General features: G+C 71.9%; 53 protein-coding genes and 2 tRNA genes (1 of these 55 cut by a window edge). 40 read left to right on the top strand and 15 right to left on the bottom strand.

From position 1 onward, the window contains the following. A protein-coding gene (locus F0L46_RS21825) for a hypothetical protein (protein ID WP_149821554.1) crosses the window boundary here: on the top strand, positions 1-267 show its 3' end. 690 nt of this gene lie to the left of the window's left edge; the window shows 267 of its 957 coding nt (coding positions 691-957); its start codon lies beyond the left edge, outside the window; the stop codon is at positions 265-267. Between the two features lie 83 nt (positions 268-350). After that, positions 351-1,604 (top strand): aminopeptidase, encoded by a 1,254-nt coding sequence (locus F0L46_RS21820; protein ID WP_149821552.1) that lies wholly within the window; start codon positions 351-353, stop codon positions 1,602-1,604. A 164-nt stretch (positions 1,605-1,768) separates the two neighbouring features. Here the strand turns inward: F0L46_RS21820 and argE are convergent, their stop codons facing one another. Continuing rightward, positions 1,769-2,935, bottom strand: coding sequence for an acetylornithine deacetylase (argE, locus tag F0L46_RS21815; RefSeq protein ID WP_438646702.1), 1,167 nt, complete (start codon positions 2,933-2,935; stop codon positions 1,769-1,771). A 2-nt stretch (positions 2,936-2,937) separates the two neighbouring features. Beyond that, positions 2,938-3,330 carry a Co2+/Mg2+ efflux facilitator ApaG/CorD gene (apaG, locus tag F0L46_RS21810; protein WP_149821550.1) on the bottom strand — a complete coding sequence of 131 codons (393 nt, stop codon included), beginning with the start codon at positions 3,328-3,330 and terminating at the stop codon, positions 2,938-2,940. Positions 3,331-3,416: 86 nt separating this feature from the next. Here apaG and F0L46_RS21805 point away from each other — a divergent pair, with 86 nt between their 5' ends. The 4 genes from F0L46_RS21805 (at position 3,417) to F0L46_RS21790 (ending at position 6,057) form a co-directional block, all read left to right on the top strand. Then, entirely contained in the window at positions 3,417-4,049 is a 633-nt protein-coding gene (locus F0L46_RS21805) for a CDP-alcohol phosphatidyltransferase family protein (protein WP_149821548.1), read from the top strand. Between the two features lie 146 nt (positions 4,050-4,195). Further along, positions 4,196-4,675: a hypothetical protein gene (locus F0L46_RS21800; protein ID WP_149821546.1), complete on the top strand. Its 480-nt coding sequence runs from the start codon at positions 4,196-4,198 to the stop codon at positions 4,673-4,675. 104 nt (positions 4,676-4,779) lie between these two features. Further along, positions 4,780-5,871, top strand: a complete 1,092-nt coding sequence (locus F0L46_RS21795) for a 2'-deoxycytidine 5'-triphosphate deaminase (protein WP_149821544.1) — start codon at positions 4,780-4,782, stop codon at positions 5,869-5,871. 111 nt (positions 5,872-5,982) lie between these two features. Then, positions 5,983-6,057 (top strand) — tRNA-Gly (locus F0L46_RS21790). A 42-nt stretch (positions 6,058-6,099) separates the two neighbouring features. On the opposite strand, the gene F0L46_RS21785 is transcribed toward F0L46_RS21790, so the two are convergent. Beyond that, entirely contained in the window at positions 6,100-7,098 is a 999-nt protein-coding gene (locus tag F0L46_RS21785) for a beta-1,6-N-acetylglucosaminyltransferase (protein ID WP_188312084.1), read from the bottom strand. A 189-nt stretch (positions 7,099-7,287) separates the two neighbouring features. On the opposite strand from F0L46_RS21785, the gene F0L46_RS21780 reads away from it, so the two are divergent. Continuing rightward, positions 7,288-7,590 (top strand): SemiSWEET family sugar transporter, encoded by a 303-nt coding sequence (locus tag F0L46_RS21780; protein ID WP_240540112.1) that lies wholly within the window; start codon positions 7,288-7,290, stop codon positions 7,588-7,590. A gap of 70 nt (positions 7,591-7,660) precedes the next feature. Then, a complete protein-coding gene (locus F0L46_RS21775; protein ID WP_149821538.1) occupies positions 7,661-9,229 on the top strand; it encodes a hypothetical protein in 1,569 nt (522 codons plus the stop codon). 84 nt (positions 9,230-9,313) lie between these two features. Here the strand turns inward: F0L46_RS21775 and F0L46_RS21770 are convergent, their stop codons facing one another. After that, entirely contained in the window at positions 9,314-9,559 is a 246-nt protein-coding gene (locus F0L46_RS21770) for a YMGG-like glycine zipper-containing protein (RefSeq protein WP_149821536.1), read from the bottom strand. Positions 9,560-9,641: 82 nt separating this feature from the next. Continuing rightward, entirely contained in the window at positions 9,642-10,808 is a 1,167-nt protein-coding gene (locus F0L46_RS21765) for a glycosyltransferase family 87 protein (RefSeq protein WP_149821534.1), read from the bottom strand. 411 nt (positions 10,809-11,219) lie between these two features. Here F0L46_RS21765 and F0L46_RS21760 point away from each other — a divergent pair, with 411 nt between their 5' ends. The 8 genes from F0L46_RS21760 (at position 11,220) to F0L46_RS21725 (ending at position 18,833) form a co-directional block, all read left to right on the top strand. Then, complete coding sequence (locus F0L46_RS21760; protein WP_368732172.1) at positions 11,220-12,725, top strand: UbiA family prenyltransferase; 1,506 nt, start codon at positions 11,220-11,222, stop codon at positions 12,723-12,725. A gap of 81 nt (positions 12,726-12,806) precedes the next feature. After that, a complete protein-coding gene (locus tag F0L46_RS21755; RefSeq protein WP_149821530.1) occupies positions 12,807-13,235 on the top strand; it encodes a GtrA family protein in 429 nt (142 codons plus the stop codon). 5 nt (positions 13,236-13,240) lie between these two features. Beyond that, positions 13,241-14,566 (top strand): FAD-binding oxidoreductase, encoded by a 1,326-nt coding sequence (locus F0L46_RS21750; RefSeq protein WP_149821752.1) that lies wholly within the window; start codon positions 13,241-13,243, stop codon positions 14,564-14,566. Continuing rightward, positions 14,566-15,303 (top strand): SDR family oxidoreductase, encoded by a 738-nt coding sequence (locus tag F0L46_RS21745; RefSeq protein WP_149821529.1) that lies wholly within the window; start codon positions 14,566-14,568, stop codon positions 15,301-15,303. Before F0L46_RS21750 ends, F0L46_RS21745 begins: the two co-directional genes overlap by 1 nt. 8 nt (positions 15,304-15,311) lie before the next feature. Further along, positions 15,312-16,919: a hypothetical protein gene (locus F0L46_RS21740; protein ID WP_149821527.1), complete on the top strand. Its 1,608-nt coding sequence runs from the start codon at positions 15,312-15,314 to the stop codon at positions 16,917-16,919. A gap of 139 nt (positions 16,920-17,058) precedes the next feature. Then, the gene (locus tag F0L46_RS21735; RefSeq protein ID WP_149821525.1) at positions 17,059-17,955 is read left to right on the top strand and encodes an MYG1 family protein; all 897 of its coding nucleotides are present in this window, start codon (positions 17,059-17,061) and stop codon (positions 17,953-17,955) included. Between the two features lie 57 nt (positions 17,956-18,012). Further along, positions 18,013-18,207 (top strand): hypothetical protein, encoded by a 195-nt coding sequence (locus F0L46_RS21730; protein ID WP_149821523.1) that lies wholly within the window; start codon positions 18,013-18,015, stop codon positions 18,205-18,207. A gap of 32 nt (positions 18,208-18,239) precedes the next feature. Continuing rightward, the gene (locus F0L46_RS21725; protein WP_149821521.1) at positions 18,240-18,833 is read left to right on the top strand and encodes an SCO family protein; all 594 of its coding nucleotides are present in this window, start codon (positions 18,240-18,242) and stop codon (positions 18,831-18,833) included. An 834-nt stretch (positions 18,834-19,667) separates the two neighbouring features. Here F0L46_RS21725 and F0L46_RS21720 read toward each other — a convergent pair. Together F0L46_RS21720 and F0L46_RS21715 are read right to left on the bottom strand one after the other, a co-directional pair. Then, entirely contained in the window at positions 19,668-20,072 is a 405-nt protein-coding gene (locus F0L46_RS21720; RefSeq protein WP_149821519.1) for a helix-turn-helix domain-containing protein, read from the bottom strand. A gap of 273 nt (positions 20,073-20,345) precedes the next feature. Beyond that, positions 20,346-22,109, bottom strand: coding sequence for a glycosyltransferase (locus F0L46_RS21715; protein ID WP_240540098.1), 1,764 nt, complete (start codon positions 22,107-22,109; stop codon positions 20,346-20,348). A gap of 75 nt (positions 22,110-22,184) precedes the next feature. On the opposite strand from F0L46_RS21715, the gene F0L46_RS21710 reads away from it, so the two are divergent. After that, positions 22,185-23,048, top strand: coding sequence for a transporter substrate-binding domain-containing protein (locus F0L46_RS21710; protein ID WP_438646701.1), 864 nt, complete (start codon positions 22,185-22,187; stop codon positions 23,046-23,048). 114 nt (positions 23,049-23,162) lie between these two features. Next, on the top strand, positions 23,163-24,842 hold the full coding sequence (locus F0L46_RS21705; RefSeq protein ID WP_438646700.1) for a lysine--tRNA ligase: 1,680 nt from the start codon (positions 23,163-23,165) through the stop codon (positions 24,840-24,842). 243 nt (positions 24,843-25,085) lie between these two features. Here the strand turns inward: F0L46_RS21705 and F0L46_RS21700 are convergent, their stop codons facing one another. Then, positions 25,086-25,715 carry a S24 family peptidase gene (locus F0L46_RS21700; RefSeq protein ID WP_149821513.1) on the bottom strand — a complete coding sequence of 210 codons (630 nt, stop codon included), beginning with the start codon at positions 25,713-25,715 and terminating at the stop codon, positions 25,086-25,088. A 167-nt stretch (positions 25,716-25,882) separates the two neighbouring features. Here F0L46_RS21700 and F0L46_RS21695 point away from each other — a divergent pair, with 167 nt between their 5' ends. The 7 genes from F0L46_RS21695 to F0L46_RS21665 are packed head-to-tail and all read left to right on the top strand — an operon-like array spanning position 25,883 to position 32,983. Beyond that, positions 25,883-26,227, top strand: coding sequence for a DUF952 domain-containing protein (locus F0L46_RS21695; protein ID WP_240540097.1), 345 nt, complete (start codon positions 25,883-25,885; stop codon positions 26,225-26,227). Beyond that, positions 26,224-27,294, top strand: a complete 1,071-nt coding sequence (locus F0L46_RS21690; protein ID WP_149821509.1) for a quinone-dependent dihydroorotate dehydrogenase — start codon at positions 26,224-26,226, stop codon at positions 27,292-27,294. The genes F0L46_RS21695 and F0L46_RS21690 overlap by 4 nt, the downstream gene beginning before the upstream one ends. A gap of 56 nt (positions 27,295-27,350) precedes the next feature. Further along, on the top strand, positions 27,351-28,715 hold the full coding sequence (locus F0L46_RS21685; protein WP_149821507.1) for a protein kinase domain-containing protein: 1,365 nt from the start codon (positions 27,351-27,353) through the stop codon (positions 28,713-28,715). After that, on the top strand, positions 28,712-29,710 hold the full coding sequence (locus F0L46_RS21680; protein WP_188312082.1) for a PP2C family serine/threonine-protein phosphatase: 999 nt from the start codon (positions 28,712-28,714) through the stop codon (positions 29,708-29,710). Before F0L46_RS21685 ends, F0L46_RS21680 begins: the two co-directional genes overlap by 4 nt. After that, positions 29,707-31,161, top strand: coding sequence for a PrsW family intramembrane metalloprotease (locus F0L46_RS21675; protein ID WP_149821503.1), 1,455 nt, complete (start codon positions 29,707-29,709; stop codon positions 31,159-31,161). The genes F0L46_RS21680 and F0L46_RS21675 overlap by 4 nt, the downstream gene beginning before the upstream one ends. Before the next feature lie 7 nt (positions 31,162-31,168). Beyond that, positions 31,169-31,855, top strand: coding sequence for a vWA domain-containing protein (locus F0L46_RS21670; protein ID WP_149821501.1), 687 nt, complete (start codon positions 31,169-31,171; stop codon positions 31,853-31,855). Positions 31,856-31,867: 12 nt separating this feature from the next. Further along, on the top strand, positions 31,868-32,983 hold the full coding sequence (locus F0L46_RS21665; protein WP_149821499.1) for a hypothetical protein: 1,116 nt from the start codon (positions 31,868-31,870) through the stop codon (positions 32,981-32,983). 8 nt (positions 32,984-32,991) lie between these two features. Here the strand turns inward: F0L46_RS21665 and F0L46_RS21660 are convergent, their stop codons facing one another. The 3 genes from F0L46_RS21660 to F0L46_RS21650 all read right to left on the bottom strand — a co-directional run bounded on the left by F0L46_RS21660 (position 32,992) and on the right by F0L46_RS21650 (position 35,768). Then, positions 32,992-33,609 carry a DedA family protein gene (locus F0L46_RS21660; protein ID WP_149821497.1) on the bottom strand — a complete coding sequence of 206 codons (618 nt, stop codon included), beginning with the start codon at positions 33,607-33,609 and terminating at the stop codon, positions 32,992-32,994. 101 nt (positions 33,610-33,710) lie between these two features. Continuing rightward, on the bottom strand, positions 33,711-34,994 hold the full coding sequence (locus tag F0L46_RS21655) for an ArgE/DapE family deacylase (protein WP_149821496.1): 1,284 nt from the start codon (positions 34,992-34,994) through the stop codon (positions 33,711-33,713). Positions 34,995-35,048: 54 nt separating this feature from the next. Next, positions 35,049-35,768, bottom strand: coding sequence for a hypothetical protein (locus tag F0L46_RS21650; protein ID WP_149821494.1), 720 nt, complete (start codon positions 35,766-35,768; stop codon positions 35,049-35,051). Between the two features lie 247 nt (positions 35,769-36,015). On the opposite strand from F0L46_RS21650, the gene cpaB reads away from it, so the two are divergent. The 11 genes from cpaB to F0L46_RS21595 all read left to right on the top strand — a co-directional run bounded on the left by cpaB (position 36,016) and on the right by F0L46_RS21595 (position 46,689). Then, positions 36,016-36,891 carry a Flp pilus assembly protein CpaB gene (gene cpaB, locus F0L46_RS21645; protein ID WP_149821492.1) on the top strand — a complete coding sequence of 292 codons (876 nt, stop codon included), beginning with the start codon at positions 36,016-36,018 and terminating at the stop codon, positions 36,889-36,891. Further along, positions 36,888-38,396: a type II and III secretion system protein family protein gene (locus tag F0L46_RS21640; protein ID WP_149821490.1), complete on the top strand. Its 1,509-nt coding sequence runs from the start codon at positions 36,888-36,890 to the stop codon at positions 38,394-38,396. Before cpaB ends, F0L46_RS21640 begins: the two co-directional genes overlap by 4 nt. Next, complete coding sequence (locus tag F0L46_RS21635; RefSeq protein WP_149821488.1) at positions 38,386-38,682, top strand: hypothetical protein; 297 nt, start codon at positions 38,386-38,388, stop codon at positions 38,680-38,682. The genes F0L46_RS21640 and F0L46_RS21635 overlap by 11 nt, the downstream gene beginning before the upstream one ends. 8 nt (positions 38,683-38,690) lie before the next feature. After that, complete coding sequence (locus tag F0L46_RS21630; RefSeq protein ID WP_149821486.1) at positions 38,691-40,226, top strand: pilus assembly protein TadG-related protein; 1,536 nt, start codon at positions 38,691-38,693, stop codon at positions 40,224-40,226. 10 nt (positions 40,227-40,236) lie between these two features. Then, complete coding sequence (locus F0L46_RS21625; protein WP_149821484.1) at positions 40,237-40,725, top strand: TadE/TadG family type IV pilus assembly protein; 489 nt, start codon at positions 40,237-40,239, stop codon at positions 40,723-40,725. A gap of 1 nt (position 40,726) precedes the next feature. Further along, a complete protein-coding gene (locus F0L46_RS21620; protein ID WP_188312081.1) occupies positions 40,727-41,362 on the top strand; it encodes a TadE/TadG family type IV pilus assembly protein in 636 nt (211 codons plus the stop codon). 76 nt (positions 41,363-41,438) lie between these two features. Further along, entirely contained in the window at positions 41,439-42,635 is a 1,197-nt protein-coding gene (locus F0L46_RS21615) for a CpaE/TadZ family protein (RefSeq protein WP_149821480.1), read from the top strand. 114 nt (positions 42,636-42,749) lie between these two features. Continuing rightward, on the top strand, positions 42,750-44,177 hold the full coding sequence (locus F0L46_RS21610) for a TadA family conjugal transfer-associated ATPase (RefSeq protein WP_210247672.1): 1,428 nt from the start codon (positions 42,750-42,752) through the stop codon (positions 44,175-44,177). 7 nt (positions 44,178-44,184) lie between these two features. Continuing rightward, positions 44,185-45,153 carry a type II secretion system F family protein gene (locus F0L46_RS21605; RefSeq protein ID WP_149821475.1) on the top strand — a complete coding sequence of 323 codons (969 nt, stop codon included), beginning with the start codon at positions 44,185-44,187 and terminating at the stop codon, positions 45,151-45,153. Positions 45,154-45,161: 8 nt separating this feature from the next. Next, entirely contained in the window at positions 45,162-46,121 is a 960-nt protein-coding gene (locus F0L46_RS21600; RefSeq protein ID WP_149821473.1) for a type II secretion system F family protein, read from the top strand. A gap of 37 nt (positions 46,122-46,158) precedes the next feature. Then, the gene (locus F0L46_RS21595; RefSeq protein ID WP_149821471.1) at positions 46,159-46,689 is read left to right on the top strand and encodes a hypothetical protein; all 531 of its coding nucleotides are present in this window, start codon (positions 46,159-46,161) and stop codon (positions 46,687-46,689) included. Between the two features lie 270 nt (positions 46,690-46,959). On the opposite strand, the gene F0L46_RS21590 is transcribed toward F0L46_RS21595, so the two are convergent. Next, on the bottom strand, positions 46,960-47,763 hold the full coding sequence (locus F0L46_RS21590; RefSeq protein ID WP_149821469.1) for an EAL domain-containing protein: 804 nt from the start codon (positions 47,761-47,763) through the stop codon (positions 46,960-46,962). Positions 47,764-47,999: 236 nt separating this feature from the next. Between F0L46_RS21590 and F0L46_RS21585 the strand changes: the two genes are divergently transcribed. Continuing rightward, positions 48,000-48,215: a hypothetical protein gene (locus tag F0L46_RS21585; protein WP_149821467.1), complete on the top strand. Its 216-nt coding sequence runs from the start codon at positions 48,000-48,002 to the stop codon at positions 48,213-48,215. 38 nt (positions 48,216-48,253) lie between these two features. Here the strand turns inward: F0L46_RS21585 and F0L46_RS21580 are convergent, their stop codons facing one another. After that, positions 48,254-49,933 (bottom strand): acyl-CoA dehydrogenase family protein, encoded by a 1,680-nt coding sequence (locus F0L46_RS21580; protein WP_149821465.1) that lies wholly within the window; start codon positions 49,931-49,933, stop codon positions 48,254-48,256. 219 nt (positions 49,934-50,152) lie between these two features. Between F0L46_RS21580 and F0L46_RS21575 the strand changes: the two genes are divergently transcribed. Both F0L46_RS21575 and F0L46_RS21570 read left to right on the top strand, forming a co-directional pair. Further along, positions 50,153-50,244: transfer RNA gene (locus F0L46_RS21575), tRNA-Trp, on the top strand. 77 nt (positions 50,245-50,321) lie between these two features. Beyond that, positions 50,322-50,810: a hypothetical protein gene (locus tag F0L46_RS21570; RefSeq protein ID WP_149821463.1), complete on the top strand. Its 489-nt coding sequence runs from the start codon at positions 50,322-50,324 to the stop codon at positions 50,808-50,810. Positions 50,811-50,844: 34 nt separating this feature from the next. On the opposite strand, the gene F0L46_RS21565 is transcribed toward F0L46_RS21570, so the two are convergent. Together F0L46_RS21565 and F0L46_RS21560 are read right to left on the bottom strand one after the other, a co-directional pair. Then, a complete protein-coding gene (locus F0L46_RS21565) occupies positions 50,845-51,714 on the bottom strand; it encodes a DMT family transporter (protein WP_149821461.1) in 870 nt (289 codons plus the stop codon). A 310-nt stretch (positions 51,715-52,024) separates the two neighbouring features. Continuing rightward, entirely contained in the window at positions 52,025-54,124 is a 2,100-nt protein-coding gene (locus F0L46_RS21560; RefSeq protein ID WP_149821459.1) for a transglycosylase domain-containing protein, read from the bottom strand. A gap of 247 nt (positions 54,125-54,371) precedes the next feature. Between F0L46_RS21560 and F0L46_RS21555 the strand changes: the two genes are divergently transcribed. Beyond that, the gene (locus F0L46_RS21555) at positions 54,372-55,451 is read left to right on the top strand and encodes an acyltransferase family protein (protein ID WP_240540096.1); all 1,080 of its coding nucleotides are present in this window, start codon (positions 54,372-54,374) and stop codon (positions 55,449-55,451) included. The last annotated feature ends 40 nt before the right edge of the window (positions 55,452-55,491 follow it).

Genomic DNA, 55,491 nt, shown 5'->3' with positions numbered 1-55,491 from the left:
GACGGCATCCGAACGGAGACGCGCTGCGAGACGACGCTGCTCTGGGCCGGAGCCACCCTGATCCCGGGGAACTGCGTCATGCCGGCCCGCTCCGGCGCCGTAATCCCGGTCGAGGTGGCGATCCCCGCCGATCGCCCCCCCACCACCATGGGCCCCTCGGGCGGCGACGGGATCGAGTGGACCTTGCACCTGCGCGCCACCGACCCCCGCGACCCACCCTACGCCGCGAGCTTTCCCATCCCGGTCTATCACCGTGGGGGCTTTTGAGGCGGCGGGTGCGCCCTCAAAAGGGGTTCCGGCGCAGGACGGTCTGCGTTAGCTCTCTTGCCCCCGAGACCGGAGGAACGCGCATGACCGTCCAATCCCTGCCCGACGCCCGATCCCACGAGGCGCGCCTCGACCGGCTGGCCGAGATCGCGGTGCGGGTGGGCCTGGGCCTCGCGCCGGGGCAGGAGCTCGTGATCACGGCGCCGATCGAGGGCGTGGGACTGGCGCGCCTCGTGACCGAGCACGCCTACCGGGCCGGCGCGTCCCTCGTCACCACCCTGTTCGAGGACGAGGAGAGCACGCTGCTGCGCTACCGCCATGCCCCCGACGAGAGCTTCGACAAGGTGAATGCCTGGCTCTACGAGGGGATGGCGGCGGCCTACCGCTCGGGCGCGGCGCGGCTTGCCATCCGCGGCAGCAACCCGGCCCTGCTCGCCGAGCAGGATCCCGCGAAGGTCGCCCGCGCCAACCGCGCCATGGCCCGCGCCTACCGCCCGGCCCTCGACCTCATCACGCAATACACGATCAACTGGTCCATCGTGCCCTTCGCGAGCCCCGCCTGGGCGCGGGCGATGTTCCCCGACGAGCCCGAGGGCGTCGCCGTGGCGCGCCTGTGGGACGCGATCTTCGCCTCCGCCCGGGTCGACGCCAGCGATCCCGTGGCGGCCTGGGAGGCGCATAACCGCGAGCTCCAGACCCGCGCGGGCCTCCTCAACGCCAAGGCCTATGCCGCCCTGCGCTTTCGCGGGCCGGGCACGGACCTCACCGTGGGGCTCTCAGACGGGCACGAATGGCTCGGCGGCTCGACGCGGGCGCAGAACGGCCTCGTGTGCAACCCCAACATCCCCACCGAGGAGGTCTTCACCACCCCCCACAAGGACCGGGTGGACGGCCATGTCAGCAGCACCAAGCCCCTGTCCTATCAGGGCACCCTGATCCAGGACATCCGGGTGCGCTTCGAGGGTGGGCGGATCGTGGAGGCGCAGGCCCGCACGGGCGAGGCGGTGCTGCGCAAGGTGCTGGAGACGGACGAGGGCGCGGCGCGGCTCGGCGAGGTGGCGCTGGTGCCCTTCTCCTCGCCGATCTCGAAGAGCGGGCTCCTGTTCTACAACACCCTCTTCGACGAGAACGCCGCGAGCCACATCGCGCTGGGCCAGGCCTATGCGAGCTGCATCCGCGGCGGCACCGACATGAGCGCCGACGAGCTCGCCGGCCGCGGCGCGAACACGAGCCTCATCCACATCGACTGGATGATCGGCTCGGACCAGGTGGACGTGGACGGCATCACCGGCGAGGGCTCGAGCGAGCCCGTGATGCGCGGAGGCGAGTGGGTCTGAGAGCCCGGGTGCCCTCTCTCCCCCCCTCATGCTGAGGAGGCCTGCCGAGCAGGCCGTCTCGAAGCACGCAGCACGTTCGTGAGCCGGAGGGACATCCCTGGAGCGCCCTTCGCGGCCCGCCTCCGGCGGGCACCTCAGGACAAGGGGGAGGGCAAGCCAGCCCCTCAGCCCCGGGTGCAATCCTCGATCAGCCGCCGCAGGAAGGCCTCGCCCGCGGCGAGCTCGTCGAGGGTGATGTACTCGTCGGGCTGGTGGGCCCGGTCGATGGAGCCGGGGCCGCACAGGATCGTCGGAATACCCGCCGCCTGGAAGTGCCCCGCCTCCGAGCCGTAGGGCACGGTCACGGTGCGGTTGCGGCCGGCGAGGCGCAGGGCGAGGCGCTCGGCGTCGGAGCCCGGCGCGGGCGCGAGCCCCGGCACGGACACCTCGAGCTGCGTCTCGATGCGCCCGCGCTCGCCGAAGCGGTTGAGCCGGGTGCGCGCCACCTCCTCCGACAGGGCGGCGAAGCGCCTGGGGATCTCGTCGGGGTCGAGGCTCGGAAGCCCGCGGAACTCCCAGTGGAACGAGCACAGCTTCGGGACGATGTTGCGCGCCGTCCCGCCCCGGATCGTGCCCACGTGAACCGAGGTGTAGGGCGGATCGAAGCGCCCGGACGGATCGCCCCGCTCCATCATCTCGTCGCCGATCGCGTCGAGGCCCGCCACGAGGGCCGCGGCGGCCGAGACCGCGTTGGCGCCGAGCTCGGGCTTGGAGGAATGCGCCTCGAAGCCGTGCACCACCGTGTCGAAGGTCACCACGCTCTTGTGGGCGTCCGCCACCTCGAGCCCCGTGGGCTCGCCCACGATCACGGCACGGGGCAAGGGCAGGTCGGCGCCGAACCGCCGGATCGTGTCGACGACGCCAAGGCACGTGGTCTCCTCGTCGTAGGAGAGCATGATGTGGATCGGGGTCTTGAGGTCGGCCGCGAGGAGATCCGGCACGAGGGCGAGCGCCAGCGCCCCGAAGCCCTTCATGTCGACGGATCCCCGCCCATAGGCGCGCCCGTCCTCGACCCGCAGCCGGTAGGGGTCGCTCGTCCAGTCCTGCCCCGCCACGGGCACCACGTCCGTGTGCCCCGAGAGCACGACCCCGCCCCGGTCCCCGGGGCCGATCGTCGCGAACAGGGCCGCCTTGGTGCCGTCCGGGTTCGGCACCCGCACGTGCGGCACGCCCCAGGCGGCGAGGTAATCCGCCACGAAATCGATGAGCGCCAGGTTCGAGCGCTGGCTCTCCGTGTCGAAGCCGACGAGCCGGTCCAGCATCGCCAGCGGGGTCAGGCGGGGCGCGCTCACGGTCAATGCACCACCCGCCGGCCGCCGGGAGCGTCGAGGGAGAAGGCGGGGATGTCCGCCTCGAAGCGCTCGCCCGCCGCGGTCTCGACCACGTAATGGCCCACCATGGTGCCGTCCGGGGTCTCCAGGGGGCAGCCGCTCGTGTAGCTGAAGCTCTCGCCGGGGCCGAGCACGGGCTGCTTGCCCACGACGCCCTCGCCCCGCACCTCCTGCACCCGGCCGCGCCCGTCCGTGATGCGCCAGTAGCGGGTCTTGATCTGCACGCGCTCCATGGAGCCGTTGATGATCTCCACCGTGTAGGCGAAGAAGTAGCGGCCCTGGTCGGGCAGCGACTCCTCTTCCATGAAGCGGGGCATCACGGTGACGCTGATGCCGCGAGTGAGAGCCTTGTACATGGGCGCGCTCGTCGGGATGGGGCCCGCCGCGACAGGGGGCTTCCCCTGTGGTATGCCCCGGCCCCCTCCCTCGTCAACGCCGGCCCATGCTCGACGGAATCGTTCGCCGCCTGATCGACCCGCCCCTCGACCGCCTCGGGCGGCGGGCGGCGGATCTGGGGTTGCGGGCCGATGCCGTCACGGTTGCGGGGTTGGGCCTGGGGCTCGCCTGCGCGGGGGCGATCGTGCTGGGCCTCGACGGCGCGGCCCTGCTCCTCCTCGCCCTCAACCGCTTCTGCGACGGGCTCGACGGGGCGCTCGCCCGGGCGACCCGGCGCACGGACCGGGGCGGCTTCCTCGACATCGTCCTCGACTTCGTCTTCTACGGCGCCGTGCCCGCCGCCTTCGCGCTGCGCGACCCGGCCGCGAACGCGGTGCCGGCCGTGATCCTGCTCTTCGCCTTCTACGTCAACGGCGCGAGCTTCCTCGCCTTCGCGGCGGTGGCGGCGAGACGTGGCCTGGAGAGCCGGGCGCGGGGCCTGAAGTCGATCTATTTCACGGCAGGCCTCGCCGAGGGCACGGAGACCATCCTCGCCTTCGCCCTGATGATCCTGTGGCCGGGCGGGTTCGCGGCGATCGCCTACCTGTTTGCGGCCCTCACCCTCATGAGCGCCGCCGCCCGGGTCTGGCTCGCCTGGCGCACGTTCCCCGACGGCAATCCCCCGACGGGCGCTCGTTAACCCCTCATTAACCACGTTGGCGTCAGGTCGACTCCGGCCCGCCGCGGCTTCGCCCGCGCGGTGCCGAGACTTCGACGGATCGCTTTCATCGTTCGATCGGAGGCCGGGCGCCAATTTGATGCGCCACGACGCCTCGGAGGTTTCCCATGACACGACGCTTCACGTTCACCGGCCGCACCCTGGCCACCGCCGGCCTCCTCGCGCTCGCCTGCGCCGCCCCGGCCCTCGCCGAGGACACGAGCGCGCGGGACCGGGCCGAGATGAACGCCGCGATGGGCATCGGCCGGCCCGCCAGCACCGGGCGGCGCGACACGGCGGCCCGGCGCGAGGACGCCGCCGCCAACACCGCGGCCGCGAAGGCGGCGCTCGGCGACGCTAAGCCCGGCTCCGGCTTCGGGCAGGCCGTCTCGGCGGCCGCGCGCTCGGGCCTGGCGGGGATGGGCTTCGGCGCCGCCGTCTCGGGCGCGGCGAGCGGGCGGGGCGGCGACGGAGCCGGCCCGGCGGGCGGGCACGGCGGTGGCCACGGCGGAGGAAATGCCGGCGGCAATGCTGGCGGCAACGGCGGTGGAAACGGCGGCGGCAACGGCGGTGGGGGCGGTGGCGGTGGCGGTGGCGGCCACCGCTGACGTCCTCGCGGGCGACGGGCAGGGGCAGCCGGGCTTGATGCGGCCGGGCTTGGCGCCGCCCGGAGGCTCCGCTACAGCTTGCCCGTCGCCAGATTGAGGTCGCCATGGTCGCGTTGAGGGACGGAATCCAATCGGACGCTACGATCGCGCGCCTTCACGAGGCCGGGATCCTGCGCGCCGCCGCCCCCTTCGCGCCGGACCAGATCCAGCCCGCGAGCCTCGACCTGCGCCTCGGCCGGCGGGCCTGGCGGGTGCGGGCGAGCTTCCTGCCCGGGCGCAACCGCCCGGTCATGGACCGCCTCCAGTCCATCGCGCTCCACGAGATCGACCTCACCCGGGGCGCCGTCCTGGAGACGGGCTGCGTCTACATCGCCGAGCTCCAGGAGGGTCTGGCCCTGCCGCTGGGCCTGATCGCCGCGGCGAACCCGAAGAGCTCCACCGGCCGCATCGACGTGTTCACCCGCGTCATCGCCGACCGGGCGCAGGAATTCGACACCGTGGAGGCAGGCTACGAGGGCCCCCTCTACGCCGAGATCTCGCCTCGCACCTTCCCCGTCCTGGTGCGCACGGGCTCGCGCCTGTCCCAGATGCGCTTTCGCCGCGGCCCCGTGCGCCTCGACGACGACGAGCTGCGCGCGCTCCATGCCCGCGAGCCCGTGGTCACCTCCGCCGAGCCCTCGTTCCAGGAGGGCGTCGCGGTCTCGGTGGATCTCTCGGGCTTCGCCCCCGACGGCCTCGTGGGTTACCGCGCCAAGCGCCATACGGGCCTCGTCGACGTCGACCGGGTGGGCGCCTGCCCCGTGTCGGATTTCTGGGAGCCCATCGCGGGCGGCGGCCGGGGCGAGCTCATCCTCGACCCGGGCCAGTTCTACATCCTGGCCTCCAAGGAATCGGTGCTCGTGCCCCCTGACCACGCGGCCGAGATGGTGCCCTTCGATCCGCTGGTGGGCGAGTTCCGCGTCCACTACGCGGGCTTCTTCGATCCGGGCTTCGGCCACGCCGAGGCCGGGGGCGCGGGGGCCCGGGCGGTGCTCGAGGTGCGATCCCGCGACGTGCCCTTCGTGCTCGAGGACGGGCAGATCGTGGGCCGCCTCGTCTACGAGCGCATGGCCGAGCGCCCGGCCCGCCTCTACGGCGCGGGGGTGGGCTCCAACTACCAGGCGCAGGGCCTCAAGCTGTCGAAGCACTTCGCCTGACCCGCCCCCGTCGGGGCCCCGCGGCCCCGGCATCGGCCCGACAGCGGCGGCCTGGGGCTTGCAGGTTGGGGCTTGCAGGGTGGAGCCGATCGCCGTTATGTATGGAGCCGCGCGGGCGTAGTTCAGAGGTAGAACGTCAGCTTCCCAAGCTGAATGTCGTGGGTTCGATTCCCATCGCCCGCTCCAATCCCCCTTTCGACACCGACGGCGTTCCCCGGGCCATGGCCCTCACTGCATCGCGCCCAGCACCGGCGTCGAGCGGCGCAGCTCGCTGTCGATGCGGTCGAGAAGGCCGGCCGAGCGCACGGGGTCGAACTTGCGCGCGAGGAAGCATTCGGAAGCCCGCAGCGCCTCGAAGTCGCGCTCGTCGAGGATCGCGGGCGCCTCGCGCCGATGGGTGAACTCCTCGCTCCAGTCGACATAGCGCAGGTTGAAGACCTCGTCCGGCAGCATGCGCGCCTTCTCGGTGGGCAGATCGACCCGCTCCCAGGGACGGGTCTCCGCGCGCCAGCGCTCGTACTCGGCCCGCCGGTGCACCCGCTCGGCGAAGGGCGAGTTCATCACCAGCGTGTGGAAGAAGCCCTCGTCGGGAGCGTGCGTGGTGCGGTAGAAGCGGACGACCTCGGGGCGCTCGCGCACGACGCCCAGGATGTGCGACACGCAGGAATGGGTCAGCGTCCACCACGAGGAGCCGCCCCAGGGCTCGAGGCTGGCCGGCATGCTGCGCTTGGGGAAGAAGCGCCGCAGGCGCACGAACGAGGCCCAGAACACCCGGCGTGCCTTGGCCTTTCCGTAGTTGCGGATCGGGATCTGCTCGATGGGGTAGTAGTACTGGACCTTGTGCTGCCACGAGGGCCGGTCCGAGAGCCGCCAGGCGGTCAGGTACTCGGTCTCGTCGCGCGAGAGGATGCGCGCGATCTCGTCGTTCGACTTGATCGGATAGTCGGCGCCGCTGAGCAGGGTGTAGCGGTCGAAGGCATCCGGATGCGCCGCGCCCAGCATGCGCAGGGTCGCCTCGACCTGCGACCAGCCCATCCACGTCACGCGCACGCGATCGATCACCCAATGGATGTCGGGCTTGTCGCCGAGCGCGTCCGTGAACGGCTTCAGGGCCACCGCGGCATCGATGTGGATGAAGAAGCGCGCTCCCTCGCAGCGTAGCGCCTCCACGAGCCGTACGAGCGCCGCCGGATTGTCATGCGCCGCGATCAGGTAAGCGTGCCTCACGAGGCCCCCCATGGCCAGCACGCGGCCGGTTACGACGGGGTAGCGGCCGGGCTCGCTCTAACGTGGCCGTGCGCCGAAAGTTCCAAGGGGCCGTCCGACGCCGCGACATCGCCCGCGCGCGCCGCGCCGAACCAAGGCGTGCGCCTCCGCGTTCCCTCCGGCAACCCGCGGAGACCCGCCTTGGACCTCGTGACGATCATCGGCTCCCTCGCCGCCCTGTGCTCGACCACGAGCTTCGCCCCCCAGGCCTGGCGCATCGTCAAGACCCGCGACACCAGCGCCATCTCGAGCCGGATGTACATGATCACGGTGGTGGGCTTCGCCCTGTGGCTCGTCTACGGGGTGATGAAGACGGAATGGCCCCTCATCGCCACCAACTCCATCTGCCTGGCGCTCTCCGCCTTCATCCTCGTCATGAAGCTGCTGCCCCAGCGCAAGAAGGAGGAGGTGGCGAGCACCCTCGACCCCACCTCGGAGGGGCAGGCGCATTGACGCGGCGCCCGCGGCGCAACCAATCCCCACGGCCACGGTTGTCGCCGATGGGGATCGGGGCACGCATGCGATGACGGCCGAAGCGAGGGAGGGAGCCGGGGTCGCGGCCTTCGTGGCCGTGGGCGCCCTCGTCTGCGCGGCCCTGCTCGTCGCGCCGGGGCAGACGGTGGTGAGCGTCTATGCCAACGACCTCTTCATCTTTCTCGACGGCGCCCATCGCGTCGCCGCGGGCCAGGCGCCCAACCGCGACTTCCACACCGCCCTCGGGCCCCTCGTCTTCTACCTGCCGGCGGCGGGCTACGCGCTGACGGGGAGCCTGGGGCTCGCGATGCCGGCCGCCATGGCCCTCGTCCTCGCGGGGCTCGCGCCGCCCATGGCCTGGATCCTCGGGAGCCGGGTGCGGCCCCTCCTGGCCCTCCCCTTCGCGGCCTTCCTGCTCCTCGTCGTCGCCGTGCCCATGAACCTCGGCGAGGCGGTCTCCGCCCTCTCCTTCGCGATGTTCTACAACCGGATCGGATGGGCGGCGCTGGCCCTCCTCGCCGCGATGGCGCTCACGCCCCGGCAAGCGGTCCAGGGCCGCCTTGCTCTCGACGCCGCGAGCGCGGTCCTCCTCGCGGGCCTTCTCGTCTACACGAAGGCGAGCTACGGGGCGGTGGCCCTGGCGCTGATCGGGCTCCTCCTCGTCTATCCGGCCCACCGGGCGTGGGCCGCCCTCGCGCTCGCCGCGCTCGCCGTCCTGGCCGTGCTCGTCGAGGCCGTCTGGGGCGGGAGCGCCGGTTACATTGACGACCTGCGGACCGCCGGGGCGGTGAGCGGCGCGTTCCGGGGCGGCGTGGTCGATCTCGCCGACGCCGCCATGCGCCATCTGGCGGATGGCGTCCTCGTCGGCCTCCTCGCGATCCTGGCCGTGCGGCGCTCGCCGACCCCGTGGCGCGACGTCCTGTTCTATGGGTTCTGCGCGGGGGCGGGTCTCGCGATCATGATCCAGAACGCCCAGGGCTGGGGCATCCTCACCCTCCATGCCGCGGCCCTGGTCGCAGCCGAGCGCCTGATGAGGGGGGCTCCCGGCGCCTATCTGGAGCGCCCCTGGTCGCCCCGCGCGGGGGCGCCGCTCCTGCTCGTGGCGCTCGTGCTGCCGACGGTGGTCCATTGCGCGGCGGCGCTCGGCCTGCACGCGGCGCTCGCCGCCGAGCGGCCCGTATCGCGCTTCGGCCTGCCGGGCTACGACCGCATCCGCGTCGCCGAGCCGTGGCCCATGAACGATTACGGCTTCTCGGTGCGCTTTCGCGACGGCTTGAGCGAGGGCGCGGAGGCCCTGCGCGGCCTCGATCCAAGCCGCGTCGTCGTGCTCGATTTCGTGAACGCCTTCTCGGCGGGGCTGGGGATCGCGCCGGCGCGGGGCGACAGCTCGTGGCTTCACTGGGGCCGCAACGTCGACGCGGGCCACCACATCCCGCCCGGGGATCTCCTGGCCGATGCGCGGATCGTGCTCGTGCCCAAGCCTGGCATCAACGGGCCGCCCCTCTGGGACATCTACGGCCCGGCCGTGGAGGCGGGGTTCGAGCTCGTGCGGGAGACCGGGTCCTGGCGCGTCTACCGGCGCCGCGAACCCCCTGCGGTGGTGAGCGAGGCGCGCTAGGCCCCGCCCCCTCGGGATCCGGGTCCCCCGGGCCTGAACGTCCTCCCGGGGAAGGGCCCTCGGGCCTGAGGGGATGATCCGTGCTCAGTCCTTGCGCACGATCGGACGGCCGCTCGTCGCGCGCTGGTCGACCACCACGGTGCCGCCGGACGGGCCGGCGACGCCGGGCGAGGTCGCGGCGGCCCCCACCGCGCCGCCGACCACGGCGCCCACGGGACCGCCGACCACGGCACCGGCCGTGGCGCCGACCGCCGTGCCGGCGCTCTGCTGCGGGCTGGCGCACGCGGCGAGCGCGAGGCAGGGAAGGGCGAGAAGGGCAAGTTGACGCATGGTTTCCTCCTGAAACGGGGCCCGGTCGATTGGCCTCGAGCCCGATTCGGCTCTCGCCCCAACGGTTCGCGCCCCCGATGGTTCAGCCGCGGCCCGCGACGGCGGGGGCGGGCGTCGCCCCGGACGCGGCGCCGCGCCGGGTCCCGGCGAGCTCCTCCGCCACGAGAAGCACCGCGAGCAGGACGAGCGTCCAGTTGTAGAGGGAGCCGATGCCGGCCTGGATCCAGGCCGCCTTGCCGAACTGGTGGATGATGAACGGCACAGGGATGACGAGGAAGCCCGCCACGGCGCGGATGGCCAGGCGGTCCCACCGGCGCAGCAGGACCGGCACGAGGAAGAGGGTGTAATGGATCCAGGCCAGGGGCGAGGCGAGGAGCGCGCACACGATCCCGAACTCGCTCGCCCGGATGGCGTCCGGACGTCGGCGCCAGGCCCACAGGGCGGCCCCCGCCAGGATCGCGGCCGACAGGGGCAAGGCCAGCCCCGGCACGCCGAGCCGGGCCGCGAGCCCCGCGAGCGAGGCGTTCGTCAGGAAGGCCGCCCGGTCGCCGTCCGACGCCACGAGCGTGAGCCATTGCCGGTAGATCTCGGGTCCGTAGACGGCCAGCGGCACGGCGCTCACGAGAGCCGCCGTGGCCCCGGCCGCCAGGGCCGGCCGCCGGTGCCCGGCGAGGAAGAGGAGGGCGGGCCAGACGGCGAAGTTCGGCTTCATCGCCACCACGAGCCCGATGAGGATCCCGGCCGCGACCCCGTGGCCGCGCTCGAGCAGGAGCCACGCGACGATCCCGGCGAGCACGAGCGGGATGTAGATCTGGCCCAGGACGAGGGTGTCCCAGAAGCCCGCGAGCCCCAGCATCCACAGGGCGATCACGAGGGAGGACCCGAGGCTGCGCCCGTAGCGCGCGACGACGAGAAGCACCGCGACGGCGTAGAGCACGACCGACAGCCCCCACCAGATCCGGAACGCCCGCGCCGGCTCCGTCCAGTCGAAGGCCTGGAACAGGATCGCCGAGACCGGCGGGTTGAGGTTCGGGTTCCAGGCCTCGAAGCCCGGGAACGAGACATGGAAGGTGAGGGGATGGATGCCGTAGGGGTTGAGCCCCTCGGCCGCAGCCCGGCCCGAGGCCACGAAGGAGCCGAAATCGAGCAGCTCGGCCCCCGGCAGCGACCGGGGCAGCTCGCCCCAGATGGCCCACAGCGCCAGCAGGGCCGGCACCCAGCCCGGGAGGGCGCGCAAGAATCGGACCATCGCTCGAAGACCCCGCGGCAGGAAAAGATCCGTCGATTGGACCCGAAACAACGCGCATGGGCCGGAAAGGATGCCTCAACGGCAACGCTTGCCGGGGTTTTCCACGGATTCCGCCCGGAAATACTTCCTCGGTGTCTGCAACCAACCCGCACCCGGTGACGTTAGAGCCCCGGTGCGCCAAGGGCGAACCGCCGGCCACATGTGGATGACGCTCCGTCTATCCGCTGCCGGGCCCGGCCTGGAGGCCTGCGGGTCCGTCGCGGACGGCCAGCCCTCCACGCCATGCGGCTTCGAGGCGCCCCACCATCAACGACACGGCCGGCTTCGCGCCGGCGCCCGACCCATGACGCGGAAGGATTGCGATCTTTGGCCCAGACCGGCAGCAGCTCACCGCGCCGCGAGCACCGCCCCGTGCGCAGCCGCGACCATGCCGGCCGTGCCCTCGTCGGCGACGCGCCGGTGGCTCCCCGGGCGGCCTCGCGCCTTCGCTCCTCGCCTGCGCCGGCGGGCGTGCCGCTCGTGGTCGACCTCGACGGCACCCTCGTGCGCTCCGACCTCCTGATCGAGACGGCCTTCTCCGAGCTCGGGCGCAGGCCCCGGTCCCTCGTCGACATGGCGGCCGCCCTCTCCCAGGGCAAGGCCACCCTGAAGCATCGCCTGTCCGAGCCCGTCGACTTCGATCCCGCGGTCCTGCCCTACGACGACGCCGTGATCGCCCGCATCGAGGAGGCCCGCGCCGAGGGGCGCCCGGTCTATCTCGCCTCCGCGAGCCATCAGCGGCTCGTCAGCGCCGTCGCGGAGCATCTGGGCCTCTTCGACGGATGGTTCGCCTCCAACGAGACCGTGAACCTCGCGGGCGCCGCCAAGGCCGCCGAGCTCGTAGACGCCTTCGGCGAGGGCGGCTTCGACTATATCGGCAACGACCGCGCCGACCTGCCGGTTTGGGCGCGGGCCCGCAACGCCATCGCGATCCGCACGCCCGCCGCCGTGGCCCGCCGGCTGTCGGCGCTGGCCCCCACGGCCGAGCACCTGCCCCACCGCCGCCCGACCCCGCGCACCTGGGCCAAGATGCTGCGGGTGCATCAATACGCCAAGAACGCGCTGATCTTCCTGCCGCTCCTCGCCTCGCACAGCCTCACCCCGGGGGCCCTCGTGCAGGCCCTGCTGGCGGTGGTGGCGTTCTCCTTGTGCGCGTCGGGCGTCTACGTGCTCAACGACCTCGTCGACCTTCAGGACGACCGGCGCCACCGCACCAAATGCCGCCGGCCGCTGGCCTGCGGCGACATCCCGCTCGTCCACGGCATCCTCGCGGTCCCGCTCCTGTTGGCGGGGGCGGCGCTCGTGGCGGCCCTGGTCTCGTGGCCCTTCATGGGAGTTCTGGCGGGCTATCTCGCCATCACCACCGCCTATTCGTTCTACCTCAAGCGCGTCCTCCTCGTGGACGTGATCACGCTCGCCTCGCTCTACTCGATCCGGGTGGTGGCGGGCGCCGTGGCGATCGGCGTCACGCCGTCGGGCTGGCTCGTGGGGTTCTGCCTCTCGATCTTCCTGTCGCTCGCCCTGATCAAGCGCTACGTGGAGCTGGCGGCCCGCCTCGACGCCAACCAGCCGGCCCCCGCCAATCGCGGCTATCGCACGGGGGATCTGGGCGCCGTGGCGGCCCTGGCGGCGGCGGCCGGGTTCCAGGCCGTGACGGTGTTCGCCCTCTACGTGTCGAGCGACGCCGTGCAGGGGCTCTACACGCGGCCCGATATCCTGTGGCTCGTCTGCCCCATCCTGACCTACTGGATCGCGCGGGCCCTGATGCTGGCGCAGCGCCGCGAAATGGACGACGATCCCGTCGTCTTCGCCCTGCGCGACCGTCAGAGCCTCGTCGCCGCCGTCCTGATCGCCGCTCTCGCCGTCGCCGCCATCTGACCGGGCCCGCGCCCGGTCGTCCTCCAAGCCCCGACGAGCGCGGTTCCGCCGCGCTCGTCCGTCCCGTGTGTGCCCCGTCCGATGCCTGCGTCCCCCACCGCCGCGTCCCTCTCTCTCACCATCCGCTACGTCCTCTTCGCCGCGATCTCCACCGTGGCGAACCTCGCGACGCAGGAGCTGGTGGTGCGTCTCGCGCCGGCGGGCGTCGCGCTCGTGGCGGCGATCCTGTCGGGCACGGTGGCGGGCTTTGCCGTGAAGTACGTCCTCGACAAGCGCTGGATCTTCAACGACGGCTATCGCGGCCCGCGCGACGAGGCCCGCAAGATCTCGCTCTACGGCCTGTTCAGCGTGGTCACCACCCTCATCTTCTGGGGCTTCGAGGTGGCATTCTGGACCCTGTGGGGGACGACGGCCGCGAAATACACGGGCGCCGTCCTGGGGCTTGCCATCGGCTACGCCGTCAAGTTCATCCTCGACCGCACCTATACGTTCAAGGAGCGGGTCGCGTGATCGAGATCGCCGGCTGGGGCCGCTATCCCCGGCACAGGACCCGCCTGCTCGCGCCCCGCGACGCGGCCTCCGCGGCCGCGCTCGCCGCCGGGCGCACGGGCGTCGTGACCCGCGGCAACGGGCGCGCCTACGGCGACGCGGCGATCGGGCAGGCCGTCACGGTCTCGTCCCGCGGCCTCGACCGCATGCGCGCCTTCGATCCCGTGAGCGGGCGGCTCACCGTCGAGGCGGGCGTGCACCTCTCGGACATCCTCGCCGCGTTCCTGCCCCGCGGCTTCTTCCCGCCCGTGGTGCCGGGCACGAAGTTCGTCACGGTAGGCGGCATGATCGCCTCGGACGTGCACGGCAAGAACCACCACCGCGAGGGGGGCTTCGGCGACCACGTCGAGGCCCTGACGCTGCTCACGCCCTCCGGCGAGACGGTGGACTGCGGGCCGGACCGGAACCCGGGCCTGTTCTGGGCCACGGTCGGGGGCATGGGCCTCACGGGCACGATCCTGGAAGCGACATTTCGCCTCAAGGCCGTCGAGACGGGCTGGATGGTCCAGAGGACCGTCGTCGCCGAGAACCTCGACGAGGCCATGGCGGGGCTGGAGCGCACCGCCGACGCCACCTATTCGGTGGCCTGGATCGACTGCGTGGCACGCGGCGCGCGCTTCGGCCGCTCCCTCATCTTCGCCGCCGAGCACGCCACCCGCGCCGAGCTCGATGCCTTGCGCCCGGGCGCCGAGCCCTTCCCCGCCGCCAAGGCGGGGCGGCTCTCAGTGCCCCTCGACCTCCCGGCCTTCACCCTGAACCGGCTCTCGGTGGCGGCCTTCAACGAGCTCTATTTCCGGGCCGGCGCCGCCAAGGCCGGCCAGCCCTTCCTCGTGGCCTGGAACCCCTATTTCTTCCCCCTCGACGGGATCGGAGACTGGGGCCGCATCTATGGCCGCCGGGGCTTCCTGCAGCACCAATGCGTGATCCCGCCCGCCGCCGCCAAGGCGGTCCTGACGGCGGTCATCGAGCGCCTGTCGCGGCGGGGCAGCGCCTCGTTCCTCGCGGTGCTGAAGGTGCTGCGGGCGGGCAGCGGCCTGATGTCCTTTCCCATCGAGGGCTACACCCTCGCCCTCGACCTGCACGTCACCGACGACGTCTTCCCCCTCCTCGACGAGATCGACCGCTTGGTGGTCGAGGCCGGGGGACGGCTCTATCTCGCCAAGGACGCCCGCCAGTCGCGGGAGACCTTCGAGGCGAGCTATCCCGCCCTCTCCCGCTTCCGCGAGATCCGCCGCGGGCTCGGGGCCGAGGGCCGCGTCGTATCGCAATTGTCCGCGAGGCTTGGAATCTGATGCAAGGCCACAAGACCGTTCTCGTCGTCGGCGGCACCTCCGACATCGGCCACGCCACCGCGAAGGCCTATGCCGGCGCGGGCTGGCGCGTGGTGCTCGCGGCCCGCAACGAGGCGGGCGCGCGCCGCAACGCCGAGGATCTCGCGACCCGCAGCGGCGGCCCCGTCGAGGTCCGCGCCCTCGACGTGCTCGACACCCCCTCCCTCGCTCCCTTCCTCGACAGATTGCCAGCCCTCCCCGACACCGTGGTCTGCGTCGTGGGGGAGCTTGGCGAGCAGGCGCGGGCGCAGGCCGACCTCGACCACGCGGTCCAGGTCATGCGCACGAACTTCGAGGGTCCGGCCCTCCTCCTTACCCTGACCGCCGAGCGCTTCGAGGCCCGCGGCTCGGGGCTGATCGTCGGGATCAGCTCGGTGGCGGGGGACCGGGGGCGGGGCTCGAACTACGTCTACGGCGCCGCCAAGGCGGGATTCACGGCTTTCCTGTCGGGCCTGCGCAACCGGCTCAGCCCCCGCGGCGTTCGGGTCGTGACCGTGAAGCCAGGCTTCGTGCGCACGCGGATGACCGAGGGCATGAAGCTGCCCCCGGTCCTCACCGCCGAGGCGGACGAGGTCGGGCGCGCGATCCTCGGCGCGGAGCGGGGCGGCGACGTCCTCTACGTGCGTCCGGTCTGGCGCGGGGTCATGGCGGTCATCCGCGCCATCCCCGAGCCCGTGTTCAAGCGGCTGAAGCTGTGAGGGAGTTCATGATCGGGCGAGACGGCATCCGGGGCTGGTGGCGCGACGACGCGCAGGGCGCGAGCCTCTGGCCGATCCTGGTCCTCGCGGGAATCCTCGCGCTGGCCCTCGTCCTGCCCGCCCAGGCGGTGGTGGCGCGCTACGTCAACGATCTCCTCATCTTCCTCGACGGCGCCTACCGGGTGAACCACGGCCAGGTGCCCAACCGCGACTTCCACACCGCGCTAGGCCCCCTGAACTTCTACCTGCCGGCGCTCGCCGCCCGCCTCACGGGCACGCTCGGCACCGCCATGCCGGTGAGCATGGCGCTCCTGATCGCCGCGCTCGCGCCCGCCATGGCCCACATCGTGTCGTCGCGCCTGCGGCCGGTGCTCGGGATCCCCTTCGCGGCGTTCCTGCTCCTGATCATCGCCATGCCGGCCAATCTCGGCGAGGCGATCACCGATCTGTCCTACGGCATGTTCTACAACCGCATCGGCTGGGCGGCGCTGGCCGCGCTGATCCTGATGCATCTGCGTCCCACGGTGATCCGCCCGCGCCAGGGGCTGCTCGACACCCTCGCCGCCTCGCTTCTCGTGGTCACGATGATCTACACCAAGGCGAGCTACGGCGCCGTGGGGGCGGGCTTCCTCGTCCTGATGCTGCTCGACCGCCGGCAGCGCGCCTGGGCGCTCGCGGCGCTCGGCGTGGTGCTCGCGACGGGCCTTGCCGTGGAGGCGGTCTGGCGCGGCGGGGCGGGCCATATCGCGGACCTGCGGGCCGCCATGGTGGTGAGCGGGAACCGCACCCCCGTGGAGCTCACGGACTTCTTCCTGCGCAACCTCGCCGACTACGTCCTCCTCGCCCTCGTCGCCATCCCCTCCCTGTGGCGCACGCGATCCCCCCGCGACGCGCTCCTCTACGGCTTCTGCGCCGGGGCGGGGCTGATGCTCATCAGCCAGAACTTCCAGGGCTGGGGCATCATCACCATCCATGCCGGCGCCGTGGTGGCGGCCGAGCGGCTCATGCGCACCATGACCCCCGAGGACGTGCTCGCCCCCGTCTCGATGGCCGGCGCGGCGCCGATCCTGATGCTGGCCCTGATCCTGCCCACGATCGTCCACGCCACGGCGACGCTGGCGCTCTCGACCACGCTTTCGGCTGCCCGCGCCGGCGAGCCGTTCGGCCTGCGCAACTACGAGGGGGCGCGCCTCGCCTTCGTCTGGAACCCCGGCGACGCCGCCGCCAACGGCCGCTATCTCGCGACGTTGCGCGAGGGCGTGGGGCTGCTTACGCGCATGGACCCGCCGCCCCACGGGGTCTTCACGCTGGATTTCGTGAATCCCTTCTCCTCTGCCGCGAACCTCGCGCCGCCGCAGGGCGATACGGCCTGGCAGCACTGGGGCCGCAACGTGAACGAATACGCCTTCGTGCCGCCGGACGAGCTCTTCCGCGCCATCGAGGTCGTGATGGAGCCCAAGGCTGCGATCGAGGGGGTGACGGGGGACAACCTGCGCCAGATCTACGGCGCCTACCTCGCCGAGAACTACGCGCTTGCCGAGGAGACCGGGGATTGGCGCGTCTTTCGCCGCAACCCGCCCGACAGGCCCGCCGCCAACGCCATGCTCCGGCGCTGAGAGGCCCGCGCCTGGCGCACGCACCGCCCGGCCACGGCCGGGGGATCCCCCGATCGGCCCCATCCCGCCCTCGACGCGGGCGGGCGCCGCACCTATCGTCGCGGCATCGCCCGGTGCGCCGGGGGCCCCCGGGACGCCGATGCTGATCCTCACCCATAGCGGCACCTTCCATGCCGACGACGTCTTCGCCTCCGTGGTGCTCGAGGCGGCTCTCGGCGACGTGACCCTGGTGCGAAGCCGCGAGGCGGAGGCCATCGCGGCGGCGGATCTCGTCTTCGACGTCGGCGGCGTCTACGATCCCGGCGCGCGCCGCTACGACCACCACATGCGCGAGCGCCCCCTGCGCCCCGACGGGCTCACGCCCTACAGCTCGGTGGGCCTCGTGTGGCGCGATTTCGGCCGCCCGGCCCTGGCCCGCCTCGTGGACGGCCTGCGCGCCGACGAGGTCGAGCCCCTGTGGGCGGCGATCGACACGTCCCTCGTCCTGCCCATCGATCTCGCCGACAACGGCGTCGCGCCCGTGGGCCCGGGTCACCTCTCGCTTCTCGTCGAGGCGTTCAACCCGGCCTGGGACGGCCCGCAGCACTTCGACGAAGCCTTCGGGGACGCGGCGGCCTTCGCCCGCGGGGTCGTGGCCCGCGCCTGCCGGGAGGCGATCGCCGAGATCCGGGCCGCGGCCCTCGTCCAGGCGGCGGCGGGCGCGGCCGCCGATCCCCGCATCCTCGTCCTCGACCGCAAGCTCCCCTGGGAGAAGGCGGTGCACGAGGGCGGGCTCGACGAGGCCCTGTTCGTGATCTACCCGAACGAGGGCGCCACCGCCTGGTATTGCAAGACCGTTCCGCCGGAGCCGGGCTCCTTCGGGCAGCGCCTCGGCCTGCCGGATGCCTGGCGGGGCCTCCAGGACGAGGCCTTCCGCCGGGCCTCGGGGGTCGAGGACGGCCTGTTCTGCCATCCCGCGGGCTTCATCTGCGGGGCGCGGTCGCGCGAGAGCACCGTAGCCCTGGCCCGCGAGGCGATCCGCCTCGGCGGCGCCTGAGCCGGGCTGCGCCGGGGGCCGGTGTCTGGTATGATGCCCGCTCAGCAGGGGAGCGCGATGCCACCGGGAACCGTCGATGGGTCCGCCGAGAGGGACGAGGAGGCGCCCGAGGGAGGCGCGCGCCGCGTCGTCCTCGTGGCCGGGCTCGCCACGACGGCGCTTCTCGTCGCCGCAGGCGGCCTGCTGTGGAGCCGTCTTGGAGCCGCCGTGTTCAGCGATTATGTGCTGAGCGGCCTGGCCTGGTGCCTCTAGGCCGCGCTCGCGCCCGCTTCGAAAGCCCGATCATGTCCCCGCGTGCCCGCCGGCTGGCCATTCCGCTGGTCGCCTTCCTGTTCAGCCTTGTGGCGCTCGGCGTCGCCGCGATCCTGACCCTGTCGCCCGCGGGCCGCGAGGCGACCGCGGCGGGCATCGGCGGCCCTTTCGCGCTGGTGAACCAGGATGGCCGCACGGTCACGGAGCGGGATTTCGAGGGGGCGCCGCACCTCGTGTTCTTCGGGTTCACGCACTGCCCCGACGTGTGCCCGACCAAGCTCTTCGAGATCTCGCAGGTGCTGCGCGCCATGGGCGACAGGGGCCGGAACGTGCGGGCGCTCTTCGTGTCGGTGGATCCCGCCCGCGACACGCCGGAGGCGATGAAAAGCTACACGGCGAGCTTCGACGAGCGCATCGTCGGCCTCACGGGCGACCAGGCGGCCGTGGACGCCATGGTCAAGGCCTACCGCGCCTTCGCCCGCAAGGCGCTGACGAAGGACGGCGACTACACGATGGAGCACACCGCCTTCGTCTACCTCATGGACAAGCGCGGCCGCTTCGTCGGCTCGTTCAACCTCGCCCGCCCCCCGGAGGACGCCGCGGCCGAGCTCGCGCGCTACCTCTAGGGTTTGCTCGCAAGGCGGACGAGGCGCGGGAGCGTGGCTCCCAGGTGGGGCTCGTCCTCCGCCTTCGTCGTGAGAGGCCGGCCCGAAACAGGTCCGACCCTCCATCCTCGTCCTGAGAGCCTGACCGATCATTCGCGGCGAGTGGGATTTGGGTGGTTTGGAGCACTGGATGCGTCTCGAAGCCAGCCTGCGAGCACGTGTTTTCGGGTCCATGAACGCGACCTGACCGGGCGCGCGGGCCAAGGGACAATCCAGGACCCGACTTTGCGGTCAGGCTCTGAGGTGCACTGCGCAGCAGGGCCTCGAAGGGTGCTCCAGGGGTCTCCGGACGGCTGTGGAAGCGTGCTGCGTGCTTCGAGACGCACGCTGGCGCGGGCTCCTCAGCATGAGGGGGCGAGATCGCTGGACCAGCGTGGTACCCCCTCACCCCCGGCCCCTCTCCCCCCGGGAGAGGGGGGCACCCCGGACACCATCGGGAGAGCCTCGAGGGGCGTTCCAGCTATCTTCGGCGGCCTATGGCAGGCGTGGTGCGTGCTTCGAGGCGCGCTCCACGAGCGCTCCTCGGCATGAGGGTGGGAGGAAGCTGTCGCAGGGCTGAATCGCCACAGGGCACAGGGCGACCATCCGTTCCCGCGATCGGCGGAACGTGGCGCTGCATCAAGCCGGGCAGGCCCTTAGGTTCGCCGCGCTCCCGAGGGCGGCGGTGGGACGGGGTCCGGCGGCAGCCGGCCCCGAGCCAACAGGAAAGCATCGCCGCGGCAGGGGTGCCGGGCGATCGAGGTGTCGGATCCGTCTCGACCGACGCCCGCCGGGGCGCCGGGCGGCGTGGGGCCCTCAGGCCTGCGCTTCGGCCTCGGCCGGGTCGGCCACCGAGCGAACCAGCTGCAGGATCGCCTGACGGGTCGCCGGCGTCTTGATCCGGTTGAAGGCGCGCAGGAGCTCGAGGCCCGCCTTGTCGTTCACCAGGCCCGCGAGGCCGGGATCGGCCTTCTCAGGGTTCTCGTCGCCGAGATCCTGGAAGAAGAAGTTCACCGGAACGCCGAGCACGCTCGCGATCTGGTGCAGGCGGCCCGACCCGATGCGGTTCGTGCCCTTCTCGTATTTCTGGATCTGCTGGAACGTGACGCCGAGCGCGTCGCCCAGCTTCTCCTGGCTCATGCCGATCACGAGGCGCTGCGTGCGCACGCGCTGGCCAATCTGCTTGTCGATCGGGTTCGGTTGTTTGGTCCGGTCGCTCAAGGTCTCCTCCGATCTATACGTCTAGACGTTGGACTATGAACTGAGCTGTTTGGCGGCGCTAGCGGAGGGGCGGGGTTCGACGTCGGATTCTTGTGAAAATTCGCCCATGCGCCGCGCGTGAATCAGATCAGCTCCGTTTGGAGCCCCCGAGACCGTTCCGGTCGTCCTCGTTGCGGCGAGTGCTAGCAGCAGACCGGAGCGGGATGTTCTCGCAAGCCCGTGATCCGTCTTGTTCCACTGAAACGGCCGATGGACAAGCTCAATCAGCGCACGCTACGCCGCGACGCTCACCAGGACGTAGTAGAGCGGCAGCAGCGGCACCCACGGCAACAGCCCCCACCAGCGCCGCCGCCGCAGGGCCTCGAGCGGGGGCAGCAGCATGGCGAGGGCCCCCGCCAGAAGGGTCACGAGGCCCACGCCCCAGCCCAGCGCGTCGATCACGGGCCCGATGCGCCCAAGCGCGCCGCCCGCGAGCGCCCATGCGGCGGCGCCCGCCAGCACGGGATAGAACAGGGCCGACATCACCGTGCCGAAGGTCATGGTGAGGGCGCCCAGGAACCCCACTAGGCCGAGACGCCGCAGCGCGAAGGCGGGGCGTCGCGAATGGGTGATGCAGGTCTGCATGAAGCCCTTCATCCACCGGGTGCGCTGGCGCATCCACGCCCCGAGCTCGGCCGGCGCCTCCTCCAGGGTCGAGGAGGGCAGGTCCATGACCCGCCAGCCGAGCAGCGCGAGGCGGATCCCGAGATCCGCGTCCTCGGTCACGTTCCACGGGTCCCAGCCCCGCACCTGCCGCAGGACCGCGGTGCGGAAATGCGTGGTGGTGCCGCCCAGCGGCACGGGCAGGCCCGCGGCGGCGAGCCCCGGATTGATCACGTCGAAGAGGGTGGCGTACTCGATGGTGAAGAGCCGGGTAAGCCAGGAATCCGCGCTGTTGTCGATGACGAGCCGGCCCTGGAGGCAGCCGACATCCGGCCCGCCGCGGGCGAAGGCGTCGACCGCGAGCCGCAGCTGGTCGGGCGCGGGCACGTCCTCGGCGTCGTAGATCACCGTGAGCTCGCCGCGGGCGAGCGGCAGGGCGACGTTGAGCGCGCGCGGCTTGGTGCGCGGGCGGCCGGGCGGCGCCACGATCACCTCCACATGGGCCGGCGGCGGGCGCTCGCGCAGCGCCGCCCGCATCTCGGCGTCCTCCGCCTCGATCACGATCTTGATGTCGAGCTTCGCCCGCGGATAGTCGAACCGGTCGAGGGCGACGAGCAGGCGGTCGAACACGCCCATCTCCCGGTAGAGCGGGACGATGACCGTGTAGACGGGGAGGTCGCGGTCGGCCCAGCGCTGCGGCGGGAGGCGGGGCTGCACGGGGGCCGGCGTGCGGGCGGCGTCGAGCCGCAGCGTGATCATGCCGAGGAAGAGGAGCCCGCTCAGCGCCCCAAGCCAGGCGGCCGCGCCTCCGGGCACGAGCCAGAACGCCGCCACGAACCCGCCGAGCGCCGCGGCGATGGCGCCGGCCTGCCCGCCCGTGAGGCCGCCCCGGAAGGAGAGCGCCGGCTGCGCCCGCCAGAGCGCCAGGGACGCGGCCTCCGCGATCGGCTCGGCGCAGGTCGCCAGGACCGCTTCGCGCAGGAGCGACGGGGTGGTGACGGCGAGTCCCGGCGCGATGCGCCCGCGCCGGGCGAGAAGCCCCGCGATCTGGCGCCCGTCGGGCGCGATGGCGAAGCGGTAGGGTCCGCCGGGACTCAACGGAACGAGGCCCGCCCGCACGCTTTCGGGATAGCGCACGCCGGGGCCAAGGTCGAAGCGGGCGGCGAAGGGCAGGCCGAGCTCCGCCGCGAGCGCCCGGTAGAACCAGTCCTCGGCGAGGAACCCCTCGCGCAGCAGCGCGTCGACCGCGGGCACGTCCGCCTCCCGCGCCAGCGCCGCCGCCCGGCGCAGGAGCTCGGGCGGGACGCCGTGGAGCGCCAGGAAGGCGAGCTCGGGCGGCAGCCGAGCGCCCGCTTGACCCTGGGTGGTGTGGGGGACTACCGGATGGGACGACACGTCTGGATCGTGGGAGGGTTGGTGAGGCGGGCATTCCTATTCGGGCGCGACGGCGCATGGGAGTCAAGGTTGCATGTGGGGCTGCATCGCATCCTTGCGTGTTTCGCCCTGCTCGGCCTCCTGGTGGGCGTCCTGCTTCAGGCCGCTCCCGTGGCGGCCCAGGACGTCACGATCCCGAACCTGTGGGATCCCCGCGCGCGGCCCGAGCGCCCCGACATCTCGTCCGGGCGGACCATCCGCTTCCTCACCGACGACGATTTCCCGCCCCTGAACTTCCAGGGGCCAGAGGGCGTGCCCACGGGCTTCGTGGTGGAACTCGCCCGCGCGGCCTGCGAGCGCCTCGGCCTCACCTGCACCGTCCAGGCCCGCCGGTTCGACACCCTCCTCCCCTCGCTTGCCGAGGGGCGGGGCGACGTGGTGGCGGCCGCCGTCCCGATCACCGCGAACCTGCGGCAGGCCTATGCCGTGACGAAGCCCCTCTTCCGCTTCCCGGCCCGCTTCGTCACGCGCCGCGACCGGGCGCAGGGTGCGGGCGCCAAGCCCTTCGACGTGGCGGCGCTCGCGGGCGCGAAGGTCGGGGTGGTGGGCGGCACCGCGCACGAGGCCTATCTCTCCACGCTCCTGCCGGCGGTCGCCCGCCAGGCCTATCCGGACGCGGGCGAAGCGCAGGCGGCGCTGCGCCGGGGCGAGGTGGACTACGTCTTCGGCGACGGGCTCACCCTCGCCCTGTGGGTCGGCGGCAGCGCGTCGGAGGAGTGCTGCGCGCTCGTCGGAGGCCCGTTCCTGGAGAGCCGCTTCTTCGGCGAGGGGATCGGCTTCGTCCTGCGCGCCGACGACGACGCCCTGCGCCGCGCCCTCGACTTCGCGCTCCAGCGCCTGTGGGACGACGGCAAGTACGCCGAGCTCTACCTGCGCTTCTTCCCCGTCGGGCCGTTCTGACGCGGCGTCGTCCCGCGTTGACGCCGGGCGTTCCAGGCTCTTTAAGCCTCAGGACTTAAGACACGCCTTCGCGGCGCGGCTCACCGCGCGCCCGGCTCCATGGAAGACCCCGTCATGATCGACCCCGAAACCCTGCGCACGGCCAATGCCTGGCCCTTCGAGGAGGCCCGCAAGCTCGTGGCCCGGCTCGAGCGCACGGGCAAATCGGAGATCCTGTTCGAGACGGGCTACGGCCCCTCGGGCCTGCCGCATATCGGCACCTTCGGCGAGGTGGCCCGCACCTCCATGGTGCGCCACGCCTTTCGCGTGCTCACCGAGGACCGGGTGCCCACGCGCCTCGTGGCGTTCTCCGACGACATGGACGGCCTGCGCAAGGTGCCCGACAACGTGCCCAACCGCGAGCTGCTCGCGGGCGCCCTCAACCGGCCCCTCACGGCGGTGCCCGACCCCTTCGGCACGCACGAGAGCTTCGGCCACCACAACAACGCGCGGCTGCGCGCCTTCCTCGACCGCTTCGGCTTCGACTACGAGTTCCTCTCCGCCACCGACTGCTACCGCTCGGGCCGCTTCGACGAGACGCTCCTCGCGGTGCTGGAGCGCTACGACGCGGTGATGGCCATCATGCTGCCGACGCTCGGGCCCGAGCGGCGCCAGACCTACTCGCCCTTCCTCCCCCTGCATCCCGTCACGGGCCACGTGATGCAGGTGGCGATCGAGGAGCGCAACGTCGCGGCCGGCACCATCGTCTGGCGCGATCCCGCCACGGGCGAGCGCCACGAGACCCCCGTCACGGGCGGGCACGCCAAGCTGCAATGGAAGCCCGACTGGGCCATGCGCTGGGTGGCGCTCGGCGTCGACTACGAGATGGCGGGCAAGGACCTCATCGACTCGGTGAAGGTGTCGGGCCAGATCGCCCGGGCGCTCGGCGCCGAGCCGCCGGAGGGCTTCAACTACGAGCTCTTCCTCGACGAGGCCGGGGGCAAGATCTCGAAGTCCAAGGGCAACGGTCTCACCATCGACGAGTGGCTCGCCTACGGGACGCCCGAGAGCCTGTCGCTCTTCATGTACAACAAGCCCCGCGAGGCCAAGCGCCTGCACTTCGACGTCATCCCGCGCCACGTCGACGACTATCTCACCTTCCTGGAGAAATATCCCGGGCAGGAGGGGCGCCTGCAGCTCGGCAACCCCGTCTGGCACATCCACGGCGGCCGTCCGCCGGAGGCCGAGCTGATCCCGTCCGGCGGCAACGGGCCGGGCACGACGCTGTCGTTCTCGATGCTGCTCAACCTCGTGGCGGTGGCCAATTCCGAGGACCCGGCGGTGCTGTGGGGCTTCATCCGCCGCTACGCGCCGGGCGTGTCGCCCCAGACCCATCCGCGCCTTGACCGGCTGGCGGGCCACGCGGTGCGCTATTTCCGCGATTTCGTGCGCCCGGCCAAGACCTACCGCCTCGCCGACGAGCGCGAGGCCGCGGCCCTGCGCGACCTCGACGCGGCGCTCGCGGGGCACATGGGCTCCACGGACGCCGAGGCGCTCCAGGCCGTGGTCTACGAGGTGGGCCGCACCCATTTCCCCGACACCTCGGGCAAGTCGAAGAGCCCCGACGGCCGGCCCGGCGTGCTCCAGACCTGGTTCGCCACGATCTACCAGATCCTGCTCGGCCAGGACCGCGGCCCCCGCTTCGGCTCCTTCATCGCCCTCTACGGAGTCGCCGAGACCCGCGCCCTCATCGCCAAGGCGCTCGCGGGCGACCTGTTACGCGAGCACGAAGCCTTCCTGGCCGAGCGGAGGTGAGGGAAAGATTACGGAGCCGCTGCGCGGCGGCTTCAAGCAGGGCTGGATCCCGGATCTGCGATCCGCTCCGGCTGACGCCTCCGCTCCTCTTGTCCGGGAAAGTGGAGCCAGGGCGAGCGGCGCCTCACACACTCCCACTTTCCCGGACAAGTTCCGCGCCAGCGGGACGCAGATCCGGGATCCAGCGCAAGAAGCTGCCGCGACAGCGGGTCTTCATCCGACGGCGAAACCGCCCTAATCGGCCTACTGGCGCGCCCAGAGCACGCGGGCCATCCAGGCGATCTCCGTCACGGGCACCACGCGGTCCTCGTGCTCCTTGTTGAGCGAGCTGAGCTCCACCGTGCGCGCGGTGCGGCGCTTGAGCTCCTTGGCCATGACCTCGCCGTTGAGGAGGCGCACCACCACCCGGTCGCCCTTGCGCAGCGTCGCCGTGGGCGAGACGATGAGCACGTCGCCGTCGCGGTACAGGGGCTGCATGGAATCCCCCGACACCTCGATGGCGAACACCTTGTCGAGGCTGAAATCCGGGAACTCGATCTCCTCCCAGGCGGTGCCGGCCGGCATCCCGTCGGGGGTGAAGAGGCGGCCCGCGCCTGCCTGCGCCCAGCCCACCAGGGGGATCGTGGCGTGGCCCCCGGTGGGGTTGGGATCGGCGAGGGTGATGAATTCCTGCAGCGAAGCGCCCGTGGCGCCGAGCACCTTGGCGATCGACTCGGTCGAGGGCCAGCGCTGGCGCCCGTCCGGGCTCACGCGCTTGGACTTGTTGAAGCTCGTCGCGTCGAGCCCCGCCTTGCGGGCGAGCCCTGAGGCCGACATGCCGTAGCGCTCGGCCAAGCGATCGATGGCGGTCCAAACCTGGCCGTGAGTCAGCATGCGAGCCCCGACGGAAGGCTAAAGCGTGGGAAGGGTGACCTACCGGTAGGAATAATGAAAATATCGTGAGAGTGCAAGCTTGACCATGGATTATTATCGCCGTCATGGGCCCGTTGCGTCGACCGTGCGCCCTCTTTATGCCTGCGGCGAACCTGAGGGGGCCGGCGATGGGCGTCATCTACAAGATCTCTCCCGAGGCCTCCTGGCGCGAGGCCGAGCGGGCGGGCCTCTTCGCGGGCGCGCCCGTCGATCTCGCCGACGGCTACATCCATTTCTCCACGGGCGAGCAGGCGCGCGAGACCGCGGCCCGGCACTTCGCAGGCCAGGAGAACCTCGTCCTGGTAGCGGTCGACGCCGCGCGCCTGGGCGAGGCCCTGCGCTGGGAGCCCTCCCGCGGCGGCGCGCTCTTCCCCCACCTCTACGGCCCGCTCCCCATGGCGGCCGTGCTCTGGGTCCGCCCGCTGCCGCTCGGAGCCGGCGGCGCGCATCTCTTCCCGGAGGACATGGCGTGATCGGCGCGCTCTTTCCCCTCGTCCGCCCCGTCCTGCACGGCCTCGACCCCGAGACCGCCCATGGGGTGACCCTCCAGGCCCTGCGCGTCCTGCCGCCCGGGCGGCCCGCCTCCGACGATCCCCGCCTCGCCGTGGAGGTCCTGGGCCGGCGCTTTCCCAATCCCGTGGGGCTCGCGGCGGGATTCGACAAGCAATGCGAGGTGCCGGACCAATTGCTCGGCGTGGGCTTCGGCTTCGTGGAGCTCGGCGGCGTGGTGCCCGAGCCTCAGGCCGGCAACCCGCGCCCCCGGGTGTTCCGCCTGACCCGCGACCGCGCGATCATCAACCGCTTCGGCCTCAACAGCGACGGCCTCGCCGCGGCCCGCGCGCGGCTGGAGCGGCGGCGCGGCCGGCCGGGGATCGTCGGCGTCAACATCGGCGCCAACAAGGACTCGGGCGACCGCCTCGCCGATTACGCGCGCTGCGTCCGGGAGCTCGGGGGCCTCGTCGACTTCCTCACCGTGAACGTCTCCTCGCCCAACACCCCGGGCCTGCGCGATCTCCAGGGCGAGGCCTTCCTCGACGACCTGCTCGCCCGGGCCGTGGAGGCCCGCGACGCGACGGCGCCGGGCACCGCGATCCTGCTCAAGATCGCCCCCGACATCGACCTGCCCTTCCTCGACGCCCTCGTCGAGGTGGCGCTCCGGCGCCGGGTCGACGCCCTCGTGGTGGCCAACACCACGGTCGCCCGCCCGGCCACCCTCGCCGAGGCGGCGCTCGCCCGCGAGACCGGCGGCCTGTCGGGCCGGCCGCTCTTCGCCCCCTCCACCCGCCTCCTGGCCCAGGCCTATCTGCGCGTCGGCGACCGCCTGCCGCTGGTGGGCGTCGGCGGGGTGGACTCGGGCGAGGCCGCCTTCACGAAGATCCTGGCGGGGGCGAGCCTCGTGCAGCTCTACACCGCGCTGGTCTACGAGGGGCCGGGGCTCGTCGCGGCGATCAAGCGCGATCTCCTGCGCCGCGTGGCGGCCGAGGGCGCCCCCTCCCTCATGGCGCTGCGGGGCCGCGACGCCGCCGCGCTGGCGGCTTGACCCGACGATCGGGGCGGTTTCAAGCTGCTCGCCGGCAGGGGGGGAGGTCGGGCGTCGTGGCGGATGGGATGGCGGTCTCGCAACTCCGGGAGGGGACGCCCTTCCGCCTGCGGGCGAGCGGGCTTGCCGGCACCGTCGGCGCGCTCATCGGCGCGGGCGGGCAGGGCGCGGCCTATCACGCCAGCATCGGCGGCAAGCCCTTCGTCCTGAAATGGTATCACCCGCACGTGCTGGAGGCCGATACGCGCCTGCCCGGCCGCATCGCCCGCGCCGTGGAGCGCGGCTCGCCCGATCCGCGCTTCCTCTGGCCCATCGATCTCGTCGAGGTGAGCGGGCGCGAGGGCCTGGGCCACCTCATGGCCCTGCGCCCGCCGCGCTTCCGGGGCCTTCGCGACCTCATCGCCGCGCCCCCGGCCCGCATCGACCCGCCTCTCGTCGTGCGCGCGCGCACGTGCCTGTCGCTCGCCGAGAGCTTCCTGCATCTCCATGCGAAAGGCCTGTGCTACCAGGACATCAACTTCGGTGCGGTGTTCATCGAGCCCTCCAGCGGCGAGATCTGCATCTGCGACAACGACAACGTCGACGTGAACGGGGCCCCGGCTTCCGTCTACGGCACCAAGAAGTTCATGGCGCCCGAGATCGTGCGTGGGGAGCGCATGCCGGACGCCGGGACCGACCTCTACTCGATGGCCGTGATGTTCTTCTACGTCCTGCACGCCTGGCATCCCCTCGAGGGCCGCGCCGAATACGAGGTGGCCCTCATGGATGCCGAGGAGGAGATGCGCCTCTACGGCACGCAGCCCCGCTTCATGTTCGATCCGGCCGACGCCTCGAACGGCCCCGTCGCGGGCTTCCACGACGCGATCGTGCGGCGCTGGCGCTCCCTGTCGGAGGGCGTGCGCCGCCTTTTCGTCCAGGCCTTCACGGCGGGCCTGCGGCCGGGGCCCGCGGGCCGCGTGATCGAGACCCAATGGCGCGCGGCCCTCGCCCGCATGGCCGATTCGATCCTCGCCTGCCCGGCCTGCGGCTACGAGCACGCCCTCGACGCGGAGGACGCCGACCCCGATCCCCGCCGCTTCGCCTGCGTGGCCTGCGGCGCCGAGGTGCCCCTGCCGCCGCGCCTGCTGCTCGGCCGCGACGCCGTGGTGCTGTGCCAGGGCGCGCAGCTCCACGCCCACCACCTCGACCCCGCCCGCCCCTTCGTCTACGGCGAGCCCCTGGCCCGGGTGGAGGCCCATCCCGCCGACCCCGCCGTCACGGGATTGCGCAACCTTACCGCCGACACCTGGACCTCGCGCCTGCCCGACGGCACGGGCGCGGCCGTGCCCCCGGGGCGCACCATCCGCCTCGTGGACGGGCTGGAGGTGGATTTCGGCCGGCGGCGGGGCACGGTGGCGGCGGGGCAGAGCCCGACCCGATGAGCGACGCTCCCTTGCCCGCAAGCCTCTGGTCCGTCGGCGGCGCCTCGGTGCCCGGCGCCTCGCATCTGCGCCGGGGCGCTCCGAACCAGGACGCTATCGCCTACGCGCCTTCGGACGGGACGGGCCGGGTCGCGATCCTCGCCGTCGCCGACGGCCACGGCAGCGCCGCCCATCCCCGCAGCGCGAGCGGGTCGCGCATCGCGGTGGACGCGGCGCGGGACGTGCTCGGGGAGGCGCTCGCCGACGAGGCGGCGCCGCTGCCCGATCCCATGGTGCTCGGCACCCGGATGGTGCGGCTGTGGCGCGAGCGCGTGGGCGCGCATCTCGTCCGCCATCCCTGCCATCCCCACGAGGTCCGGACGGGCGATCCCCTCCATCTCTACGGCACCACCCTCATCGCCGCCGCGGCGACCCCCCGGGGCCTGCTCCTGCTCCAGCTCGGCGACGGCGACCTCGTGGTGCGCTTCGCCGACGGGCGCGTCGAGCGCCCCCTGCCCGAGGACAGGGGCCTCGTGGGCGACCAGACCTATTCCCTGTGCCTGCCCAACGCCGAGCGGCGCCTGCGCACCGCCATCATCCCCGACCCGGCGGCGATCGACTTCCTGATGCTCTCCACCGACGGCCTCTCGAAATCCTTCGCCCACGAGGCCGACTTCCTGCGTCTCGCCGGCACCTGGAGCCTCTCGCTCCAGACCATCGGCCTCGGCGGCGTGCTCGCCGCCCTGCCCGGCTGGCTCGCCGCGGCGTCCGAGCGCGGCAGCGGCGACGACATGACCCTCGGCTTCCTGCTGCGCACCGCTCCGAGCCCCGGCGCCGAGGCGCGAAAGCCCGGCATCCGCGAGCGCCTCGCGGGCCTGTCGCCCCGCGCGGGCCCCCTCGCGCGGCTGGCGCTGGCCGTCATCGAGCGCCTGCACGGGCGCCGCCCGCCAGAACCCTGCCCCGGCCCGGCGCGGCCGGCGCCCATCCTGACTGCCCTGACGGGGGATCCGAGATGAAGATCGATCCGAACATGCCGCCCCTGCCGCGGGACCACGCCGCTCCGTCCCTTTCGGAGATCGTGCCCTTCAGCTCGCGCAACATCTCCTTGCGCAAGAGCGGCTTCCTGGCCCCGGGCCTCGCCACCGTGCTCCTGTGCGTCTACCTGTTCTCGCTGTCGAGCGCGACGCAATACGCCCAGCTCCTGAGCTTCGGCCGGGCGGTGGGCTTCTACATCCTCTTCATGATCTTCTGGCTGGTCTACGCCTATTCGGGCAGCCGCAAGCCGCTCTGGGCGTTCCTGGCCCCCGCCCTGCTCACGGCGATCCTCATGGAGACGCCGATCTGGACCGGGATCGCCGCCCTGTTCCGCGACGTGCTGCCCGGCGGCAAGGTACCCGACGCCGCGCCCTTCACGGCCCAGTTCAAGTCGATGTTCTTCGGCGCCGGCCTGCCGGAGGAGCTGTTCAAGGCCCTGCCGCTCTTCCTCGGCATCGGCATCGCCCTGTGGCTCCAGGCCCGCCCGGCGGCGCCGGGAATGCGCGGGCGCATCCTCGACGGCCTCGCCGTCCGCACGCCCCTCGACGGTGTCCTGGTGGGGCTCGCCTGCGGGGCGGCCTTCATCGCCATGGAGACGTTCTTCGAATACTACACCAACCAGATCCAGCGCGTGTCGCGGGCCACCAGCAGCGACAGCCTCGGCTTCCTCTTCGGCCTCCAGCTCCTCATCCCCCGCACCCTCCAGAGCCTGTCGGGCCACATGGGCTGGTCGGCGATCATGGGCTATTTCGTCGGCCTCGCCTTCGCGCGCCGGCGCATGCTCGTGCCCCTCATCCTCGGCGGCTGGCTCGCGGCCTCCCTGGTGCACGGGCTGTGGAACTCGGTGGGCCACGTCTCCCCGGTGCTGTACTACGCCGTGGCGGTCTTCGGCTTCGTGCTCTTCCTCGCCTGCCTCATGAAGGCCAAGCAGCTCGAGCCCTCCTTCACGGGCCAGGCGATGGCGAGCACGGGCTCCATCGTGGTGGGCGTCGCCCCCCGTCCCGCGGCCCCGCCGCGGCCTGCCCCCACTCCGGTGGCGCCCCCGATGCCGGCACCGCCTGCCCCGCCGGTGCCCCCCATGCCGCCCGCCCCCGTGCCGATCGCGGTTGCCGACACCCTCCCGGTGCTGGCGCCCTATTCCCTGCTCGTCGAGGGCGAGGTCGTGCCGCTCGCGGGCGGCGCCCACCTCGACCTGAGCGCCCTGCCGGGTCTCGGGGGCCGCGGCGCCGGCATCGTCGGCGAGGTCACCACACATCCGGCGGACCCCACCGTGCTCGGCCTCAAGAACCTGAGCGGGCGGCCCTGGCGCGCGGTCGCGGCCGACGGGACGGCGCAGGAGGTGCCGCCCGACCGCAACCTGCGCCTGGGCGCCGGCACCCGCATCGCCTTCGGCCCCCTCTCCGGCGACATCCGCCAGAACCAGACCGCGTGAGCGTCCCATGACCCTTCCCGATATCGAGACCGCCGGCCTCAGCCACCGGCAGCTCAACTTCTTCCTTGTCGTCGACTGCTCGGGCTCCATGGCAGGCGACAAGATGGCGTCCCTCAACTACGCCCTGCGCGCCGCGCTCCCGGCCATGCGGGAGGCTGCGGCCGACAATCCCGAGACCCGGGTGATGGTGCGGGTGCTGCGCTTCTCCACCGGCGCCGCCTGGCACGTGGAGCCCACCCCCGTCGAGGCCGTGGAATGGGGGGACCTCCAGGCCGACGGCGAGACCCACATGGGCGCCGCGCTCTCGCTTCTCGCCGGAGCCCTGACGCCCGAGGGCATGCCCGGGCGCCAGCTGCCGCCCGTGGTGGTGCTCGTCTCCGACGGCCAGCCCACCGACACGTTCGAGGACGGCCTCGCCCGGCTCATGGCGAGCCCCTACGGTCGCAAGGCGATCCGCATCGCCATCGCGATCGGGGCCGACGCGGATCTCGACGTCCTCACCCGCTTCATCGGCCACCCCGAGTTCCGCCCGCTCCAGGCTCACAACGCCGAGAGCCTCGTGAACCGCATCAAGTGGGCCACCACGGCCCCCGTGCGGTCGGTCTCGACGCCGGTGACGGGGGCAACCCCCATGGAGCGCCTCGCCCAGGAGGCGCCCGCCGCGCCCCCGCCCGCCGACGCCATGGTCTGGTAGGACGCAGGTCCCGTGACCGCCCCCCTCGCCGACGCTCTGCCCCCCGACGAGCGGCTCCACGCGGTGCTCCGCGACCTGCGGGCGCGCTTTGGCGAGGACCTGCTCGGTGATCGCCGCCGCCTCGTGAGCCTGCTCGGCGACCACGTGCCGGAGGCGCGCCGCGAGATCCGCCTCATCGGGCTCAGCCTCGACGACGGGCTGCCCGCGGTGCTGCGCCGCCTGCCGCCTGAGCAGCTGCCGCTCCAGGTCCATACCCTCGCGACCCGGCTCGAGACGCAATACGGGATCGGCGGCGCCTATGCCCGCTGGGTGGTGGCCTTCTGGCTCAAGGCGTTCGCCCTCGATCCGCCCGCAGGTTTCGAGGCGGGACCCTGCGCCCCCGGCGAGAGCCCCCCGGCGCCGCCGGAGCGGACGGCGCCCATGGCCCCGCCTCCGCCAGCAGGCCCTTCAGGCAGCGGAGTGCAGCCTCGCACTTCTCCTGTCACAGGCCTGTTTCGGGATAAGCGCGCGCTTGCACTCGGGGGCGTTCTGGCCGTCGTGGGCCTGGGTTTGGGCCTCGGCGCCCTCTCCTCGGGCGCCACGCCGCCGCCCGAGCCGCAGGCGGTCGCCGCCGCACCCCCTGCCCCGACCGCGCCCATCGTCCGCGCCGAAATCGCCGCCCCAGCCCCGGCTCCGGCGGTCTCCCGCGCAGAACCTGCCCCGCCCGTGGAGGAGGTCTACACGGCACTGGGGGCCGCCCAGGGTGCCCGGACGCCCGAGGCTGCCGTCACCCATGTGCCCGGCCGCGTCCTCGTCACGCGCTTCACCGTGCCGGGCAGCCCGATCCGCTACACCGTGACCCTGCGGCCCGAGGCGGCCGCGGCGGACTGGACCGCGATCGACCCGCAGGGGCGGCGCTCGGCCGCGAGCGGCTCGCTGGAGCGCGGCGCCGCGGACGCCGCGGGCGGGGTCTGGGACTGGTCGCGGGTCGCGTGGCGGGGCGAGAACGGGCTGGGGCTCGGCCCCCTATGCCTTGCCGTCCAGGCCGGCCGCGCGGGCGCGCCCTCGAACCCCGACGGCGGCCTCGTCTGCCTCTACGACCACACCTGCGCGGCGGCCTATGGCTGCCTGCGCATGCGCACGCGCTAGCGAACGCCTCACGCCCCCTTGGGGCGCCCACCTTCGGGGCGGAAGGTCACGACGCGGTAGAGGTAGTAGAGCACGATCGCGCCGACGATCACGTTCGAGACGGGCCCGAGCCAAGCCGACACGGTCTCGTACTGGCTTTGCAGGAGATAGCCCGCGCCCGCGAGGAGCGCGGTCCACACGAAGGTGCCGAGCCCCGACCACAGCAGGAACGCGGGCAGGGGCATCGCGACGATCCCCGCCGGCACGGAGATCAGGGTGCGCACGCCCGGCACGAGGCGCCCGAAGAGCACCGCCTTGCCCCCGTGCCGGGTGAAGAACGCCTGCGCGTCGTCGAGATCCGACGGCGACAGGGTGAGCCAGCGCCCGTGCCGGGCCGCGAGGCGCTTGAGGCGCTCGAGGCCGAGCCAGCGGCCGATGCCGTACCAGAGAAGCCCGCCCGCGAGCGAGCCGATCCCGCCCGCGACGATCACGCCGACGAGGCCGAGCTGGCCGCGCGCCGCCGTGAAGCCGGCCAGCGGCATGATGAGCTCGGAGGGGATGGGCGGAAAGACGTTCTCCAGCAGCATGAGCAGCGCGATGCCGATATACCCGCTGCTCTCCACCAGGCCCGTGATCCACTCGAACATGCCCGCTCCCGTCGCCGTCCCCGGGGCGGGAACGGGGAGCGGGCGCTCCCGTTCCCGTCAGGCTTCGCGGGCGGGCATGCGCGACGGGCGGGGGCGCGCCGTCAGACCGGCTCGACCCCGCACCATTCGGCGACGAAGAGCGCCATGGCGGCGGTGATCCGCTTCAGCGAGGCGAGGTCCACCCGCTCGTCGTAGCCGTGGATGTTCTGCCCCACGGGGCCGTAGCAGAGCGCGGGCACCTGGTCGTAGAGGGCGTGGACCCGGGTATCGAGATAGCCCGCGGTCATGAAGCTCTGGAGCGCCCGGCCCGTGGCGGTCTCGTGGGCTCTCCCCAGCACCGCTTCCGCCTCCGAGCCCGGCGCCAGCACGTAGCCCTCGGCGAAGAAGCCGTTGAAGGTCACCCGGGGCGGGTTGTTGGCGAGGAAGGGATCGGCGCGGGAGAAGGCGAGCACCGCTTCCTCGATCGCCCGCGCGCCGTCCGCCGCCGCGATCCCGGGATAAAGCGAGATCCGGCAGTCGAGGCGGCACCAGGCGGGGACGGAGGAGGCCCAGTCGCCGCCCTCGATGCGCCCGACATTGAGGTTGATGGGGTGCGGCTCGCCCTCGAAGTGCTCCCGGCCCGCCCTGTCCTCGTTCCAGCGGGCCTCGAGCTGGCGCAGCGCCCCCACGACCCGGTAGGCCGCGTCGATGGCGTTAGCACCCGCGCCCATCTCGCGCACGTGGACCGGATGGCCGCGCACCTCGACCTGGAACCAGAGCACCCCCGTATTGGCGCGCACCAGCCGCTCGTCCTCGGGCTCGGGGATGAGGACCGCATCGGCCCGGTAGCCCCGCAGATGGGTCATGAGCGCGCCGTTGCCGGTGGATTCCTCCTCCACCACGGACTGCACGTAGACCGTGGCGGCGGGCTGGAGGCCGATGCGGCGCAGGGCGTCGAGGCAGGCGAGGTTCGCGGCGTGGCCCGCCTTCATGTCGGCGCTGCCGCGCCCGTGCATCCAGCCGTCGACGATTACGGGATCGAAGGGGGCGTGGGACCACAGATCCGTGGGCCCGGCGGGCACCACGTCGACATGGGCCTGGAGGATGAGCGAGCGCCCGCGTTCCTCGCGCGGCCGGTGGATCCCCACCACGATGGGCGCTTGCGAGTGGGTCTGCGAGAACGGCGCGCCGCCCGGGTGGCCCGCGATCGCCTCCTGGTCCATGGCGAACCGGTCCATCGCGAAGCCGCGGTCGCGCAGGGCGCGGAAGACGAAATCCTGGATCGCGTGCTCCTCGCCCCGCAGCGAGGGGAACCGGACCAGCGCCTGCGTGAACGCGACCTGCTCGGCGAAACCCTCGGCGACGGCGGCGACGATGCGGTCGCGCAGGGCGGGATCAAGGGGCATCGGCGCTCATCCGGGGTGTGGACGGGCCGATTAGAGGGCGGTGCGGTGCGCCCGTCAATCCACGGCGGAGACGTCGTTCGCCGCGAGCACCCGGGGCGTCTCGCCCGCGCGGCGCACGAGATTGGAGCGCAGCATGCGCTCGGCGAGGTCCGCGCGGCCGATCCGGCAGGTGCCCACCGCCTCATGGGCGCTCTCCAGGCGGTAGCGGCAGGAGAGCGTCCGCCAGCGCGTGGTGAGCTCCAGCACGGTCGCGGCCCGGGCCCGGCAGGGCTCGCGCCGTCCGTCCACCGTGCGGCAGGTCTCGTCCTCGCCGGGCAAGTCGAGGCCCTCGAGCCGGATGCGCAGGGCGCCCCACGCGAGGGTGCGCCCGTCCGCCACCGTGGCGCCGGAGATGTCGGCCTCCTGCCAGCCCAGGGGTACGAGCGGCTGGAACGTACCCGCGAGCCGCAGCGCCGCGCCGGCATCGCCGCCCGCCGCGAACGTGTGCGGCGTGCCGTAGGGCTCGGGCGACAGCGGTCCGGCCGGGGCAGGCTTGGCCGCGCTCGCACCCGGCTGCCCGAGGCGGCTTGCGTCCTTGACGGCGGCGGGTGCCGCGGGCGCGGCGCCCCGGGCCGCCTCGACGGGCGAGCCCATCCCGGCGAGCCCGACGGCAAGCCCGGTGGCCGCCGCCAGGACGAGGGCGGCTCGCCCCACGATCCCGACCGCCTCGCGCGACCGGTCGGGCCATCGCCGTCCCGTGTCCCACACCGCTCCGTTGACGCGAATTCTGGCCATGACACCCAGCCTTGCAATAGTCATGGATGATAGAAGCAGGATGATTTCTACGTTTACATAAAGAACAAAGTAAAAGTTTTGCCAAAGCCGAATTAACCGATGCTTAAGCATGCACCCCGCGCCGGGCCGGGAAAGGTTTGGTTCATAGTAGCGGTAACTCGCGAAAACGATTCACCCCCGATTCACGACCTTGCGGGCTTTCTGGACGGACCAAGGGAACGAACCCCGTCGACCGCAGGACCACTGCATGCGCTCCAAGACCCTCGTGATGATCGCGCTCGCCGCCGTCTTCGGCTTCGTGGCGATCTTCGCCGGCCAGAAGTGGCTCGACCGCCAGTCCGGGCAGCGGCTGCGGGAGATGCAGGTGGTGGCGGCGCGCCCCGCGGCGCCGACCGCGACCCTCGTCGTGGCGGCCCTGCCGCTGCGCTGGGGCACCGAGATCACCCGCCAGCACCTGCGCGAGGTGGCCTGGCCCGGCGACGCTCTGCCCAAAGGCGCTTTCGCGCGCATCGACGACGTGCTCGACGGCCGCAACCGCCGCGTCGCCCTCTCGGCCATGGAGGAGAACGAGCCCCTTCTCGCCGCCAAGGTGACGGGCCCGGGCGGGCGCGCCTCGCTCGCGGCGGTGCTCGGCGAGGGGATGAAGGCCGCGACCGTGCGCGTCAACGACGTGCTCGGCGTCGCGGGCTTCGTCCTGCCCGGCGACCGGGTCGACGTGATGCTGACCCGCGTCCTCGACAAGGGCGAGGCCTTCTCCGACGTGATCGCCCAGAGCGTGCGGGTGCTCGCCGTCGACCAGACCGCCGACGAGCGCTCCGACAAGCCCGCCGTGGTGAAGGCCGTCACCCTGGAGGTGACCACCGCCCAGGCCCAGAAGGTCACGCTCGCCACGGCTGTCGGCACGCTCTCGCTCGCCATGCGCTCCCCGGGCGCCCCCGAGGGCGAGGGCGTCCAGCGCGTGAGCCTCGACGATCTCGGCCGCCCCCTGCCCCGCGAGGCCGACAAGCCCGCGCCGGGCGCGGTCATGACCTCCCTCTCCGCCGAGCGGACCAACGCGGCGGTGGGCGTGACGCGCGCCCTCAAGCGCCAGGAATACAGCGTCCCCGTCGACGCGAAGCCATGACGGGGCCCCTCGAGACGGGGTCGACGAAGCCGAAACGAGCGTGGGAGTACGAGACCGTGTCGAAGGGTTCTGATCGTCGCCTGGCGGGCCGGCCGAGCCGCCGCTGCCGCCTGGCGCTGGCGCTGGCGCTGATGGCCCCCCTCGTCGGCACGGGGCTCGTCGCCATGGGCTTCGTCGCCAAGGCCCAGGCCCGCACCCTCGTCGTGGAGCTGCGCGAGGACCGGACGGCGGGGGTGCGGGTGGTGCAGGGCAAGTCGCAGAACCTGCGCACGAGCCGCGCCTTCGTCGATCTCGTGGTGGGCGATCCCGACGTCGCCGACGTGATGCCGCTCACCGACCGCACGCTCTACGTGCTCGGGCGCAAGGCCGGCACCACGAACGTCTCCATCTTCGACGCCGAGAAGCGCCTCGTCGGCGTCATCGACGTGGAGGTGGGCCCCGACGCGCCCCGCATCGCCGAGACGATCGAGCGCGAGTCGCCCGCCGCCGAGGCCCGGGTCGGCACCGCCAACGGCCGCGCCGTGCTCTCGGGCACCGTGCCGGACGCGCCCGCCGCCGCCAAGGCCGTCGCGGTCTCCCGCGCCTATGGCGAGGGGGCGGTCAACAATCTCAGGGTCCGCCAGCCGCAGCAGGTGATGCTGGAGGTCCGCTTCGTCGAGGCCTCCCGCAATGCCGGGCGCGAGCTCGGCCTGAGCCTGGAAGCCCAGGGCAAGAACGTCAACGGCCGCAGCGGCTCGCTCCTGCGCGACGTGCTCGTCGGCGCCACCGGCAACACGCCCTTCGGCGCCATGATCGGCCGCATCATCGCGGGCGGGATCCAGGCCGACGTGCTGATCCAGGCCCTGGAGGACCGCGGCCTCGCCCGGCGCCTCGCCGAGCCCAACCTCGTCGCCATGTCGGGCGAGCGGGCGAGCTTCCTGGCGGGCGGCGAGTTCCCCGTGCCCGTGGCGGGCGACCGGGACAAAATCACGGTCGACTACAAGAAGTTCGGTGTCGGCCTCACCTTCCTGCCCACCGTGCTCGAGGACGGGGTCATCAACCTGCGCATCGAGCCCGAGGTGAGCCAGATCGACCCCACCACCGCCGTGCGCACCGCCTCCGTCGCCGTGCCGGGCATCATCGTGCGCCGCGCCAGCACCGTGGTGGAGCTGCGCGACGGCCAGAGCTTCGCCATCGCGGGCCTCCTCCAGAGCTACAGCTCCGAGCAGCAGCAGCAGCTCCCCTGGCTCGGCGACATCCCCATCATCGGCGCCCTGTTCCGCTCCGCCGCCTTCGAGCGCCGGGAGACGGACCTCGCCATCATCGTGACCCCGCGCCTCGTGCGCCCGGCCGCCCCCGGCCAGCGCCTGCGCACCCCCTTCGATACGACCGTGCGCGCCAACGACGCGGAGTTCTTCCTCGCCGGCAAGCAGGAGATCCCCGTGGCCCAGGCGCGCGGCAGCACCGTCTTGCCCGTCTCGGGCCACATCCTCGACCTGCGCCAGGAGGGCAGCCATGTCCGCTAGAATCGTGCTGTGCGGGGGCCTGCTCCTAGGCCTTGCCGCCTGCGTCGACCACACCAGCAGCTACCTGGAGCGCCGGGACACGATCCTGCCGGGCGCCGGCGACGCCGCGCGGGCGAACGCCGCGATCCACACGATCGACCCCTGGCCCCGCGCCTCGGCCGACATCGTGCTCACCTATGACGGCGAGCGGGCGGCCCGGGCCGTGGAGCGCTACCGCACGCGTCCCCTCGACGGCGAGATCGCGGAGCGCACGCCGCCCACGATCCAGCTCCCCGTCGCCCGCTGACGCCCGCGATGCCCAGGCCCGCCCCCCTCCCCCCGTCCGGTCACCTGGCCCGGCTCGCGCGGGCGCTCCTCGCGCTGGCGGGCCACCGGGGCGGCGGCGTGCTCCTGCCCGTGGCGCTGGTCCTGCCCGTCCTCGTGGGCTTCGCCATGCTCGTGGTGGATGGCGGCCGGTTCATGAACCTGCACGCTTCGGTGCAGTCGGGCGCCGACGCCCTCGCGCTCGCGGCCGCCGCCGAGCTCGACCGACGGCCCGATTCCATCCAGCGCGCCGACCGCGCCATCGCCACCCTCGTGCGCAACGACCAGCGCTTCGGCCAGGGCACGGGGCGCATCGACGCCGGGGCCGTGGACGTCCGCTACCTGTGGTCCCTGCCCGCCCGCGACAGCGACCCGATCACCGCCGCCCTCACGACCACCGACCCGACCCAGGCCGGCTTCGTCGAGGTGCGCGTCCGGCCCTATACGCTCAGCCCCGTCTTCGTGGGCGCGGCGGGCTTCACGGGCGCCACGCCCCAGGCCGGCGCCACGGCGGTGGGCGGCTTCGAGCAGGGGGTGTGCAACTTCACGCCCTTCTTCCTGTGCAACCCCTTCGAGGGCAGCGCCACGAGCATCTTCGACGCCATCCGCGACGCCTCCTTCCGGGGGCGCCTGTTCAAGCTCAAGGACAAGGGCGGCGGCAACCAGTACTTCCCCGGCAATTACGGCTTCCTCGAGCCCCCGGGCGGCAAGGGCGCCGACGAGGTGCGCGACATGCTCGCGATCGACCGCCCGCAGGCCTGCTTCCGGCAATCGGGCGTGGAGCTGCGCACGGGCAACATCGCCTCCGTGGCCGAGGCCTTCAACACCCGCTTCGACATCTACGAGGGCGCCTTCGGCGGCGTGCGAGCCAACGCGAGCTACCGGCCCGCCGCCAATGTCCGCAAGGGCTATTCGGGTGCCGCCTGCTCCCAGGTCATCGCCTACGACCCCACCGAGCGCCTCATCGGCCAGAACGGCGCCAAGGGGCTGGGCCTGCCTCGCGACAACTGCTTCCTCATGGGCAACCCGTCGGGCAAGTGCCCCACGGTGCTCGCGGCCATGGAGGACCGGATCGGCGACGGGAAGTGGGATTGCCGGGCCTATTGGCGCGGCAATTACGGCGGCAACCCGCCCCTGATCAACGGCAAGACTTGCAGCGACAACAGCAACGCCGTGAGCCGCTACGAGGTCTATCGCTACGAGATCGACCAGAACCTGCTCGCGACGTCGAGCCCCATCGGCGAGCGGGGCACGCCCATCTGCTATGCGGGCGACCGCACCGCCCTCAACTCGAGCTCCCTCGACCGGCGCCTGATCACGGCGGCGATCCTCGATTGCGGGTCACTCGGGCCCGTCAGCGGCTCCTCGGGCGGCCCTTATCCCGTGACCGCCTTCGCCCGCTTCTTCCTCACCGAGCCGATGGACAAGCAAACGGGGGAGGTCTGGGCCGAGCTCGTCGACATCATCGAGCCGGGGACGCCGGGCGCGCGGGAGATCCTGCGCGACATCGTCCAACTCTACCGCTAGGGCACCGCCGATGCGACGCCTGGCTCCGCTCCTGAGAGACCTCGCCCGGCACCGCGACGGCGTGGCCGCCACCGAGGCCGCCCTCGTCCTGCCCTTCCTCCTCTTCCTCGGTGGAGGCGTGCTGGAATTCGGCGTCATGCAGTACCGGCTCCAGCTCGTGGAGGCGGGCGTGCGGGACGCGGCGCGCTTCCTCGCCCGCACCCCGGACCCCGCCGCGATGGAGGTGCAGGCCAAGCTCCTCGCCGTGACCGGCGCCGTCGTCCCGGGAGGCGCGCCCCGGGTGCGGGACTGGACCACCGCCCAGGTCACGGTCACCTACCGGACGACAGCCAATGCCCGCGCCGCGACGGGACTGCGTCCCTACCGGGGCGGCGACACCGTCGACGTGGTGCGGGTCGCGACGAGCGTGCCCTATGCGGGCATCGGGTTCCTGACCCTGATCCGCCTCACAGGCCTCACCCTCGGGGCGGTGCATGAGGAACGGGTGGTGGGAGGCTGACATGACCCGTCCGCACCGCTCCTTCGCCCGCGACGAGGCCGGCGCCACGATGGTGGAGTTCGGGCTCGTGGCCGGTGTGCTCTTCACCCTCGCCTTCGCCCTGTTCGAGTTCAGCCACGCCTTCTTCCAGTACAACGCGGCCTCCAAGGCGCTCCAGATCGGGGCGCGGCGCGCCTCCGTCTCGGACCCGGTGGCGGCCGACCTGCGCACCCTCACGGGGCTGTCGACCGCGGAAGCCGGCGATCCGATGCCCTATTTCGAGCGCCGCTGCTCGGGCGCGACCCGCAGCTGCTCGCAAGGGACCTTCGACGAGGCAGCCTTCAACACGATCCTCTATGGCGGCCCGACGGCGACGTGCCTTGCCGGCACCTCCGCCACGACCCCGATGTGCGCTGCCTTCCCTCGCCTGCAGCCCGGGAACGTGGAGATCGACTACGTGCATTCGGGGCTGGGCTTCGCCGGCCGTCCAGGTCCCGCCGGGCGCGCGGGCGGGGCAGTCCCCACCATCACGGTTCGGTTAACCAACCTCGCCTTCGACTTCGTGGTCCTTAACCGGCTCTTGGGCCTTCCCTCCCTAGCCATGAGCGGGCTGTCGGCCACCGCGACGGGCGAGGACCTGGCGTCTGTGACGAACTAGAGACAGCCCCAACCGGAGCCGGTCCCCTCGCGGGGCCGGGTCCAGCGACCCTTAAGCGAGCGAAACCCGCCTCACCATGGTCTCCGATCTCTCAGCCTTCATGCCCCTCATCGTGCTCGTGGGCACGGACGCCGCCTTCTTCAAGGGCGTGGGCGCCGCCTTCGGCCCGGCCAAGGCGCTCTCCCTCAACGTGGTGGCCGAGAGCATCGAGGAGGCAGCCCGCCGGCCGGAGCTCGAGACGGCGGCCGTGATCGTGGTGGACATCGACGCCCACCGCCGCGAGAGCCTCGTGGCGCTCCAGGGGCTGATGACGCGCACGGGGGGCGCGATCCCCGTGATCGTGCTCACCGACTCCTTCGACGACGCGCTCGCCCGCTGGTTCCTCCAGATCCGCGTCTCGGACTTCCTGAGGAAGCCCGTGGAGCCCAAGGAGGTCCTGCGGGCCTGCATCCGGGCGCTGCGCGCGACCGACAGCCTGCCCGAGGAGCAGGGCCGCATCCTTTCCTTCATCGGCGCCGCGGGCGGCGTGGGCACCACCACGCTCGCCATCGAGAGCGCCATGCTGCTGCTGCGCGCCGGCGGGCGCGAGGCGGATTCGACCTGCCTCGTCGACCTCGACGTGCAGACGGGCGTGTGCGCCGACTATCTCGATCTCGCGCCCCGGCTCGACCTCGACGAGATCGGCCCCTACCCCGAGCGCCTCGACAGCCAGCTCCTCGAGGTGATGCTCGCCCGGCACGCCACGGGCCTGTCGGTGCTCGCCGCGCCCGGCCGCGCCGCCCGGCGCACCGCCCTGGAGCCCGGCGTGGTGATCCGCCTTCTCGACCTCGTCTCAGCCCGTTTCGACAACGTGGTGATCGATCTGCCCCGCGCCTGGGAGCCCTGGACCGACCAGGTGCTCATGGGCTCGAACAAGGTCTACGTGGTCACCGACATGACCGTGCCGGGCTTGCGCCTGGGCCGGCGCCTCGCCGCCGGCATGACGGAGCGCCTCAAGGAGGTGAAGCCCCGGGTGATCTGCAACCGCTTCGAGCAGCAGATGTTCGGGTCGGGCCTGCGCCGGAGCGACGTGGAGCGGGCTCTCGACGGCTTCCTCGCCGGCACGGTGGCCAACAACTACAAGCTCGTGCGCGAGGCGATCGACAGGGGCGTTCCCCTCGACGCGATCAAGTCGGGCTCGAACGTCTCCAGCGATCTCAAGCGGGCGGTCTTCCAAGGCGGCGGGGAGGAGGGCGCAGGCCAGCCCCGGTCCGCCGTCCCGGCCCGCGCCTGACCCGTCGAGGACATCCGCCCCATGCTCGGCCGCTTCTCAGCCCGCCTCTCCCCGCCGGCCCCCCAGCCCGGCGCGGCTGCGCCCCCGCCGCCTCCCCCGCCCCCGATCCCGCGGATGAGCCCGCCACCCCCGCCGCTGGCGGCGGCGGCGGCGCGCCCCGAGCCCGCGCCGGACCTCCCGCCGTCCGTAGCCTTGAGCCCCGCCGCCCCCGTGCCGGCGCCGGCAGCCTCGATCCCGGCGCCCGCCGCCCTGGCTCCCGCCGAGGCGCCCAACCAAAAGCTCCTCGACGCCAAGGTGCGCCTGCACCGCCGCCTCATCGAGGAGCTGAACCTCGCGGCGGTCGAGAAGCTGCCCGAGGCGGAGCTGCGGCGCGAGGTCCACGGCATCATCACCCAGTGGGTGGTCGCCGAGCGCCTGGCCCTCAACGCCCGCGAGCTCGAATCCTTCGTCTCCGAGGTGATCGACGAGATGACGGGCCTGGGACCGCTGGAGCCGCTCCTCAAGGACCCAACGATCTCCGACATCCTCATCAACGGCCACCAGAGCATCTTCGTCGAGCGGCGCGGCATGCTGGAGCCCGTGCCGTCCCTGTTCAAGGACGAGGCGCACCTCCTGCGCATCATCCAGAAGATCGTCTCGGCGGTGGGCCGGCGCGTCGACGAATCGAGCCCGCTCTGCGACGCGCGCATGCTCGACGGCTCGCGCTTCAACTGCGCGGTGCGCCCCATCGGCGTCGACGGGCCCCTCGTCTCGATCCGCAAGTTCTCGAAGTCGAAGCTTTCCCTCGATCGCCTGGTGGAGATCGGGGCCCTGCGCCCCGTGATGGCCGAGGTGCTGGCCGCGGCCGTGCGTTGCCGGGTCACCACGATCATCTCGGGCGGCACGGGCTCGGGCAAGACGACGATGCTCAACGCGCTCTCGTCCTACATCTCCCACACCGAGCGCCTCATCACCATTGAGGACGCGGCCGAGCTCCAGCTCCAGCAGCCGCATGTGGCCCGCATGGAGACCCGCCCGCCCAACGTGGAGGGCAAGGGCGAGATCCGCCAGCGCGACCTCGTCAAGAACGCCCTGCGCATGCGACCCGAGCGGATCATCCTCGGCGAGTGCCGCGGCGAGGAGGCCTTCGACATGCTCCAGGCCATGAACACGGGCCACGAGGGCTCCATGGCCACCGTCCACGCCAACAATCCCCGCGAGGCGATCTCGCGCCTGGAGCAGATGATCGGCATGGCCGGCCTGCCCATGTCCCAGACCTCCATCCGCGGCCAGATCGCCGCCGCCATCCGCCTCGTGGTCCAGCTCCAGCGCCTCGCCGACGGCAAGCGCCGGGTGACCTCGGTAGCCGAGATCACGGGCATGGAGGGCGACATCATCCAGATGCAGGAGATCTACAAGTTCGTGCGCACCGGCACGGCGGCCGACGGCTCCATCGAGGGCCACCACGCCGCCACGGGCCTGCGCCCGCGCTTCCTCACCGAGCTGCAATCGCACGGGGTCGTGATCCCGGGCTCCGCCTTCGATCCCTCAAAGCCGCTCTGAGGGCGCCGTGCCGGCCGACATCGATCCCCTCTACGTCTTCTACGCCGCGGCCGCCCTCGCCGTCGTCCTGGCGGTCGAGGCCGTCTATCTCCTGTTCTCCAGCGAGCGCAGCTATCGCAGCGGCGTCAACCGGCGGCTCGCCCTGGGCCGCGGGGAGAACGACCGGGAGAAGGTTCTGGTGCAGCTGCGGCGCGAGCGGGGCCTGAGCCCCGACGGCACCCTCGCCCTGCCCGGCGCCGCCTTGGGCAGGCTCGTCCTGCAATCGGGCGTGCGGGTCGAGCCCGTGCGGCTCGCGCTCTACGCGGTGGGGCTGGCGGGCCTCTCGTTCGCTCTCGCGCTCACCGCGACGGGCGTCGCGGCCTATGGGCTGGCGGCCGGGGCGGCGGGCGGGCTCGTCCTGCCCGTCCTGATCCTGACCATGCTGCGCAAGCGGCGCCAGAAGCGTTTCGGCGAGCAGTTTCCCGAGGCCATCGACGTGATCGTGCGCTCCCTGCGGGCAGGCCATCCCGTGCCGCTCGCCATCGCCATGGTGGCGCGCGAGATGCCCGACCCGATCGGCTCGGAGTTCGGCATCGTGGCCGACGAGATCACCTACGGCTCGGACCTCGAGGGCGCCATGCGCAAGCTCGCCGAGCGCCTGGGCCACGAGGACCTGCCCCTGTTCATCACCTCCATCGCGATCCAGGCCTCGACGGGCGGCAACTTGAGCGAGATCCTGGAGAACCTCTCCAAGGTGATCCGCGAGCGCTTCAAGATGCGGCGCAAGATCCGGGGCCTCGCCGCCGAGGGGCGCGCCTCGGCGCTCATCCTCAACCTCACGCCGCTGCTCGTCTTCGCCCTCGTGAACTGGATGTCGCCCGACTTCTACGGCTCGGTCTGGCACGACCCTGTCACCCTCTACGTGCTCGGCGGGGCCGGCGTCTGGATGGCGATCGGCAACGTGATCATGAGCCGGATGATCAACTTCAAGTTCTAGTGGGCCTCATGATGAACGCGCTCGACGCTCTTCTCGACGCCCTGTTCGCCGACCCGGCCCTCCTCGTCGCCGCGTGCGGGGGGGCGGGTCTCGCCCTCGTCGGGGTGCTCGTTCTCGGCATGGTCCAGAACCGCAGCGCCCTGCGCCGCCGGGCGACGCAGGGCCTCGACCCGGCTGGCCGCCACGGGGCGGCGGGCGCGGACCGGGGCAAGCCGCTGGAGCGTCTCACCACCTATCTGGAGACCACCTTCGCGCAAAGCGACGAGCGGCAGAGCCGGGTGCTGCGGCTGCAGCTCGTGCAGGCCGGCTTCTTCGACCAGCGCGCGCCCGCCTATTACTTCGCGGCGCGCATCGGCGGCGCGGCGGCCCTGGGCCTTGGCGGCCTTGCCCTCATCCCTCTCCTCGTCGGCGACACCACGAGTGCGAGCCTCGCGCTCTATGCCGCCTTCGTCGCCGTGGTGGGCTACGTGCTCCCAAGCTTCTACGTCTCGCACCGGATCAAGGCGCGGGCCCAGGAGCACCGCGTGGGCTTTCCCGATTTCATGGACCTGATGGTGGTGTGCTCCGAGGCGGGCCTGTCCCTGGAGGCCTCCGTCGAGCGCATCGCCCGCGAGCTCGTGGAGGGCTACCCGTCTCTCGCCGAGAACCTCTACATGGTCTCCCTGGAGATGCGGGCCGGCAAGTCGCTCACCGAGTCCCTCGAGCGGTTCGGGCGGCGCCTCGGGATCGAGGAGGCGACGATGCTCGCGACCCTCCTCCAGCAATCGGCGGAGCTCGGCACGAGCCTCACGCAGTCGCTCAAGGTCTATTCCGAGGAGATGCGCAACAAGCGCCTCTCGCGGGCCGAGGAGAAAGCCTACGCGCTGCCCGCCAAGCTTGTCGTTCCCTTAACCCTTTTCATCTTTCCTGTCCTCCTGATCACTCTCCTGCTGCCCGCCGTGCTCCAGGTGAGGGCAGCCATGATGTAGGGCGCCGCCGCCCGGTACCAGGACCAGACGCTCAGCCATGGCCAAGACTCACCCGTCCCTCTCCCTCGTTTGCGCCGCGCTCGCGCTGGGCCTTGCCGGCTGCGAAACCCTCGCGGTGGCGGGCCTCAAGCCCTCGGGCGAGCCCGCGACGGCGGCGGCCCTGGTCCTGCCCGACGGTGCGGCGGTCGCGACGCGATCCCCCGAGCAGCCCCGGAGCGACCTCGACCTCGGCAAGGAGCATTTCCGGGCGGAAAACTACGGCTTGGCCGAGCTGCATTTTCGCAAGGCGGCGGAGGCGAGCTCGGGCGACGTGGAGGCCTGGTTGGGCCTTGCCGCCGCTTATGACAAGCTGCGCCGCTTCGAGCTCGCCGATCGCGCTTATGCCCGCGCCTTCAAGATCGCCGGGCCGACGCCCGAGCTCCTCAACAACCGGGGCTATTCGTACATGCTGCGGGGGGACGTGAAGCGCGCGAGCCGCGACCTCGCGGAGGCGAGCCTCAAGGACCCGGGCGACGAGCGTATCCGCAACAACCTGCGCGCCCTCGACGAGCGCGCCCGCCGGCTCTGACGCGCGCACGACCGAGGCAGGCGGGCCGTGAGCCCGCCGCGACGTCCGTTGCTGGCGTGAGCCCCGGAGCCTGATCCGGAACGATGGGCTTCTCTCGCCTCATGTGGAGACGCGAGCCAGCGGCGAGCCTTGAGGCACGCGTCCACACCCTCCGGAGACCGCTGGAGCGCCCTCCGGCTCACGAAGGTGCTGCAGCTTCGAGACGGCCTGCTTCGCAGGCCTCCCCAGCATGTGAGGGGGACGGGAGCCAAGCTCTGCCGGGCCGGCCTCTCAGGCGACGAGGCGGGCGACCCCGTCGAGCTGCGGCAGCGCGGGGACGGGCAGGCACTCGAAGCCCGGGCGGGCGAACAGGTAGCCCTGCTGCAGGGTGACGCCGAGCTCCAGGAGCGCGCGGCACTCCTCGATGGTCTCGATGCCCTCGGCGATGGCGAGGATCGAGAGGTCGCGGCAGATCTTGAGCATCGAGCCGACGATGGCGCGGCGCACCGGGTTCGCGTCGATCCCGCGCACCAGCTCCATGTCGAGCTTGATGATGTTGGGCTGGAACCGCGCCAGCAGGTTCAGGCCCGAATAGCCCGCGCCGAAATCGTCGATCGCGGTCAGGAAGCCCATCGCCTTGTACTGGTCGAGGATCGAGTTGAGGTGGTCGTGGTCGACGACCTCCTCGGACTCCGTGACCTCGAAGAGCAGGCGGTCGAGGGGGAAGCCCGTCCGGCGGGCCGCCGAGAGGGTCACGGCAAGGCAGGTCTTCGGCTCGTAGACGGCGTTCGGCAGGAAGTTGATCGACAGGAGCGCCCCCGTCTCCGGCAGGCGGAGCTCGGCGGCGAGCTCGATGGCGCGCCTGCGGCAGGCCTGATCGAAGCCGTAGCGGTTGCCCTCCGTCACCTGGCTCAGGATCGAGGCGGCGGACTCGCCGTTCGGCCCCCGCACCAGCGCCTCATAGGCGTAGACCCCACCCGTCGCGAGGTTCACGATGGGCTGGAACGCCATGGAGAACGGGAGCGCGAACCGCTCGCCCGAGCGGCAGGCGCCGCATTGGTGGGGCGAGGCGGTGTCGGACGGGACCTGGGGCATGTTGCCTGCTCTTCCTGAGGTGACGCAGGGGAAGCTACCATGCCCAGGTAAAGAGATCCCTAGGACGGCCGATCGAAAGCCCGTCTCGCGCGATATTCATGTAAAAATTTCCAGTTGCAGCCCGGACATCGACGAGCGGCGTCGGGCGCCTGCGACCGGAACGCTCCGGGAGCGAAAGGAGTCGCAAGGCGTTGTCCCCACCGAACGGGTCCCTTGGGACCGACCAGGAGACGACGATGAACCAACCTGTCACGGGCAAGCACGACCTGAAGGACCAGAAGGCCACCCGCGAGCCGGCGGACAAGGACGTCGATCAGACCCCGGTCGACGACCGCCAGCAGGGCCAGACCCTCGCCAAGAAGACGAACGAGCACCTGGAGGAGAAGGTGGACGAATCGCTGGAGGAGACCTTCCCGGCGAGCGATCCGCCCTCCTTCAACATCACGCGGTAGCGCGCACCCCCTCTCCCATGGGCGAGAGGGGTTCCTCCTCACCCCTCCGCCTCGATGAGGCGGCGGGCGATGACCTGGGCCTGGATCTCGGCCGCGCCCTCGAAGATCGACAGGATGCGGGCGTCGCACAGGACGCGGCTGATCGGATATTCGAGGGCGAAGCCGTTGCCGCCGTGGATCTGGAGCGCGTTGTCGGCCGCAGCCCAGGCGACGCGGGCCGCGAGCAGCTTCGCCATGCCGGCTTCCAGGTCGCAGCGCCGGCCCTCGTCCTTGGCCCGTCCAGCGAAATAGGTGAGCTGGCGGGCGAGGTGGATCTCGGCCGCCATCATGGCGATCTTGTCGGCGACGCGGGGATAGGCCACGAGGGGCTTGCCGAACTGCGCCCGCTCCTCGGCATAGCGCAGCCCCAGATCCAGCGCCGATTGCGCCACGCCCACGGCGCGGGCCGCCGTCTGGATGCGCGCGGCCTCGAAGGTCTGCATGAGCTGCCGGAAGCCCTGCCCCTCGACGCCGCCGAGGAGGTTGCCCGCCGGCACCGCGAAGCCGTCGAAGGCGAGCTCGTATTCCTTCATGCCGCGATAGCCCAAAACCTCGATCTCGCCGCCGGTGAGCCCCTCCACGGGGAAGGGGTCCTCGTCCGTGCCCCGGGGCTTCTCGGCGAGCAGGATGGAGAGGCCGCGATGGCCCGCCTCGTCGGCGCGGGTGCGCACCAGCATCGTCATGAGGTCGGCGCGCACGGGATGGGTGATCCAGGTCTTGTTGCCCGACACCCGCCAGACCTCGCCGTCGCGCACGGCGCGGGTCTTCAGGGAGGCGAGGTCAGAGCCCGTGTTGGGCTCAGTAAAGACGGCGGTGGGCAGGATCTCGCCCGAGGCGATGGCGGGCAGGAAGCGGGTCTTCTGCTCCTGCGTGCCGCCGCCAAGGATGAGCTCCGCGGCGATCTCGGAGCGCGTGCCGAGGGAGCCCACCCCGATATAGGCCCGCGACAGCTCCTCCGAGACCACGCACATGGAGACCTTGGAGAGGCCGAGGCCGCCATATTCCTCAGGGATCGTGAGCCCGAAAACGCCGAGCTCGGCCATCTTGGCCACCACGTCGAGGGGGATATAGGCGTTGGCGAGGTGCCATTCGTGGGCGTGGGGCTCGACCTCGGCCTGCCCGAAGCGGCGCATCTCGCCCCGGATCGCCTCCAGGGTCTCGTCGAGGCCGGGATCGCCGACCGTGGTGGCGCCCTGCCCCTCGCGGATCAGCGCCACGAGGCGGGCGCGCCGGTCGGCGGTGTTGCCGTCCTCGATCAAGGCCTCGATCGCCTCCGAGCGGAACCGCGCAGCCTCGCGCGCCGTGAAGCCCAACCCCGTGAGCCGGACCATCTCGCCTTGGCTCATGGGGATGCCCCCGAAGATCTGGTCGAGATATTCGCCGAGGCCGATGCGGACCAGCAGGTCCTCGGTTTCGCCGAAGCGGCCCTCTCCCGAGAGCCGCTCGGCGTAAGAGACGAGCTCGCGCACGGCCTCACCGTAGGTGGCGAGCCAGGCAAGGCCATGGGCGGCGTGCTGCTCGGCCTCCAGCTGCCCCGCGGAGATCCGGCACTCGACCACGACCCGGGCCCGCACCCGGCGGGTGGCCTCCGCCACGAGGGCCGCGATGTCGGCGGCGGCCGCATAGCCAGCCGGGATGAGGTCGGGCGTCGTCGCGGTGGCGGCTGTCAGGGCGGTCATGGGCAATGCCTCGGTTTTCGCATCGCAGCATAAACGCATGCGCTCGCGCTGTTGATCCCTCCTTATGTGGGCCGACGACCGAGCACAGCGCACACAGGCAACGCTTGATCCAACTAAATCATACGTCAAAATTTAGATTTGACATTCATGAGGGAATTGGAGCAATATCATGAATGTGTCGCGGCCCGAGGGGCAACTCGGGCCGCGACGCCTTCGCAAGGAAGGTTGGCAGAGCGGCTGAATGCTCCGGACTCCAAATCCGGCGGACGTGTCACAACCACGTCCCGTGGGTTCGAATCCCACACCTTCCGCGCAAGTGCGCGGAGAGCCGTTGGAGCAACGCATTGCACCATAAAGTGCGCTTGATGTCTAGGGTAGGTGAGACAAGATGGAGAAAATCCTCAAAGAGAAGATCGAGACGAGAAGGCTGAAACTTGTTGCGATACAGCAGCAAATAGATGCCCTGAGTCAAGAAAGAATAATACTCCAAGCAGAAATCAATGCACTCCGAGAGATACTAGGTGAGTTAAATGATAAAACAGACCTTAGCAGCAATCTGGAGGATGATCTAAACATAGACGATATCGATGGCTCTTATAATACGAGGTTATCTGATAACTGGAGAAAAATACTTTCGAATATTGTAAAGATTTATCCCAAGTCGGTTTCGATAGATGATATCAGAAAAATCGCCGAAGATTCGGCAATCGATGTTTCGGATGAAACTATCAGATCACAACTTTCTCTTTACACGACACGCGGCTGGTTGATCCGAACTGGCACAGGAGCATATCAAATCACGGCGAAAGGCGCGGCAGCTGTTGGCACCAAACTGCCGAAGTTAATTTTCACCAACAAACCTCGTACCTTCACATAGCGGCAGACAGCTCATCCAACATGTTGAAGCCCATCTAACCCCGGCTCGCCACCGCGACCCCGAGCGCCGCCACGGCCATGCCGAGAATCTGCACCGGGGACAGCGTCTCCCCGAAGAGCCCGTAGGCCATCAGCGCCGAGACGGGCGGCACGAGATAGAGGAGCGCCGCGACGCCCGCCACGGCGCCCCGGCGGATGAGCACCAGGAGGAGCCCGATGGCGCCGATGGAGAGCCCCACCACGGCCCAGGCGAGGCCGATCAGGAGGGCGGGCGTCGGGTCGAGCCGGCCCTCCTCCAGGAGGAACGCCACAGGCATGGTGACGGCGAAGGCGCCGAGATATTGCACGACCGTGTTGGTGCGCAGATCCGCGCTCACCGCCGTGCGCTTCTGCCAAATCGTGCCGAAGGTGATGGAGATCACGCCGAGAAAGCAGACGAGAAGGCTGAACGGCGGAAAGCCCTCGACGCCGCCGAGCCGCGGCGCCACGACGAGGAGCGCGCCGCAAAAGCCCACCCCGATGCCGAGCCAGCGCCGACGGCTCACCCGCTCGCCGAGCAGCGGCCCCACCAGGGCGCCCGTCACGAGCGGCTGAAGCCCCGCCACGAGCGCCGCGATCCCGGCCGGCAGCCCGTGCTTCACGGCCCAGAACACCCCGCCGAGATAGCCCCCGTGCAGCAGCACGCCCGCCAGCAGCCCGGCGCCCCACGCCCGCCCCGTGGCAGGCCACGGCGCCCGCACGGCGAGCGCGACGGGCACCAGCACGGCCACCGCCAGCGCATAGCGCAGGCTCAGGAAATGCAGCGGATCGGCATGCGGCGCCACGAGCCGCGCCACGATGAACCCCGTGGCCCAGATGAGCACGAAGAGGGGCGGCGCGAAGCGGGCGACGGGATCGTTGGTCATGGGCCGCCTGATGATCACGGCGGCGGGGGAAAGGCAACGGGGGCCGGCGGGCGGAGATGGAGCGGCGGCGACCTGGAGCGATCGGCTGGTGACCTTTTCGGCTCCGACACCGCCGTCCCCCCCACCCCAGCCCCTCCCCCCGCAAGGGGGGAGGGAGCAGCTTGGCGCTCGCGCAACCAGGCCTCCACTGCACGTATCGGAGAGGCGCTACCTGTTCCCCTCCCCCTTGCGGGGAGGGGTTAGGGGTGGGGGTGACGGCAGTGCGGAGGCAGGATGAATCTCGCCCGTCCGCCTATCAGGACGCGCCACCTCACCGGATCCCGAACAGCCGCTCCAAGAGCCCCCGCTCGGCCGGGTCCGGCGGGATCCAGGCGTTGTCGGAGGGGGGCGCCGCCTCGGCGGAGCGCTGGCGGGCGGGCGCGGCGGCGATGGCCGGGGCGCCGCGCAGGCCGGGCAGCGCCACGGGCCGCTCGTTCGCGAGCGCCACCTTCATGAAGCGGCTCCAGACCTCCACGGGCAGGTTGCCGCCCGAGGCGCGCCGGGTGGGCTCGCCGTCGTCGTTGCCGAGCCACACGCCGGCGACGAGGCTCCCCGTATAGCCCACGAACCAGGCGTCGCGGAACTCCTGGCTGGTGCCGGTCTTGCCCGCCGCATCCCAACCTGGCAGCTCCGCCTTGCGGGCCGTGCCCGTGAGCAGGGTCTCGCGCATCATCGCGTTCATCTGCGCCGCGATCGCGGGCTCGATGACCCGCCCGAGCCCCGTCTCGGCCCGGCGGTAGACGGCCTTGCCGTCGGCGGTCTTCACCCCGGCGATGACGTAAGGAATCACCCCGGTGCCGCCGTTGGCGAAGGCGGCGTAGGCGCCCACGAGCTCGAGCGCCGTCACCTCCGAGGTGCCGAGCGCCAGCGAGGCGTTGGCCTGGAGCGGCGAGGAGATCCCGAGCCTCTGGGCCACCCGCACCACCTTGCGCGGGCCCACCTCGACGCCGAGCCGCACCGCCACCGTGTTGATGGACATGGCCAGGGCATCGCGCAGCGTGATGGGCCCGCGATAATCCCTGGAATAGTTCTCGGGCGCCCAGCCGCGGATGTTGACGGGGCTGTCGTCGCGCACGGTCTCGGGCGTGAGGCCCGCCTCCAGCGCCGCGAGATAGACGAAGGGCTTGAAGGCGGAGCCCGGCTGGCGCTTGGCGGTGGTCGCCCGGTTGAACTGGCTCTGCGAATAGTCGCGCCCGCCGACGAGCGCCCGCACGGCGCCGTCCGGCCTCAGGGCCACGAGGGCGCCCTGGCCCACATTGTAGCGCGCTCCCTTGGCGGCGAGCTCATCGGTGAGCGCCCGCTCGGCGGCGGCCTGGAGGCCTGGGTCGATGGTGGTCGAGACGACGATGTCGCTCTCCACCGTGCCCACGAAATCGTCGAGCACGTCCATCACGAGATCGGCCGCGTAATTGGCCGACCCGCCCGCGTGGCCCCGTGCCGCGGTGGCGGGATCGGAGAGCGCGACCTTGGCATCGCGGTCGGTGACGAAGCCGAGCTCGGCCATGGCGGCCACCACGAGGGCGGCGCGCGCCTGCGCGGCCTTAGGATTGCGGGTTGGGGCGAGGCGCGAGGGCGCCTGGACGAGGCCCGCGAGCATCGCGGCCTCGGAGACCGTGACGGCCCGCGCGGGCTTGCCGAAATAGCGCTGGGCCGCTGCCTCGACGCCGTAGGCGCCCGAGCCGAAATAGACGCGGTTGATGTAGAGCTCCAGGAGCTGGTCCTTGGAGAAGTTCGCCTCGAGCCACAGGGCGAGGATCGCCTCTTGGATCTTGCGCGAGGCGGTTCGCTCCTGGGTGAGGAAGAGGTTCTTGGCGAGCTGCTGCGTCAGGGTCGAGCCGCCCTGCATCACCCCTGCCCCCGACAGGTTTCGGAAGAACGCGCGGCCGATGCCGACGGGGTCGATGCCGAAATGCTGGTAGAAGCGCCGGTCCTCGATGGCGACGAAGGCCTTCGGCAGGAAGGGCGGCAGCTCGGCGAGCGGGATGCTGCGCCCGCCCGTCTCGCCGCGATTGGCGAGCAGCGTGCCGTCGCTCGCCAGGATCGCGATGTTGGGCGGGCGCTTGGGGATCTTGAGCTGGTCGATGGGCGGCAGCTGCGCCGCGTGATAGGCGACGAGCCCCGCGAGCCCGATGGCGCACCACAGGCCGAGCACCACGGTCCAATAGGCGAGGATCCCCAGGATCGAGCGCCCCCGGCGCTTGGGCCGCTTCGGCCCCGAGCCGCGCGGCGGGCCGCCCTCGGCGCGGCGGCCCTTCGAGGCCCCGCGGCCGGCGCGATCGTCCAGCGTGAGGCGCACGTCGAGGACGCCCGCCCCGCCGTCGTCGAGCACCGGCTCCCGCCGGTGTCGCCCGGATCCGCGCCGATCCGCCATGTCGCATCCCCTCCAGGCCGCCCCAGGGCGCCTCGAGCCCCAGTGCCAGGGTAATTATGGCCGTTTAACGGGGGGTGAACCACGATCGCGGCCTCGCGCCTCGCGGCCCGCCGGGCCTGATGCATTTTGACATCACGTTAGGGGACGGGGCTGTACCCAAGCCCTGGCACGGGCCTTGCGCACGCGGCGGCGAGAGACGGCGCCCGGCGCCGGAACCGTCCGGCCCCGTGCCGGAACGGGACAGGGCATGGAGATCGCGATGACGGACGGGCGGATGGCGGGCGGGCGGGATGCGGAGCGCATCGCCTGGGTCGATACGGCGAAGGGCGTGTGCATCGTGCTCGTGGTGATGATGCACTCCACCCTCGGCGTCGGCGAGGCCTTCGGCAGGGAGGGCTTCCTCCACCACGTGGTCGCCTTCGCCAAGCCGTTCCGGATGCCCGACTTCTTCCTCATCTCAGGCCTCTTCCTTGCCCGGGTGATCGACCGCGACTGGCGCTCCTACGGCGACAAGCGCATCCTGCATTTCGTCTATTTCTACCTGCTCTGGCTCGTGATCCAGTCGGCCTTCCGCTTCGGGCAGGTCTCGGGCGGCACGGTGACGGGTTTCGTCGAGCACCTCGCCTGGTCGCTCGTCGAGCCCTACTCGACCCTGTGGTTCGTCTATCTGCTGGCCGTGTTCTCGGTGGTGTCGAAGCTCCTGCGCGGCCTGCCGCCGCTCGCGCTCCTCGCCGGCGCGGCGTGCCTCGAGATCGCGCCCATCGACACCCCCTGGTACCTCCTCAACGAGTTCTGCGAGCGCTACGTCTATTTCGTCGCGGGCTGGCTCCTCGCGCCGCGGATCTTCGACCTCGCCGCCGCTGCCGTGCGCTTCCGCGGCCCGGCGCTCGCAGGTCTCGCGGTCTGGGCCGGGGTCAACGGCGCCTTCGCCTTCAGCCCCTCGCCGGTGGCGGGCTACAAGACGCTGGCCGAGCTGCCGGGCCTCGGCCTCGTGCTCGGCACGGTGGGCGCCATGGCGATCGTGTCGCTCTCGGCGCTCCTCGCCACGACGCGGCTTGCAGCGCCCTTCGCCTATGCGGGCGAGCGCTCGATCGCGGTCTACCTCGCCTTCTTCCTGCCCATGGCGGCGACCCGGACCGTGCTCCTCAAGACGGGGCTGATCGCCGACATGGGCTGGGTCTCCGTGATCGTGACCGTGGCGGCGGTTCTCGTCCCGCTCGTGCTGGAGCGGCTGGTGAACGGCACGCGGATGGATGTCCTCTTCCGGCGCCCGGCCTGGGCGCGGATTCGGCCGATCGGGCGAGCCGCGCTGCAGCCGGCGGAGTAGACGGCCACTCCCCTCTCCCGAGTGGGAGAGGGGCCGGGGG

It is taken from the genome of Salinarimonas soli (assembly GCF_008386575.1).
Lineage (GTDB): Bacteria > Pseudomonadota > Alphaproteobacteria > Rhizobiales > Beijerinckiaceae > Salinarimonas_A > Salinarimonas_A soli.
The sequence above is the reverse complement of the archived record's forward strand: the minus strand, read 5'-3'. Positions and strand labels throughout refer to the sequence as shown.

What these genes read in the sequence shown, in the direction of transcription:
- F0L46_RS21730 (WP_149821523.1), top strand. Translation starts at nt 18,013, where the DNA reads ATGCCACCGGGAACCGTCGATGGGTCCGCCGAGAGGGACGAGGAGGCG.
- cpaB (WP_149821492.1), top strand. Translation starts at nt 36,016, where the DNA reads ATGCGCTCCAAGACCCTCGTGATGATCGCGCTCGCCGCCGTCTTCGGC.
- F0L46_RS21745 (WP_149821529.1), top strand. Translation starts at nt 14,566, where the DNA reads ATGCAAGGCCACAAGACCGTTCTCGTCGTCGGCGGCACCTCCGACATC.
- F0L46_RS21705 (WP_438646700.1), top strand. Translation starts at nt 23,163, where the DNA reads ATGATCGACCCCGAAACCCTGCGCACGGCCAATGCCTGGCCCTTCGAG.
- F0L46_RS21620 (WP_188312081.1), top strand. Translation starts at nt 40,727, where the DNA reads ATGACCCGTCCGCACCGCTCCTTCGCCCGCGACGAGGCCGGCGCCACG.
- F0L46_RS21570 (WP_149821463.1), top strand. Translation starts at nt 50,322, where the DNA reads ATGGAGAAAATCCTCAAAGAGAAGATCGAGACGAGAAGGCTGAAACTT.
- F0L46_RS21735 (WP_149821525.1), top strand. Translation starts at nt 17,059, where the DNA reads ATGCTGATCCTCACCCATAGCGGCACCTTCCATGCCGACGACGTCTTC.
- F0L46_RS21775 (WP_149821538.1), top strand. Translation starts at nt 7,661, where the DNA reads ATGACGGCCGAAGCGAGGGAGGGAGCCGGGGTCGCGGCCTTCGTGGCC.
- F0L46_RS21725 (WP_149821521.1), top strand. Translation starts at nt 18,240, where the DNA reads ATGTCCCCGCGTGCCCGCCGGCTGGCCATTCCGCTGGTCGCCTTCCTG.
- F0L46_RS21555 (WP_240540096.1), top strand. Translation starts at nt 54,372, where the DNA reads ATGGAGATCGCGATGACGGACGGGCGGATGGCGGGCGGGCGGGATGCG.
- apaG (WP_149821550.1), bottom strand. Translation starts at nt 3,330, where the DNA reads ATGTACAAGGCTCTCACTCGCGGCATCAGCGTCACCGTGATGCCCCGC.
- F0L46_RS21670 (WP_149821501.1), top strand. Translation starts at nt 31,169, where the DNA reads ATGACCCTTCCCGATATCGAGACCGCCGGCCTCAGCCACCGGCAGCTC.
- F0L46_RS21655 (WP_149821496.1), bottom strand. Translation starts at nt 34,994, where the DNA reads ATGCCCCTTGATCCCGCCCTGCGCGACCGCATCGTCGCCGCCGTCGCC.
- F0L46_RS21770 (WP_149821536.1), bottom strand. Translation starts at nt 9,559, where the DNA reads ATGCGTCAACTTGCCCTTCTCGCCCTTCCCTGCCTCGCGCTCGCCGCG.
- F0L46_RS21800 (WP_149821546.1), top strand. Translation starts at nt 4,196, where the DNA reads ATGACACGACGCTTCACGTTCACCGGCCGCACCCTGGCCACCGCCGGC.
- F0L46_RS21565 (WP_149821461.1), bottom strand. Translation starts at nt 51,714, where the DNA reads ATGACCAACGATCCCGTCGCCCGCTTCGCGCCGCCCCTCTTCGTGCTC.
- F0L46_RS21755 (WP_149821530.1), top strand. Translation starts at nt 12,807, where the DNA reads ATGCCTGCGTCCCCCACCGCCGCGTCCCTCTCTCTCACCATCCGCTAC.
- F0L46_RS21765 (WP_149821534.1), bottom strand. Translation starts at nt 10,808, where the DNA reads ATGGTCCGATTCTTGCGCGCCCTCCCGGGCTGGGTGCCGGCCCTGCTG.
- F0L46_RS21740 (WP_149821527.1), top strand. Translation starts at nt 15,312, where the DNA reads ATGATCGGGCGAGACGGCATCCGGGGCTGGTGGCGCGACGACGCGCAG.
- F0L46_RS21695 (WP_240540097.1), top strand. Translation starts at nt 25,883, where the DNA reads ATGGGCGTCATCTACAAGATCTCTCCCGAGGCCTCCTGGCGCGAGGCC.
- F0L46_RS21580 (WP_149821465.1), bottom strand. Translation starts at nt 49,933, where the DNA reads ATGACCGCCCTGACAGCCGCCACCGCGACGACGCCCGACCTCATCCCG.
- F0L46_RS21600 (WP_149821473.1), top strand. Translation starts at nt 45,162, where the DNA reads ATGATGAACGCGCTCGACGCTCTTCTCGACGCCCTGTTCGCCGACCCG.
- F0L46_RS21650 (WP_149821494.1), bottom strand. Translation starts at nt 35,768, where the DNA reads ATGGCCAGAATTCGCGTCAACGGAGCGGTGTGGGACACGGGACGGCGA.
- F0L46_RS21615 (WP_149821480.1), top strand. Translation starts at nt 41,439, where the DNA reads ATGGTCTCCGATCTCTCAGCCTTCATGCCCCTCATCGTGCTCGTGGGC.
- F0L46_RS21590 (WP_149821469.1), bottom strand. Translation starts at nt 47,763, where the DNA reads ATGCCCCAGGTCCCGTCCGACACCGCCTCGCCCCACCAATGCGGCGCC.
- F0L46_RS21560 (WP_149821459.1), bottom strand. Translation starts at nt 54,124, where the DNA reads ATGGCGGATCGGCGCGGATCCGGGCGACACCGGCGGGAGCCGGTGCTC.
- F0L46_RS21820 (WP_149821552.1), top strand. Translation starts at nt 351, where the DNA reads ATGACCGTCCAATCCCTGCCCGACGCCCGATCCCACGAGGCGCGCCTC.
- F0L46_RS21675 (WP_149821503.1), top strand. Translation starts at nt 29,707, where the DNA reads ATGAAGATCGATCCGAACATGCCGCCCCTGCCGCGGGACCACGCCGCT.
- F0L46_RS21585 (WP_149821467.1), top strand. Translation starts at nt 48,000, where the DNA reads ATGAACCAACCTGTCACGGGCAAGCACGACCTGAAGGACCAGAAGGCC.
- F0L46_RS21595 (WP_149821471.1), top strand. Translation starts at nt 46,159, where the DNA reads ATGGCCAAGACTCACCCGTCCCTCTCCCTCGTTTGCGCCGCGCTCGCG.
- F0L46_RS21805 (WP_149821548.1), top strand. Translation starts at nt 3,417, where the DNA reads ATGCTCGACGGAATCGTTCGCCGCCTGATCGACCCGCCCCTCGACCGC.
- F0L46_RS21680 (WP_188312082.1), top strand. Translation starts at nt 28,712, where the DNA reads ATGAGCGACGCTCCCTTGCCCGCAAGCCTCTGGTCCGTCGGCGGCGCC.
- F0L46_RS21795 (WP_149821544.1), top strand. Translation starts at nt 4,780, where the DNA reads ATGGTCGCGTTGAGGGACGGAATCCAATCGGACGCTACGATCGCGCGC.
- F0L46_RS21660 (WP_149821497.1), bottom strand. Translation starts at nt 33,609, where the DNA reads ATGTTCGAGTGGATCACGGGCCTGGTGGAGAGCAGCGGGTATATCGGC.
- F0L46_RS21630 (WP_149821486.1), top strand. Translation starts at nt 38,691, where the DNA reads ATGCCCAGGCCCGCCCCCCTCCCCCCGTCCGGTCACCTGGCCCGGCTC.
- F0L46_RS21700 (WP_149821513.1), bottom strand. Translation starts at nt 25,715, where the DNA reads ATGCTGACTCACGGCCAGGTTTGGACCGCCATCGATCGCTTGGCCGAG.
- F0L46_RS21610 (WP_210247672.1), top strand. Translation starts at nt 42,750, where the DNA reads ATGAGCCCGCCACCCCCGCCGCTGGCGGCGGCGGCGGCGCGCCCCGAG.
- F0L46_RS21640 (WP_149821490.1), top strand. Translation starts at nt 36,888, where the DNA reads ATGACGGGGCCCCTCGAGACGGGGTCGACGAAGCCGAAACGAGCGTGG.
- F0L46_RS21635 (WP_149821488.1), top strand. Translation starts at nt 38,386, where the DNA reads ATGTCCGCTAGAATCGTGCTGTGCGGGGGCCTGCTCCTAGGCCTTGCC.
- F0L46_RS21625 (WP_149821484.1), top strand. Translation starts at nt 40,237, where the DNA reads ATGCGACGCCTGGCTCCGCTCCTGAGAGACCTCGCCCGGCACCGCGAC.